Annotated in this window: 35 protein-coding genes (1 of these 35 only partly in view); 20 read left to right on the top strand and 15 right to left on the bottom strand. The window is 44.4% G+C overall.

The features are described from left to right. Positions 1-207 precede the first annotated feature (207 nt). On the top strand, positions 208-1,338 hold the full coding sequence (locus tag DVG78_RS18245) for a DmpA family aminopeptidase (RefSeq protein WP_114462478.1): 1,131 nt from the start codon (positions 208-210) through the stop codon (positions 1,336-1,338). An 11-nt stretch (positions 1,339-1,349) separates the two neighbouring features. Here DVG78_RS18245 and hemA read toward each other — a convergent pair whose 3' ends face one another. Further along, on the bottom strand, positions 1,350-2,621 hold the full coding sequence (hemA, locus tag DVG78_RS18240) for a glutamyl-tRNA reductase (protein ID WP_114462477.1): 1,272 nt from the start codon (positions 2,619-2,621) through the stop codon (positions 1,350-1,352). A 410-nt stretch (positions 2,622-3,031) separates the two neighbouring features. Between hemA and DVG78_RS18235 the strand changes: the two genes are divergently transcribed. The 4 genes from DVG78_RS18235 to DVG78_RS18220 all read left to right on the top strand — a co-directional run bounded on the left by DVG78_RS18235 (position 3,032) and on the right by DVG78_RS18220 (position 8,015). After that, positions 3,032-4,231, top strand: a complete 1,200-nt coding sequence (locus DVG78_RS18235) for a sensor histidine kinase (RefSeq protein WP_114462476.1) — start codon at positions 3,032-3,034, stop codon at positions 4,229-4,231. Between the two features lie 351 nt (positions 4,232-4,582). Then, positions 4,583-6,103, top strand: a complete 1,521-nt coding sequence (atpD, locus tag DVG78_RS18230; RefSeq protein ID WP_114462475.1) for a F0F1 ATP synthase subunit beta — start codon at positions 4,583-4,585, stop codon at positions 6,101-6,103. 16 nt (positions 6,104-6,119) lie between these two features. Next, positions 6,120-6,359 (top strand): ATP synthase F1 subunit epsilon, encoded by a 240-nt coding sequence (atpC, locus tag DVG78_RS18225; RefSeq protein WP_114068094.1) that lies wholly within the window; start codon positions 6,120-6,122, stop codon positions 6,357-6,359. A 117-nt stretch (positions 6,360-6,476) separates the two neighbouring features. Next, a complete protein-coding gene (locus tag DVG78_RS18220) occupies positions 6,477-8,015 on the top strand; it encodes a 4Fe-4S binding protein (RefSeq protein WP_114462474.1) in 1,539 nt (512 codons plus the stop codon). Positions 8,016-8,027: 12 nt separating this feature from the next. Here DVG78_RS18220 and DVG78_RS18215 read toward each other — a convergent pair whose 3' ends face one another. Both DVG78_RS18215 and DVG78_RS18210 read right to left on the bottom strand, forming a co-directional pair. Then, the gene (locus DVG78_RS18215; RefSeq protein WP_114462473.1) at positions 8,028-9,611 is read right to left on the bottom strand and encodes an anti-sigma factor; all 1,584 of its coding nucleotides are present in this window, start codon (positions 9,609-9,611) and stop codon (positions 8,028-8,030) included. Between the two features lie 20 nt (positions 9,612-9,631). Beyond that, positions 9,632-10,162, bottom strand: coding sequence for an RNA polymerase sigma factor (locus DVG78_RS18210; protein WP_114462472.1), 531 nt, complete (start codon positions 10,160-10,162; stop codon positions 9,632-9,634). Positions 10,163-10,459: 297 nt separating this feature from the next. On the opposite strand from DVG78_RS18210, the gene DVG78_RS18205 reads away from it, so the two are divergent. Continuing rightward, positions 10,460-10,984 (top strand): NADPH-dependent FMN reductase, encoded by a 525-nt coding sequence (locus DVG78_RS18205; RefSeq protein ID WP_114070331.1) that lies wholly within the window; start codon positions 10,460-10,462, stop codon positions 10,982-10,984. 43 nt (positions 10,985-11,027) lie between these two features. After that, on the top strand, positions 11,028-11,285 hold the full coding sequence (locus DVG78_RS18200; protein ID WP_114462471.1) for a hypothetical protein: 258 nt from the start codon (positions 11,028-11,030) through the stop codon (positions 11,283-11,285). A gap of 41 nt (positions 11,286-11,326) precedes the next feature. Here the strand turns inward: DVG78_RS18200 and DVG78_RS18195 are convergent, their stop codons facing one another. After that, positions 11,327-12,286 (bottom strand): YheT family hydrolase, encoded by a 960-nt coding sequence (locus DVG78_RS18195; RefSeq protein WP_114462470.1) that lies wholly within the window; start codon positions 12,284-12,286, stop codon positions 11,327-11,329. Between the two features lie 199 nt (positions 12,287-12,485). Here DVG78_RS18195 and DVG78_RS18190 point away from each other — a divergent pair, with 199 nt between their 5' ends. Next, the gene (locus DVG78_RS18190) at positions 12,486-13,646 is read left to right on the top strand and encodes a cysteine desulfurase family protein (protein WP_114462469.1); all 1,161 of its coding nucleotides are present in this window, start codon (positions 12,486-12,488) and stop codon (positions 13,644-13,646) included. On the opposite strand, the gene DVG78_RS18185 is transcribed toward DVG78_RS18190, so the two are convergent. Further along, a complete protein-coding gene (locus DVG78_RS18185) occupies positions 13,643-14,680 on the bottom strand; it encodes a ferredoxin--NADP reductase (RefSeq protein ID WP_114462468.1) in 1,038 nt (345 codons plus the stop codon). The genes DVG78_RS18190 and DVG78_RS18185 overlap by 4 nt on opposite strands. Before the next feature lie 49 nt (positions 14,681-14,729). Further along, positions 14,730-16,442 carry a lysine--tRNA ligase gene (lysS, locus tag DVG78_RS18180; RefSeq protein WP_114462491.1) on the bottom strand — a complete coding sequence of 571 codons (1,713 nt, stop codon included), beginning with the start codon at positions 16,440-16,442 and terminating at the stop codon, positions 14,730-14,732. 251 nt (positions 16,443-16,693) lie between these two features. On the opposite strand from lysS, the gene DVG78_RS18175 reads away from it, so the two are divergent. From DVG78_RS18175 to DVG78_RS18145, 7 genes are all read left to right on the top strand, one after another. After that, the gene (locus tag DVG78_RS18175) at positions 16,694-17,548 is read left to right on the top strand and encodes an SPFH domain-containing protein (RefSeq protein ID WP_114462467.1); all 855 of its coding nucleotides are present in this window, start codon (positions 16,694-16,696) and stop codon (positions 17,546-17,548) included. A gap of 94 nt (positions 17,549-17,642) precedes the next feature. Beyond that, entirely contained in the window at positions 17,643-17,840 is a 198-nt protein-coding gene (locus tag DVG78_RS18170; protein WP_114462466.1) for a type II toxin-antitoxin system antitoxin, read from the top strand. A gap of 414 nt (positions 17,841-18,254) precedes the next feature. Then, on the top strand, positions 18,255-18,968 hold the full coding sequence (locus DVG78_RS18165; protein WP_114462465.1) for an OmpA family protein: 714 nt from the start codon (positions 18,255-18,257) through the stop codon (positions 18,966-18,968). 27 nt (positions 18,969-18,995) lie between these two features. After that, positions 18,996-20,150: a radical SAM family heme chaperone HemW gene (hemW, locus tag DVG78_RS18160; RefSeq protein WP_114462464.1), complete on the top strand. Its 1,155-nt coding sequence runs from the start codon at positions 18,996-18,998 to the stop codon at positions 20,148-20,150. Positions 20,151-20,243: 93 nt separating this feature from the next. After that, positions 20,244-20,999 (top strand): monofunctional biosynthetic peptidoglycan transglycosylase, encoded by a 756-nt coding sequence (gene mtgA / locus DVG78_RS18155; protein WP_114462463.1) that lies wholly within the window; start codon positions 20,244-20,246, stop codon positions 20,997-20,999. Positions 21,000-21,272: 273 nt separating this feature from the next. Further along, positions 21,273-24,194, top strand: a complete 2,922-nt coding sequence (locus tag DVG78_RS18150; protein ID WP_158550048.1) for a GEVED domain-containing protein — start codon at positions 21,273-21,275, stop codon at positions 24,192-24,194. Positions 24,195-24,331: 137 nt separating this feature from the next. After that, positions 24,332-25,240 (top strand): hypothetical protein, encoded by a 909-nt coding sequence (locus DVG78_RS18145; RefSeq protein WP_114462461.1) that lies wholly within the window; start codon positions 24,332-24,334, stop codon positions 25,238-25,240. A gap of 5 nt (positions 25,241-25,245) precedes the next feature. Here DVG78_RS18145 and meaB read toward each other — a convergent pair whose 3' ends face one another. From meaB to DVG78_RS18105, 8 genes are all read right to left on the bottom strand, one after another. After that, positions 25,246-26,229: a methylmalonyl Co-A mutase-associated GTPase MeaB gene (meaB, locus tag DVG78_RS18140; protein ID WP_114462460.1), complete on the bottom strand. Its 984-nt coding sequence runs from the start codon at positions 26,227-26,229 to the stop codon at positions 25,246-25,248. 92 nt (positions 26,230-26,321) lie between these two features. Then, positions 26,322-26,999: a 2-C-methyl-D-erythritol 4-phosphate cytidylyltransferase gene (locus tag DVG78_RS18135; RefSeq protein ID WP_114462459.1), complete on the bottom strand. Its 678-nt coding sequence runs from the start codon at positions 26,997-26,999 to the stop codon at positions 26,322-26,324. Between the two features lie 92 nt (positions 27,000-27,091). Then, positions 27,092-28,135 carry a tRNA preQ1(34) S-adenosylmethionine ribosyltransferase-isomerase QueA gene (gene queA / locus DVG78_RS18130; protein WP_114068074.1) on the bottom strand — a complete coding sequence of 348 codons (1,044 nt, stop codon included), beginning with the start codon at positions 28,133-28,135 and terminating at the stop codon, positions 27,092-27,094. A 146-nt stretch (positions 28,136-28,281) separates the two neighbouring features. Next, positions 28,282-28,851 carry a hypothetical protein gene (locus DVG78_RS18125; RefSeq protein WP_114462458.1) on the bottom strand — a complete coding sequence of 190 codons (570 nt, stop codon included), beginning with the start codon at positions 28,849-28,851 and terminating at the stop codon, positions 28,282-28,284. Positions 28,852-28,870: 19 nt separating this feature from the next. Continuing rightward, on the bottom strand, positions 28,871-31,195 hold the full coding sequence (locus DVG78_RS18120; RefSeq protein ID WP_229598262.1) for a TonB-dependent receptor: 2,325 nt from the start codon (positions 31,193-31,195) through the stop codon (positions 28,871-28,873). Positions 31,196-31,228: 33 nt separating this feature from the next. Then, positions 31,229-32,215, bottom strand: coding sequence for a toxin-antitoxin system YwqK family antitoxin (locus tag DVG78_RS18115; protein WP_229598261.1), 987 nt, complete (start codon positions 32,213-32,215; stop codon positions 31,229-31,231). A gap of 176 nt (positions 32,216-32,391) precedes the next feature. Next, positions 32,392-33,942, bottom strand: coding sequence for a DUF1501 domain-containing protein (locus DVG78_RS18110; protein ID WP_114462457.1), 1,551 nt, complete (start codon positions 33,940-33,942; stop codon positions 32,392-32,394). A gap of 24 nt (positions 33,943-33,966) precedes the next feature. Then, positions 33,967-35,349 (bottom strand): DUF1800 domain-containing protein, encoded by a 1,383-nt coding sequence (locus DVG78_RS18105; RefSeq protein ID WP_114462456.1) that lies wholly within the window; start codon positions 35,347-35,349, stop codon positions 33,967-33,969. A gap of 244 nt (positions 35,350-35,593) precedes the next feature. Here DVG78_RS18105 and DVG78_RS18100 point away from each other — a divergent pair, with 244 nt between their 5' ends. The 4 genes from DVG78_RS18100 (at position 35,594) to gldG (ending at position 40,490) form a co-directional block, all read left to right on the top strand. Next, positions 35,594-36,343, top strand: coding sequence for a copper homeostasis protein CutC (locus DVG78_RS18100; protein WP_114462455.1), 750 nt, complete (start codon positions 35,594-35,596; stop codon positions 36,341-36,343). 78 nt (positions 36,344-36,421) lie between these two features. Next, positions 36,422-38,368, top strand: a complete 1,947-nt coding sequence (nagB, locus tag DVG78_RS18095) for a glucosamine-6-phosphate deaminase (RefSeq protein ID WP_199563272.1) — start codon at positions 36,422-36,424, stop codon at positions 38,366-38,368. 112 nt (positions 38,369-38,480) lie between these two features. Beyond that, on the top strand, positions 38,481-38,810 hold the full coding sequence (locus tag DVG78_RS18090; protein ID WP_114068069.1) for a DMT family protein: 330 nt from the start codon (positions 38,481-38,483) through the stop codon (positions 38,808-38,810). Positions 38,811-38,855: 45 nt separating this feature from the next. Continuing rightward, positions 38,856-40,490, top strand: coding sequence for a gliding motility-associated ABC transporter substrate-binding protein GldG (gldG, locus tag DVG78_RS18085; protein ID WP_114462454.1), 1,635 nt, complete (start codon positions 38,856-38,858; stop codon positions 40,488-40,490). A gap of 65 nt (positions 40,491-40,555) precedes the next feature. Here the strand turns inward: gldG and DVG78_RS18080 are convergent, their stop codons facing one another. Beyond that, on the bottom strand, positions 40,556-42,448 hold the full coding sequence (locus DVG78_RS18080; RefSeq protein ID WP_114462453.1) for a DNA topoisomerase IV subunit B: 1,893 nt from the start codon (positions 42,446-42,448) through the stop codon (positions 40,556-40,558). Between the two features lie 434 nt (positions 42,449-42,882). Between DVG78_RS18080 and DVG78_RS18075 the strand changes: the two genes are divergently transcribed. After that, positions 42,883-42,887, top strand: partial view of an SLBB domain-containing protein gene (locus DVG78_RS18075; RefSeq protein WP_114462452.1) — the start only. 2,479 nt of this gene lie beyond the right edge of the window; only the first 5 of its 2,484 coding nucleotides appear in the window; it begins with the start codon at positions 42,883-42,885; its stop codon lies beyond the right edge, outside the window.

Below are 42,887 nucleotides of genomic sequence, written 5' to 3'. Positions count from 1 at the left end.
GAGGTCTCAAAAACGCAAATGATAATTTTATACGCTTATGCACTGAATATATTGAAATAATGATTCGATGGATTGACATCCAAATATCCTATAATCAGATAGTTACAAAATATCTTCGGCTTTAGTACATTCTTCGTTTGTATCGTACCCTAAATACTCGATATTTAACAAACAAGACCTTTGTTCACGAAAAAATATTACCTCAAAATGACTCGCCATTATGCCCTCTTGATAGGATTGGTCGTTGGAATCCACCATGCTACTTTTACCCAAAACAAACGTCTTCGCGACCTTGGGGTAAAAATAGGAATACTGCCAACGGGTAAGTTAAATGCCATTACGGATGTGGCAGGGGTGAAAGTTGGTCAAACCACGCTGAATGTGGGAGATAGTATACGTACGGGAGCGACGGTTATATTACCGCACGACGGTAATATGTTTCAACAAAAAATCCCCGCTGCCATTGAATTAGGAAACGGATTCGGAAAACTCGCTGGTTATAGCCAAGTGGCTGAATTGGGAAATATCGAAACTCCCATCGTCTTGACCAACACCTTAAATGTTTCGACGGCCGCCGCCGCGCTGGTCGATTGGACTTTAACCCAAAAAGGCAATGAAAATGTCCGTTCGGTCAATCCGATTGTGGGAGAAACCAACGATAGTTACTTAAATGATATCAGAGGGCGGCATGTAAAACAGGCAGATGTGATAAAGGCTTTGCAAACGGCTACCTCTGGCAGCGTGGAAGAAGGGAACGTGGGGGCTGGTACGGGAACCGTGTGTTTTGGATGGAAAGGCGGCATCGGTACTTCTTCCCGAAAACTTCCTGCCCTGTTGGGTGGATACACGGTAGGTGTGTTGGTTCAAACCAATTTTGGGGGTGTACTAGAAGTGGCTGGGGTACCCGTAGGCGTAGAACTTGGTAAGTATTCTTTCAAAGAAACCCTTGATAAATCTGGCGATGGCTCATGCATGATTGTCGTAGCCACCGATGCACCTTTGGACGCCCGAAATCTGAAGCGTATGGCAAAACGAGCCTTGATCGGCTTGGGCAAAACGGGGGGAATCATGGCCAACGGAAGCGGCGATTATGTCATTGCATTTTCAACGGCTTATACCATTCCGCACGATTCGAAGTCAAAATTTGAAGAGCAAAAATTGCTTCGAAATGACGATACTTCGCCCTTGTTTTTGGCTGTGATTGAAGCAACCGAAGAAGCCATCCTTAATTCATTATTGATGGCCAAAACGACAAAAGGTTACCAAGGGCACACCATAGAGGCCCTTCCTGTGCAGAAAGTGGTAGAAATTATGAAAAAGTACGGAAAGGTAAAATAAGCAGCGCTGGCTTATTTGCGCTCAGGCTGTTGCTCCAGATTAAATAAATCATTGAGCACGTCAATGAGCGTTTCGGCTTCTCCGCGCTTACAGGCCGCTTTGAGCTGAAGAACGGGCAGCTTGAGGATTTTCTGCATCATACTCGACGTGATTTTATCCACTTTTGCAGCCTCATCTTCGTTCATTGACTTCATATAACGAGCCAATTCTTCTTGCCGAATTTGCTCCAACGCATTTTTTAGCTTTTGGATTGTCGGAGAAACAACCATCTCTTTCGACCAATCTCCAAACTCATCCAAGGCTTGCGTAATGATGGACTCGACCTGTGGGATAGAAGCCAAACGGCGGCTGAGTGCTTCGTTGGCGCGTTGCTGAATATTATCAATGTTATATACAATCACCCCAGGAACCTGTTCGGCGTCTATCGCTACGCTGCGCGGTACCGATAAGTCAATCAGGTATTTGAATGAATACAGGGATTGTTTACGGAGAAGTTCTTTGGTAATAAAAGGTTCGTCGCGCTGAATCGAAGAGATGACCACGTCTGCTTTACGGATTTCCTCCTCTACATTTTCAAAATCTCCTACTTCAAATCCGAGTTCGAGGGCGAGTTGTTCGGCCTTGGCGCGGGTACGGTTGATAACCTTTATATTTGTGTATTTCTTTTCTTTCAAATTGCGACAAACATCCGTTCCGATTTCACCCACACCCACGACCAAAATGGAAGGGTTTTCTTTTAAAGTAGTGACGTGCTCAATCAGCTCTACCGCAACATACGAAGTCGAAGCGGCACCATCTCGGAAAGATGTTTCTTGGGCTACGCGCTTGTTGGCAAAGAAAATTGTGTGCAATAATCGGTGCAAAAACGGTCCCGCCATGCCCAAATCAACCGACCATTGGTATGCGTGTTTGACTTGATTGGGAATCTGCATGTCACCCACTACCTGCGAGTGCAAGCCCGTGGCTACTTCAAATAAATGCCGTGCGGCAGCATCTTGAGAAGCGTAAAAAGTGAAATAGGGGAGATAGGCTTCGGTATTGATGAGGCCTTTTTCAATCAGAAGTAACTTGGCAATGGCTACGTTGAAATCCTGAGGTGCGTTGTAATAGATTTCCGTGCGGTTACAGGTTGAAACCACCAAGATGTCTGAACCACCAAAAAATTCCTGCACTTTCAACATCAAAGCTTTCGCTTCGTCTTCGTTTAATGCAATTTGCTCCCGGATTTCGAGGGGAGCGGTTTTGTACGAAATGCCTATACTTCTAAACTGTAATGATTCCATGTCACTTGCCTAACAAAAAGTCTACAAAGTTATTTCAAAAACCTATTTCAAAGAATTAAAATGCGCCTACTTAGTAATTTAGAAAGATTATAAATTATTGGCCGTAATTCCTTGGCAATATCTGATTAGTTGAGAATGCGTAAGATGACCTTTGGAAGTTTGTAATATGATTAAAGTCATATTTTGGAAACTGAAGAGGTGCATCACCAAGCTTTGATTAATCAAAAGAATGTCTGTAATTTTAATTTTATGCCATCGTTTGATTGTACGTACGCATTCTCCCAAAAATTAGATGCGTGATTGAAATTAGACGCCATAATTTATACTCATTCTAAATTAATCAAAGGGCCAAAGGTGTTTTCGCCATTTTCAATGTATTTTTATAAAAACCTTTGCGTCTTATCAATGCTATGAAGCTACCTGCAATCGACATTTACAGTCAAAAGAATCTTTATCAAATTTTTATCGGAATCAATCTAGCTTTGATTGGCATCGCTTCCATTATCTATACCTACAATATTGTTGAAAACGTAGATGCCCGAGAAAAAAGACAGTTGACTTTATATGCCCAATTGATTGAATATTCGGCCAATCACTCGATTACGGAAGATTATACTTTTCTGTTTGAAGTTGTAAAAGACAATATTTTTCAAAGTCGCATCCCTACTATTTTGGTGGGAGAGGACAAAGTGCCCATCGACGGCACTAACCTGGATTTGCCTGCGCACTACCCATCAGAAAAACAAAAGTTACTCATTGAAGCCTTCGAAGAAATGAAAGATGAACATCCGCCGATTGAAGTGGATGTGGCTGGTACGAAACAGTACATTTATTTCAGTGATTCGTCATTATTGGTACAAATGAGGTACTATCCTTATGTTCAGTTGTTGAGCTTATTGGTGCTGGGATTCCTCGCATATCTGGTGTTCAGTGCATCGCGTACCGCCGAACAAAACCGCGTTTGGGTAGGATTGGCAAAAGAAACGGCGCATCAGTTAGGAACGCCGATTGCCTCTCTAATGGGATGGGTGGAGTTTTTTCGGACCGACCCCGAACGTTATCCCGATGAATATACTGGTGAGATTGAGAAGGACGTAAAACGCTTGGAAATGATTACTACGCGCTTTTCCAGCATCGGTTCAACGCCCGCCATGAAATACGAAAATGTATCAGAGGTAGTTTCAACCTTTTTAGATTATCTCAAACGACGAATTTCAACCAAAGTAAAAGTTACGTTTGTGAATGACCTGCCCGAAGAGCGTCAAATGAATATCAACCGAAACCTGTTTGAATGGGTGATTGAAAATATCTGTAAAAACGCCGTTGATGCCATGACGGGCGTCGGTGCGCTTAAAGTGCGAATATTTGTGTTGAACAAGCAAGAAATAGCCATTGATATCAGCGATACTGGGAAAGGGATTTCGAGAGGAAACTGGCAGAAAGTATTTAAGCCGGGAATAAGTACCAAAAAAAGAGGTTGGGGCTTGGGGTTGACTCTGGCCAAACGTATTATTGAAGAATACCACGGGGGAAAATTGTTTGTCAAAAATTCGGAAGTAGGAAAAGGAACGACCTTCAGGATTATCCTCAAACAACCGTCGACTTCATAGTAGATGAGTGAAAGTAAAAGTCTGGTTTTAAAGGGTTGAAAACATTCTCTCAAAACTCCGTTCTGGCAAGACTTTTAGCTAATTTAAGCAGGTAGTTTTTGCGCGACCAAATTTCCCCAAACCCGTTTTTGCACAAGGATTATTGAAAAAAAATGGCATTTCTATAGAAAATATCCAAAATACTACTCAAGGGTGTTTGGCTTTAATAAAACAAACGACTAATTTTGCGGCCTGAAACTTAAACAGTTAATGCTTAGTAGCAATTCCACAGCGGCACTCCGTTGCGGTTAAAGATTGAAAAATTAACTACTAACGTATAAACTCATAACGAATAACACTATAACATATACAATGGCAAACACAACAAACATAGGCAAAGTAACGCAGGTGATTGGCCCAGTTGTGGACGTGAGTTTTGAGGGGGAAGGCAAGCGCCTACCATCTATCCTTGATGCTTTGGAACTAACCAAGCCCAACGGACAGAAGGTAATTCTGGAATGTCAGCAACACCTCGGCGAAGACCGCGTACGCACCATCGCAATGGAGGGTACCGAAGGGATTCAACGCGGGATGGACGTATTTGACTTGGGAAGCCCCATCACAATGCCCATCGGTGAAGACATCAAAGGGCGTCTGTTCAACGTAGTGGGAGATGCTATCGACGGAATGAAGCAGGTAAGCAAAGTAAACGGCTTATCCATTCACCGTTCAGCTCCTAAGTTTGAAGATTTGGCTACGGCTACCGAAGTTCTTTTCACAGGTATCAAAGTGATTGACCTTTTGGCTCCTTACGTAAAAGGAGGTAAAATCGGTTTGTTTGGTGGTGCTGGGGTAGGTAAGACCGTATTGATCCAAGAACTGATTAACAACATCGCCAAAGCGTATGCTGGTCTTTCGGTGTTTGCTGGAGTAGGTGAGCGTACTCGTGAAGGAAACGACTTGATGCGTGAGATGATTGAAGCGGGTATCATCAAATATGGTGACGCGTTCAAACATAGCATGGAAGAAGGCGGTTGGGACTTATCGAAAGTAGATTACGAAGAATTGAAAAAATCGCAAGCTACGTTCGTGTTTGGTCAGATGAACGAACCTCCAGGAGCACGTGCCCGCGTGGCGTTGTCAGGTTTGACGATTGCTGAGTATTTCCGCGATGGAGACGGTACTGGACAAGGTCGTGATATCCTTTTCTTTATTGATAACATTTTCCGTTTTACGCAGGCAGGTTCTGAGGTATCAGCCCTTTTGGGTCGTATGCCATCAGCCGTAGGTTATCAGCCTACACTCGCAACCGAAATGGGTGCGATGCAAGAGCGTATTACTTCTACCAAGCGTGGTTCAATCACTTCGGTACAGGCCGTTTACGTACCTGCCGATGACTTGACTGACCCTGCTCCTGCTACGACATTTGCTCACTTGGACGCTACGACGGTATTGAGCCGTAAGATTGCCGAGTTGGGTATCTATCCTGCGGTGGATCCACTCGATTCTTCAAGCCGTATTTTGAGTGCTGAAAACCTAGGAGATGCGCACTATAACTGTGCTCAGCGCGTAAAACAAATCCTCCAACGCTACAAAGAATTGCAGGATATTATCGCGATTTTGGGTATGGAAGAATTGTCGGAAGAAGATAAACTGACGGTAAACCGCGCTCGTCGTGTACAGCGTTTCTTATCACAGCCGTTTTTCGTGGCAGAAGCATTTACCGGTTTGAAAGGAGTTTTGGTTGACATCAACGATACCATCAAAGGCTTTAATCAAATCATGGACGGTGAGTTTGACCACTTGCCCGAATCAGCGTTCAACCTTGTTGGAACCATCGAAGATGCCATCGAAAAAGGAGAGCGTCTGTTGAAAGAAGCGGCGGGTAGATAATTAAATCGTTTCCGATATGAATTTAGAAATCATCACTCCCGATAAAAAAATCTTCTCTGGCGAAGTTTCTGCGGTTACTTTTCCAGGTACAGAAGGACAGTTTCAGGTTTTAAATAACCACGCTGCCCTTGTAAGTACCCTCGGACAAGGTGCTATCGTCGTAGAAGGGGCCCACAAGGAAACCTTTACAGTAGATGGCGGCGTAGTTGAAGTACTGAACAACAAAGTACTGGTACTAGCCGAATCCATTTCGTAAGATTTTTTTTCGAATATATTACAGGCGCGGGGCTCAAAAAGCTCCGCGCTTTTTTATGCAGAAATCTTTTTAAAGGTTTTTGCTGTATATTAGGGGAAGTAAAACTCCCTTTTTGGCATGAAAATTCTCTCTGGTTTGGGCTTAGGTCTGTTTTTGGCAGGTTTCGGGTTATGGCTTTATACGTTGACTATGAATGAGTTTACACTCACTCCCGCCATTTTGAAACAAAATATCAAGCCAGAGCATCAGTCTACATTGGGTACACGCCTGCAACCCATGCTCAACAAAACCTACAGCAACGGTTGGGCGTTTAGTTACGCGTTTGATAATGAGCTGAATGGACTCAATTCGGAGTATAAAGCCGCCCAACAGTGGGATAAGGTAATTTATGACGAATATAGTTTTGCCATCACCAAAGCCGCCGCCCAAGGGCCGTTGAAAGAAACCCCTTCTCAGTGGCTTTTTTTAACCTTTGGCTTAGCTATTCTAGGGGCATTGCTTTACATATTGCCTCAATTACGATTGCTTCCTGGTATCAAGAACAACCATATCTTTCAACAATCATCTACCGCAAGAGGGGCGTTGGGGTGGATGGTAGGTACTTTTCTGATTGGTTTTTATATTTTACTTTATTATTTCCCGCAGTACCTCGTCAATTGGACGCTGCTCGTGGACCCACTGAGTAAAGCCTTTAATGGCGGTGAGGCAAGTCGGTGGTTTTTGTACGGGTTTTTGTATACTATTTGCGTGACCGTAATGGGCGTTCGAATGCTGATTAAATATCGCCACAGCAGGTATCAGCAAGTACGTACACTATCGGTGATGTTTTTTCAGACGGCAGTGGCGTTTATCATTCCGGAGATACTGGTGAGTTTGAATAAACCTTATTACGATTTCAAAAATATCTGGCCGCTCGATTACGACTTTTTCTTTGATTACAATCTCAATAGTTTGGTCCAGAGTGGTGGTTTGGGGATTTTTATGTTGGTTTGGGGCATTATCTTATTCTTGATAGGAGTACCCGTGATGACGTATTTCTTTGGGAAACGCTGGTACTGCTCGTGGGTGTGTGGCTGTGGAGGCTTGGCCGAAACCCTAGGTGACCCGTATCGCCAACTTTCGGATAAGTCATTAAAGTCCTGGAAAATAGAGCGTTATATTGTACATGGTGTGTTGGTATTTGCGGTGCTGATGACAGCAATGGTTCTTTATACCTATTTTACAGGCTCGTCCAATGTCCTATTTATTGACAGTTACAGTGTGCGGTCGGCTTATGGTTTTTGGATTGGAGGCATTTTTGCAGGTGTGGTTGGAACGGGTTTTTATCCACTCATGGGCAACCGTGTTTGGTGTCGTTTCGGTTGTCCGTTAGCCGCGTATTTAGGCCTTTGGCAGCGCAAAAAATCGCGTTTTCGCATTACAACCAACGGTGGACAATGTATTTCCTGTGGAAATTGTTCGACGTATTGTGAAATGGGCATCGACGTGCGGGCCTACGCCCAGCGCGGGCAAGACATCGTACGCTCGTCGTGCGTGGGCTGCGGTATTTGTTCGGCGGTATGTCCGCGTGGCGTACTTAATCTGGAGAATGCCTCCGAAGGCACGCGCGTAATGGTCGCTCCCGAGGTAATGCTGGGAAACGATATGAAACGGTAGTTTGTGCCACCTTTAAAATCCATACCTCAATCCTGCACCTACGCCAAAAAGGTGAGGTTTGGCGTCAAAAAGTGCGTTAGAACGGGTATTAGAGCCAAGCGCCTGTTGGTAATTTCCAGAAATCAACGTGGTCCAGCGTTTGCTCATTTTGTATTGAACCCGCATTCCCGTACTTGCCGACAGCGACAGTGTCTTGTAAGGATTGTCGGCTCCGCTTACAGAAACGATTCGCTCCTGTCCTGATTCAAAGCTATTTCTTAAGAAAATATTATTGATAAATCCGCCTATAAGCCAAAGAGATAGCTTGCGTTTGGGCTTGACCAACGCAAATCCAGCTTGCACTGGGACTTGTAAATACTGGTAGGCATTCGAAATGTTTTGATTGGTGGCAAAGGACTGAATTTGGGATTTATCGCTCCCTGCACTCGCAAAATCATACTGTTTTGTAAGATTATTGCTCAGGTTGACAGCTGCTTCGAGGTTGTTGACGTAACTGTTGGTGTACACATTAAATCCATTTGTCCCTTCAAAGACAGAATTTCCCTGTAAATAGTTGACTCCTGTTTCGATAGACCAGCGTTGGTTCAGTTGTAAACCTCCCTGCCACTGAACCGCGTACGAAAGGGCAGCGCGGTTTGAGCCAGCGTTGGTAGAGTTGGTTGTATTGGCCAACGCATTTTGGCCCGACATCGCAAATGCCCGACCTGCAGAGCTTCCTCCAATGGCCACCCCAGCGTTATAGCTGGCAGGCATAATACCGACCGACGCCCAGTACTCTTTCGTTGAGGCTTTTTTGGGTGTTTCGGCACTGCTTTCAGGTGCCTGATAGGCTACCCAAATTTGTTTTTTGGATAAGCCGGGTAAGTTGCGCAGATTTTTGCCGTCGAGCGCATTAATTTCTACCGCTGGTGTTGATTCAAAAATAGGTGTGGATATAGTCAATTGGTTAGTAATCAAATCATTCGTTTGCAGGCTGTTTTCTTTGAGGTTTGAATTTGATTGGGGAGCGGCGGATAAAACGGGCAGTGGGCTGGAAGACTGGGTTTTCGCAATTGCACTTTCTTCTTTTATCGCCCATTCTTTTGGTAATTTTTTAGCAATATCGGTAGCACCCGCCTTGTTTTTTGGGTTAGATGTGTTGTCAGTTGAGGCAATAGATGTTTTTTTAGAAAGTTGGAGTGGATTTTTGTCAACTTGTTTATCTTCTTTTTGTACAATCGTCGATTGGGCAGTTTGTTCGGCAGAAGCGATTTCAGGGGTTGGTTTTTTGTTTTGCTCCTTTGAAATAGCCTCTTTATTGGGAACAATAACTTTTGCTTCATTTTGGGCGATGTTTCCACGCAACGTATCTGAACGGGTGTTTTGACTCAACCACCAGCCCCCTAACGAAATAGCCAACAAAGCCACACCCGCCGCCGCCATCCAATGCATATTTTGCCAACGACGCCACAACGGCAACACTACCACGCGCTCTTTCTCCTCTTCGTCCAAACGTTCCTCTATCCGCGCCCACACCGAATCGGGGGGCATCTCGGAGGCGTCGTCAAACGCTCTGCGCCAGTTTTCTTCAAAATTATTCTGTTCCGACGTATCCATTTTTTCTAACTGAAACCTAATTAAAAACTTTCCAACATCTTTGCCTGTAACAACTGTTTTGCCCGGGCGTATTGCGATTTGGACGTACCTTCTGAAATTCCCAGCATTTCGGCAATTTCATTGTGTTGATAACCCTCGATTGCGTACAGGTTGAACACCGATTGGCAGCCAGGGGGGAGTTCGCGTACCAACGACAGCAACTGCTGGTATTGAATCCCCGACAGGGCTGTCTCGTTTTCTGCTACGGCATCGGTATGGTTATCAATATCTGCTTGCTCTAAGTACGCTTTTTCTTTTCGCAAGTATGAAATGGCGGTATTGATGACCACACGCTTAATCCACGCTTCCAACGGACAATCATATCTGAACGTATGTATCTGGGAAAAAACCTTAATAAACGCTTCTTGAAGAACATCCTCGGCCTCAAAACGGCTGCGCGTGTAGCGTTGACAAACGGCAAACATTTTCCCCGCAAAACGCTCATAAAGCGTTCGCTGGGCTATGCGGTCTTTATTTCGACACCCTTCAACTAACGTTCGTTCATCTTTCATGTATGCCGGTATGTTCTAATGACGCACAGGTTTAAAGAAAGGTTGGAATGGATTGTAAAATTTTATATGCATCGTTTTTGGAGAAAAACTGCAAACGTTATTTGACGATTTATCATTGTTACAGGCTGTCAATTAAAGGTAAAAACATGATAATGAGTGCTATTCGTTTCAGGCCAATGCGAAAAAACAGACCATTGAGCCAGAAAAGTTTAGGCGAATACAAGATGATTTTTGTTTTTATTGAACAATTTAGGGCTGCTTGTCATTTATCTGGTATATAACGTTCCATTTATCAAAATGATAACAATCGTAGTCGGTACCAATCGGCGAAACTCCAAATCTAAAGACGTAGCTTTGTTTTATCAAAAGTTACTCGCCGAATTCAATGCCGAAAGTCAAATTTTGGACATTGCCGAACTTCCTGACGACTTCATAAGGACCGCCTTGTACGAAAATAACGGAAAAAATGAAGTTTTTAATGCCTATCGTAAGATGATGAAGGAGGCCGATAAATTTGTTTTTATCGTACCAGAATACAACGGATCTTATCCTGGGGCACTAAAAGGGTTCATTGACGGATTGGGCTATCCTAGCGAATTGAAGCATAAAAAAGCCGCCTTGGTCGGAATTTCGGACGGTGTGCAAGGGTCGGCGTTGGCGTTGAGTCACTTGATTGATGTCTTTCATTACTTAGGATTGAATGTGTTGGCCCAGCGGGTGAAGATTCCGTTTATGAAGAAAAATTTTCAAGAAGGAGAAATTAAAGATGCGCTTATCAATCAACTTATCCACGAGCAAGCGGAATTGTTGGTAAATTTTTAACTTCGCGGCCTAAACAGGTCAATGTATTAAAGTAACAGAATTTATGGCACACAATTTCGATATTCCGTTTGAAGGAACCGCAGAAACAATTTTGGCGAAAGCAAAACGCGCCATTGAATCAGGAAATGGCACCATGACTGGCGACAGTGCAGCGGGCTCTTTTTCGCTTCCTGCTGGAATCAGCAAGGTAAAAGGGGAATACGCAGTAGAAGATAACAAACTCAAAATAACCATCACCGACAAGCCAATTTATGTAAGTGGCGACATGATTGAGAATATTCTCAAAAAGCACCTGTCGTAACTAAAAGCCCTCGAAATTTGGACTTTCGAGGGCTTTTAGTCTTAACTCAAAAAATCCAATGCTCTACGTTCAGACCACGCAAATTCATCGTTTTTGACCAAAAAACCCACGTGCCCGCCCGTCTTGGGGGTTTCTACAAAAATGAAGGGGTGTTTTGCGGCCAATGCTTTCGGGGCGCAGTCGGCATTTAAAATAGGATCGTTTTGGGCGTTACAAATCAAAACGGGAATGCGTACTTCCTTGATGAAATTGACGGCGGATGCCTGTTCGTAAAAATCGTCGGCATCGCGGTAGCCGTTGACGGGCGCAGAAAAAAAATCGTCAAAATCTTTCCAAACTTTAACGTTTTTCAAGCGACTCATGTCCAATTTGCCTGGATACAGCTCCGATTTAGCGGTGATTTTTTTAGTTAGTTTTCTCATAAATCGGTCGCGGTAAAACCGATTTTTTGGTAAATCGAGAAGTTCTGCGCTGGTTTTCAGATTAGTAGGGGCAGAAAAGGTAGCTGCACCTCTTACAACGTCTGGCAGGTCTCTGCCCTTTGCTCCCACGTATTTCAAGGAGATATTTCCGCCCATGCTGTATCCCACAAGTACTATTTTTTCGTAATGTTTGGTGCGCAGGGCGTGGTTGATGAGTTCGCTGATGTCGCCAATTTCGCCGTGATTGTACAGCCGAAAGGCTTTGTTCATTTCACCGCTACAGGAGCGGCAGTTCCATGCTAACACATCCCAACCGTTTTGCGAAAACAATTTGGCGGTTCCTTTGATATAATGTCTTCCCGAATCGCCTTCCAAACCGTGAGTTAGTACCACCAGTTTTTTACTACGTGTATCGAGCCAATCAATATCCACAAAATCACCGTCTGAGAGTAGGAATCGTTCGCGCTCATATACCACTCCTTCAACCTTCCGAAAAACGCTAGGAACGATGGTTTGCAAATGACCATTGAATAGATAACGGGGTGGACCAGGATAGGTTGATTGATAGATAACGGGCATTGGAACATATTTTCTGCAAAATTGACGGTAATTTTCAAGAAATCGTCAAATTTTGTACCAAACATTCTTTGGAGGTTGTTCAAAAAAATGATTACTCGGTCGACTCGATAGGTTGATAGAGTAGAACTTTCAGCGTATTTTTGCAGTTAATAAATTTTCAGTGTCTTAAAACACTTCAACATCTACTAACACTACTCCCATGATTCGCTCCGTAGCCGACCGCGTTTATCTGGACAATGCCGCCACCACCCGTATATCCCCCGAAGTTATCGAAGCCATGCTTCCCTGGATGACGGAGCAGTACGGCAATCCATCTTCTATTCATGGGCACGGACGTGTAGTGAAATCGGCCATTGAACAGGCGCGTAAAACGGTAGCGGGGTTGTTGAATACTTCACCGGCACAGATATTTTTTACATCGGGTGGTACCGAAGCCGACAATACGGCCATTACGTGTAGCATTGATAATTATGGATTAACGCACGCCATTACGTCGCCGTTGGAACACCACGCAGTATTGCATACCTTGGAATATCTGGCCAAAGCGGGAAAAATCAAGTTGAGCCTTGTGAATATTGATGCCAAAGGCCACGTAGATTTGAATCATTTGGAAGAACTACTTCAGACGAATCCGCGTTCGTTGGTATCATTGATGCACGGCAATAATGAAATCGGTAACTTGCTGGATTTGAATGTAGTAGTCGATTTGTGTGCGCAGTATAACGCTATTTTTCACAGCGATACGGTTCAAACCGTGGGGCATTTGCGTCATGATCTGAAACAACTCAAAACGCATTTTATCGTTGGAGCGGCCCATAAATTCAACGGTCCGAAAGGTGTTGGCTTCTTGTACATCAATGCCGATGTAAAAATTCATCCTTATATTCATGGTGGTTCGCAGGAGCGCAATATGCGCGGCGGCACAGAGAACGTATACGGAATTGTGGGGTTGGGGAAAGCCCTAGAAATTGCGTATCGCGACATGGATAGCCACCGTGCTCATATTGAACATTTGAAAAAACGTATGATTGCGGGCTTCCGCGAAAAGATAGAAGATGTGCGTTTTAACGGAGATTGTGAAAATTTGGAGCGCAGTAATTATACCGTACTCAACGTGAGTCTGCCGCCGTCGGACATCAGTGATATGTTGCTTTTTAATTTAGATATTGCCAAGATTTCAGCTTCGGGCGGAAGTGCCTGTTCTAGCGGCTCAGAAGTGGGCTCGCACGTGTTAGGGGCGCTTGGCGTGGCTCCAGACCGTGGGAATGTGCGTTTTTCATTTGGAAAATACAATACCGAAGCAGACATTGACTACGCGGTCAACACCGTTGCAGAAATGTATAAAGCAGTGACGGTCTAAACATCCCACGATACGCGCACATCGGCCGTGAGTGGGTGCGCCATGCACGTTAGCACGCGGCCGAGTGTTACTTCTTCGTCTGTGAGAATTTCGTTGTATTCCATTTCAACCACACCTTTTGCACATTGGGCAATGCAACTTCCGCATTGGCCTGAGCGGCAGTTGTAAGGCAAAGGCAAGCCTGCTTTTAATCCCGCATCCAAAATCGTTAGGTTATTGACGACTTCAACCGTTGTGGATATTCCTTTAAAATCCAGTGTTACGAATTGTGGTTTGTACTGCTTTGGAGTAGGGGGTTTGGTATCGACCGTATAAAATTCGCGGTGGATGCTGTCTTTGGCAAAGCCCATGGTAAGGAGGGTAATTTGCACCATAAGCATAAAATGCAACGGCCCACAGGTATAAAAAGCGGTATCGTCTTTGGCGGAAAGCAAATGTTGCTTGACAATCTCTTCCAATAACGAATTATTGAGTCGGGCTTGCTGTAGATTTTTGGCATTTCCCCAGAAAAAAATCACTTTTAGGCGGTTGGGATATGCCGCTTGCAATTGGTTGATTTGCTCATAAAAAATCGTAGATTCGACCGTTTTGTTGCTGTAAAGAAGCGTAATGTAGGTTTGAGGTTCGGCGTAGAGAAGTTGTTTTAATAAAGAGAAAAGCGGCGTAATTCCGCTCCCTGCTCCCACCAAAAATACATGGCTTGGCACCTCATGGGGTGGAATTATGAATCGTCCTGAAGGTTCCAGTGCAGTAAGTACATCGCCCTCTTTGGCATAATCAAGCAATCGACGGGAAACCAACCCGTTGGGCACGCGCTTAATGGTAATAGCGGGCAACTCGTCTACTCCTGGTGCGGTCGAAAAAGAAAAAGAGCGCCTGACTTCCTGGCCATATTCATCAAATAACAACGTCAAAAATTGCCCCGCTTGATACTCAAAAGGAGCATCATCATTGGGCTGTAAGACAAACGTCTTTGTATCGGCTGTTTCAGGGATGATTTGCTCGATGCGGAATTTGCGAGTAGTCAGGTCCATAGGTCAGAAAGAAGGCGAGGGGTTTGCCTCGCCTTATGGTTCATTGATTTTATCCGTTTATCCAGCTTTCCACTTCCTCCTTTTTGGGCATGGGAGCTTCGATTTTTAACTTTTTACGCAGGCCGCCCAAGTCGTTGAAGACTTTGTTGGGGTTGGCCGCCTTTAGCGCTTCGATGGTCAAAAAACCCATTTTCTGCAACGCAGGAATCCAAACAGTAGGTACGCCCTGTGTCATGTAATCATTTTCAGATGCCACTTCGGCTTTCTTTTCGGGGCGCATTTGTGGGAAGAACAACACTTCCTGAATGCTTGTCTGGTCGGTCATCATCATTGTAAGGCGGTCGATGCCGATACCGATTCCCGACGTGGTCGGCATTCCGTATTCCAGTGAGCGGATAAAATCTTCGTCCATCGCCATGGCTTCTTCGTCGCCGCGCTCAGCCAGACGGAGTTGCTCCTCAAAGCGTTCGCGTTGGTCGATGGGGTCGTTCAGCTCAGAATACGCGTTGGCAACTTCTTTTCCGTTGATAAACAATTCAAATCGCTCCACCAAGCCCGGTTTGCTCCGGTGTTTTTTGGTCAACGGCGACATTTCGACGGGATAATCAATGATAAACGTCGGTTGAATCAGGTTGTCTTCCACTTTAGCCCCAAAGATCTCATCGATCAATTTGGCCACGCCCATCGTCCCGTCCGTTTCGATGCCCCATTCGTTGCAATGCGCAATCAATTCGGCTTCTGTTTTCCCTTCGACATTGACGCCTGTATATTTTTCAATGGCTTCAAAAATGCTCAACCGCTCATACGGGCCCGCAAAGTCGATTTCGTTGCCCCATGATTGTATTTTTGTTTGACCATTTACCGCCAAAGCCACTTTTTCTAGCAGCTCTTCGGTAATACTCATCATCCAGTGGTAGTCTTTGTAGGCCACGTAAAATTCCAAGGATGTAAACTCGGGGTTGTGCGTACGGTCCATACCTTCGTTGCGGAACATTTTCCCGAATTCATACACACCGTCAAAACCGCCTACGATGAGGCGTTTGAGGTACAACTCGTTGGCAATACGCATATACAGTGGCATATCCAACGTATTGTGGTGGGTTTTGAAAGGACGGGCCGTTGCGCCGCCGTGGATGGGCTGTAAAATAGGCGTTTCTACTTCCAGCCAACCTTTATCATCAAAAATGCGCCGCATGGTACTGATGATTTTGGCGCGCTTGATGAAAATATCTTTGACGTGCGGATTCACAATCAAATCCACGTATCGCTGACGAAAGCGCTGCTCAGGGTCCGTAAAACCGTCGTAGGTTTTTCCATCGGCTTCTTTGACTACGGGCAGCGGTTTGAGTGACTTGTTCAGGATTTTGAATTCTTGAACGTGAATCGAAATCTCGTTGGTTTGGGTCGTAAACACAAATCCTTTCACGCCAATAATATCGCCGATGTCGAGGAGTTTTTTGAATACGGTGTTATACAGCGTTTTGTCTTCGTCGGGACATAGGTCATCGCGACGGAAATACAACTGAATGCGTCCAGTGCTGTCCTGAAGCTCCACGAAAGAGGCACTTCCCATAATACGGAAGCTCATCAAACGGCCAGCGATGGAGATGTTCTTATAGTTTAACTTATCGTTTTCGTAGTTTTTGTGGATGTCGGCCGCGGTGACGTTGACGTCAAACGATTCGGCAGGGTAGGGGTCTATCCCCAGTTTCATCAATTCTTCGCGCTTTTGGCGGCGCAACAGTTCTTGTTCGCTTAGCATTGTATTCGGCAGTTTGCGGCACTGAAGTACCGCTTTTGACTTTTTATGAGGGCGCAAAATTAAAAAAAATAACGGTTAATCTGTGCTTTTACTACCCTTTCGCTTGATTTTGAATGCTTTTCTTGTAAAACTAAACGGTTGAGAATTGGTTTTTCCCACTCATAAATCGGTTTTGCCTTTTATCATTGTTGCAGAGAAATTTTCGTTAAAAATAGATACTATTGTAATATCAATTTAATATCAAATATGTCATGAAAGAAAAAGAACTTACTTCTACTTCGGGTTATGCATTCATTGCGGCAATCTTGGTCCTGTGGATCTTTGGGGGAATGATAGCTGCGGGCGCACAGGCAGGTTTACTGGCCACTATTTTATTCCTTGGCGGCACGACTCTATCGATGGGTTTAACGGTAATCAATCCCAACGAGGCTGCTGTAGCTACTTTTTTCGGGGAATACGTCGGAACCATCCGACATAATGGATTACGTTGGGTCAACCCTTTGTATCGTCGCCGTAAAATCAGTTTGCGTGCCCGCAATCTCAACGGACCAAAACTGAAAGTGAACGATAAAATGGGCAATCCAATCGAAATTGCCGCCGTTGTGGTCTGGCACGTACAAGATACTGCCCAGGCTTCTTTTGAAGTGGATAATTACCAAAAATTTGTAGAAATTCAGTCAGAGGCAGCTATACGAAAATTGGCAGGTATGTATTGTTATGATACCATTGAAGACGAAGATGCCGAGATTACGCTGCGCGACGGTTCAGGTAAAATCAATGAAATGCTTGAACACGAATTGACGGAGCGATTGGTTCGGGCTGGAGTTGGAATTCATGAAGCACGCATCAGTCATTTGGCCTATTCGCCCGAAATTGCGGGGGCAATGCTCCAGCGTCAGCAGGCATCGGCGGTGGTAGCGGCTCGTAAGCAAATTGTGGACGGTGCCGTTGGAATGGTGGAAATGGCATTGGCAAAACTTTCGGAAAAAGGCATTGTACACCTTGACGAAGAGCGCAAAGCCGCTATGGTAAGCAACTTGCTGGTAGTGCTTTGCGGTGAAAAATCAGTGAGTCCGGTTATAAATGCTGGCACCTTGTACAATTGACCGTTTCGCTTAAATTTCTACTTTTGGGAATGTTTAAAGACGTCGCTGTCTAAACATTCCCTTTGGATTTTCTGTCAATTTCATTTTCAAACCAATGGCCAACGAAAAAAAGGCGTTTGTGCTTCGCGTCAGTGCCGAAATGCTGAAAGAGTTGGAGCGATGGGCACAGGAAGAGTTTAGAAGCACCAACGGCCAAATTGAATTTCTTCTGAGCGATGCGCTCAAAAAACGACGAAAGTCGCCGGGGAAGCTGCCGCCCGATGTTGACCCATCGGATGTAAATGGCATTTAAACTGCTAAAAAAGCATAGTTTTTAAGATTTATTATTCCCGTAGTTATACAAAGTAAAAATATAATTACGGGAACAATAAATGGTTATGAATCAGTAAATTATTGATAATAATGCTTGTCCAGACTGAGTTTTCACTCCGCAGTTCTTCAAAGTACGTTTAATTTTTTTTCTTAGGTTCTCTTTTTCAGGGATTGCCCGCCGCTCACTTTGCCGTTTTTGCTACATTCCTTATCGTAACGAGTATTTTGTGTACATGGGCAACGATTGAGGTCTATGAACGGATGCGGGTAGAGGGCAAGCGCTTATCTCCGCAGGCATTTGCTTAAAAATGGAAATCGCTTTTTAATAGATATAAACTTTTTGCTTTTCTACACTTCACATTTGCTAACTTAGGGTCGAAAACCACCTCAAGCAATGAAATTTACGAGTCTCTTTTTTGTGTTTTATATCGGCTGTTCCTTAACGGCTTTTACGCAGGTAGGTACAGCAGCCCTGGAAGAATATTATGTTTTGATTGATGCCACACATATTGAAACAAAACAACCTGTCTCAAGCGCTAAATTTTTCGTGACCGATGAAGAAGGTAAACGCGTTTTTGAATTACAGGCCGATGCCGCTGGCAAGGCTTCGGCCAAACTTCCGCGTAAAGCCAATTACCTCGTAGAATGCATTGCGGAAGGCTTTATGACGCTTCTTTTGCCTGTCCGGGATTTACGTCCTCAAAATGTAGTGCAGTTTAAAATGATACCTGTCAAAAAAGCCATTGAACCTTTTAAGATACCCGAGAAAGGCAAAGCCATTACGCTGAAAAATATCTATTTTGACCGCAGCAGTCCTGTGCTTCGCGCCGACTCGCAGCCAGAATTGGATGCATTAGCCGAAGCATTAACCCAAAACCCTACGGTTCGGATTGAAATCAGAGGACATACTGACAGTGCCGGCGATTTTGACCTAAACGTAAAACTTTCCCAAGAGCGCTGCCAAGCGGTAGAAGCCTATCTGATCAAAAAAGGAATTCAACGCTCGCGTATTCAAAGCAAAGGACGCGGAAGCCTTGACCCCATTGCCCCCAATACTTCGGAAGAAAACAGAAAAAAGAATCGCCGGGTGGAGTTTGTGGTATTGTGATGGAAGGCTTTTGCGTAATTTTGCCAGATGCATCTGTACCTCCATATTCCTTTCTGCAAGCAATCCTGTCATTACTGTGATTTTCACTTTAGCACTAGTCTGAAGTCGAAAGCAGAATTGGTGACGGCCATTTGTCGTGAAATAGAGCTTCAAAAAGATTATTTGCCAACGCGTGAGCTCGAAACCATTTACTTTGGTGGCGGAACGCCCTCGTTGCTGACAGAGGTAGAATTAGGGCAAATTTTTGAAACCATTCACCAAATTTACCATGTTCAGCCCTCGGCCGAAATTACCTTGGAGGCCAACCCGGATGATTTAACTTCCCCAAAACTCCTTGCGTTACAGCCTTTCATTAATCGTCTCAGTATCGGGCTGCAATCGTTCCATGAACCGTATCTGCGTTTTATGAATCGAGCACATAACGCGGTCGAATCAGAAGCCTCGGTAAAACGAGCCCAAGACCACGGCTTTGCCAACCTGACCATTGATTTGATGTACGGGATGAGTGAAACACAATTGAGAATTGAACACATACCAACAGTTTCTGACGAACAATTATGGCAGAGGGATTTGGAAAAGGCCGTTGCCTTAAATACTCCCCATATTTCGGCCTATAATCTGACCATTGAGCCCAAAACAGCTTTGGGAAATTGGCTCAAAAAGGGGGAAATAAATGCTGTAGATGAGGAGGTGTCAGCGCGTCATTTTGAGCAAATGCTCACATATCTTGGCTCAAAGGAGTACGAGCAATATGAAATCTCAAACTTTGCCCGCGATGGCCAGTACGCTCGCCACAACAGCAGCTATTGGAAGCGCAGGTCTTATTTGGGCGTTGGTCCAAGTGCGCATTCGTTTAATGGAACTTCAAGGCACTACAACATTGCCAATAATGCCCTTTACATTCAGTCACTTAAAGCGGGGGATTTGCCTTTTGAAGCCGAAATCCTGAGCCCTCTTGATCAGGTTAATGATTATCTTCTCACGAGTCTACGTACGATTTGGGGGTGTGATTTAGGAATTATTCAACAACTAGCGGGAATTGATTTGAGAGAAATACAAAAAAAATACTTGGCGGCGTTTATGGATAATGGGTGGATAATTATTGAAAATAACGTTCTGTTTCTTACGCCCAAAGGCAAATTATTTGCCGACCGAATCGCGTCAGATTTATTTGTTATCTGATAAGTTTCTCCAAATTTGTAATTTTTGGCTACTGAATTTTTGAATCAGCACTGTAATTTTTAATATATTTAACAGCCCAACAAAGACATTTTTATGGCCGCTAATCGTATTCGTCCTACTACCGCCACCGCTCCGAAACCTAAGCCTACTTCTGCTGGGTGGCGTTCACTCATTTTGCGGATTTTACTCAAAACGGTTCTTTATTTTGTGATTGGTTCGGTGATATGGGTAACGGTTTTGAAATTTGTTCCTGTTTGGGTTACCCCATTGATGATTGCCCGAAAAATGGAGGCCATTTCAGAAGGGCGTAGTAGTAAAATTTATTCGGATTGGACACCGATGAGTGAGATGTCTAAAGAGGCGCCGCTGTCGGTGGTAGCTTCGGAAGATCAGTTGTTTCCAGAACATTGGGGATTTGATTTCAAATCAATGGGCAATGCCTTCAAACACAACCTCCGAGGAAAAAAAATTAGAGGTGCCAGCACTATTTCTCAGCAGGTAGCCAAAAACGTATTTCTCTGGCAAGGGCGTAGTTACATACGAAAAGGACTGGAAGCGTACTTCACAGTCTTGATTGAAATAATATGGGGAAAAGAACGCATTTTGGAGGTATACTTAAACGTAGCCGAAACGGGCAATATGACTTTTGGGTATGGGGCGGCAGCGCAACGTTTTTTCTACAAACCAGCCTCATCTTTGACCCGAAACGAAGCGGCAAGGATTGCGGCGGTGCTACCAAGCCCTCTTCGTTTTTCGGTCAAAAATCCATCCAGTTATGTTCAACGTCGTACTGCCCAAATAGCGCGCCAAATGCGGATGCTAGGTCGCGACTATGTCCTCAGTTTATAAATTCATTAAGTATTTTTGCTTACCTCTTGGAGAATAGATAAAAACCATATTATTTAGGCGAATCACACAAATAGTATTCTGTTAAGTTTATCTAAGATTGACGTATTAATTGCCGAAAAATTTAAAGAATACCCTACTTATTCTGAGAATTATTTGATTTACCTAACCGTAAATCTAAACAATGAACCTCTATACCTATGAAATAAATCATGGGGTATAATAAGGAAATCAAGAAGTAGGGTTATGAAAATAAACGGTTTACGTTTTCTTATTTTGATAATAGCATTCAGTGGGTTGTTGCTTTGTAATAAGGCCACAGCACAGCTTACTCCCTGTGCCGTGGCCGACCCACCTAGCGACAGTATCCTAGCTTTGGAGAAAAGGCTTTTAAAATTAAAAAGCCAATTTGTTAAAAATGCCCGGACTTCGGGCTTGACGGCGGTTGAGTATATTCCCGTCAAAGCGCATATTCTTCGTAAAAATGATGGTACGGGCGGTCTTAGTTTAACGGATTTAAACACATCACTGGCACAGATTAACCGCTATTTTCAGAACATAGGTTCGGGGCTACAATTATATTTTTGCGGTTCTCCCAACATCATCAACAATACTGCTTACTACGACTACAATAACACGGAAGAGCTAGCACTATGCAATGCTAATAATGTTTCGAATGCCATCAATATCTATTTTCCCAATAGTATTCGCTTCGGCTCACTCACGGTTTCAGGATATGCATATTTTCCGAGCACGTTGAGTATTTCAAACAGCCTCTTTATTCAGGCGCAAGCTGCAACGGATAACCGTACGTTGGCCCATGAATTAGGCCATTATTTTAATTTACTGCACACCTTTCAAAACAGTAATAATACAAATAATGCAGAACGGGAATACGTAACGCGTAACGCGATGCAGGGCGCAAACTGTACACTCAAGGGTGATTTATTGTGTGATACGCCCGCAGATCCTTATGGACGTGATTCGGTCGCAATCCAAGGGTGTACTTATACAGGAACCGCCCGTGACCCTCAAGGGCAGGTATATGCGCCTTCATTGTCAAACATAATGTCTTATTACCCAGTGAGCTGCGGTAGTGATTTTACCTTAGGTCAATACGCTCGAATGGCCGACGGGTTTCTGCTACGTAGCGACCCTTCTAATCAATATAATTTTTCCTGTGGACCTACCGTCACGGGGAGCAATGTACCAGGAAATTTGACGGGAATGTTGTTGGCTTCGGGGCTTTCTTTGACCTTTGTCGATAATTCTTCCAATGAATCGGGCTTCATTGTTGAGCGTTCTAGTATCTCGGCAGGCGAGGGTTTTGTGCCGATTGGTGGCTTACCTCCCAATACAACCACGTACGTAGATCAAACAATTACGGCATACACAACGTACTATTATCGTGTTAAAGCCTCTAACTCTTCTTCGCAATACAGCGCAGTACTTACGATTTCAACGGCCCTGAATTACTGTACGCCTACGTATACCTACGCTTGCGGTACTGCGGCAGTTGTCATTGACGAATTTGTATTGAAACAAGGAGCAACAACCATTATTAATAATAACAATTCAAATTGCTCCCCAGCCAACTATGGAGACTACACGGGTACTCCTTATCCCGTAACGGCGGGGAATACGTATACTTTTACCGTGGCCGCAGTGGCGCAGGGTTTGGGTAATTATTATGACCAACATGTGTCTGTATGGGCAGATTTTGACCAAGATGGTTATTTTGAATTAAACGAAAGGATATATCGAAGTGATAGTTTAGTTTCGATGCCTCGTATGAATCCAGTGGCATCAGGTGCTTTTGTTATACCTATCTCCGTTCAAGGATTAGTAAGGGTTCGGGTACGTTCTGGCTTTAATTTTGGAGTGAGTAGTGCTGTCACAAATCCATGCGGACTACTTTCTTTTGGTGAAACGGAAGACTATATGCTGCAGGTAACTTCTCCCTTTCCTGCAACAATCATCACTAATGTAGTAGCTCCAAGCCCCGCATGTGCTGGACAAGCAATTAGCGTGGGCTTTACGACGGCTAATTTCTCATCAACCTCCTATGTGGTACAACTTTCAGATAATACTGGAAATAATTTTATTACTATTCCTACTACGGGTACTGGAAGTCCGCTTACCGCTGAGATACCCGTAGATATAACATCAGGAATGGGTTATAAGGTGAGGGTTATTTCCAATTCTCCAAGCGTGACTGGGTCTGCAAGTAGTGCATTTACTATCAATGCCCTTCCCTCCGCACCAGGTGTTACTACCCCGATAAGTTATTCACAAGGACAAACAGCATCTCCCTTAAGTGCCGTAGGAACGAATTTAAAATGGTATTTGACTTCGTCTGGGGGGATGGGAAACACTGATGCGCCCACTCCTTCAACTGTGGCTGTTGGCAGTACTGATTATTACGTTTCTCAAACCGTAAACAATTGTGAAAGTAATCGTGCTGTGATTCAGGTTAATGTGGTTTCTGCGGTGGCCGTTTGTTTAAATGTTACATTGTTTTTGGAGGGGCCTTATGTTGGGAGTCAAAACATGACAACTAAGCTAAATCAGCAAGGACTTTTACCGGGGCAAATACCCATCAGCTCGCTCGGCATTCCCACTCCTGCGGGGCAACCCTATTCAGGAGCACCGTGGAATTATTCGGGTTCAGAGACAGTAACTTATTATCCTCCTAATGCCGTCGATTGGGTTTTGATTTCATTGCGTACGGTTGCACAAGATCCCATCTCAACTGTTTTTCGTACCGCCGCGTTATTGCTTTCTAATGGCAGTGTTTCATGGGTGGGTGCTTGCCCTGTTTTGCCGACAAATCAATCGTATTTTGTTGTAGTTGAGCACCGTAATCATATAGGTGCTGTTTCGCATCAGGCAATTGCGGTTATTAATAATAGCATTAATTATAACTTTTCTACGCAGCAATCCTATATCCCTGCAGGCTCCCCCGCCAATGGACAAAAGCAGCTTTCGGGAGGATTGTTCGCACTTTATGCGGCCGATTGCACCAAAAATTCACTTTCTCAAATTGACGCAAACGACACAAGTAAATGGCGAGTAGATAATGGAAAAGTAGGTCGTTATCTAACAACAGATTTTAACATGGACGGCGCTCCCGATGCCAATGATAACACAGTATGGCGTTTAAATAATGGCCGATTTTCGGGCGTTAATTTCTATTAATGGCACGTTTATTGCAACATATTATAAAGCATGATTGGTATGTGTTATCCATTCAAGAAGAAATAAAAGGGAATCCTACATATATTCATTCATTGTGGGGTATTACTGAAATTTGATAGTTATAAATAGTTACTGTTATGAAAAATCCGATAATTGGCCGCACGCTAATTTTTGTTGGTGTATTCCTCTTTTACGCAATGGGAGCTTTTGCACAGACAAGTTTTAAACTAAGACTAGTCCCAAAATCAATCAGTTGCGATAGTGCTATTGTCAGCGTCGAAATTCAGGCCCCTGACAGTGCATTCGTAATGGGAAATGCCAATTTGAGAATTTTCTATAAAAGCGCTCAGCTCGCAAACCCATCTATCAAAAGCCGTAATAACTTTACGTCAGGAGATTACTTTAATATAACTTCATTGACTGATGTAGGGGTAGATACTTCTGTATTTACGTTGAATATTTTGTACAGAGGAGAACAAGGAAGTGGAACTACCGTGGGGGCTGCTTGGATTTCCATCGCTGACGTCAAATTTGCGCTGATTGGAACAAATACGTCCAAATGCTATGACTTGTTTTTTCTGCCAAAGGGCGTGTCAAATTCGCTGCCTAATACCGTAATAACCCGCGCTTATGCCTCCCCAACGGTGGAGGATCCGAATCGGACGCTGACTGAAGAAATAAACGGGACATTTACCAACATTATGAATCAATGTTCACTTCCTATAGTTGCGATTGCAGGAGATACTACCATCAATGCAGGTGGAGTGGCAATTCTGACGCTCTCGTCACAAAATGGGGTCTTTCCAGCCACGGTTACAATTACTGGGGAAGCACCTATTCAATTAACCCAGGCAGAGCCAGTCAAAACGGTATCAGTATCACCAACCACCGATACAATTTATCAAATTTTGACCGTGACAGGCGGTTGTGGTGCTGGGTCGGCAGCTTCTGGCAAAAGCCAAGCGGAGGTATCAGTATTGGAGGTAATTCCTCCTGAGTGCCCTCCTGTTAAGTGTATACCGTTGACCGTGAAGATAATCAGATAAGTAATTTACGAACGAAAAATATCCATCAAAAAAGTGGCGGCTCTCATGGGCAGCCACTTTTCGTTTTGTACCATTAGTTCAACTTCATGGAGTTGTTGGGTAATTTCTTTATGACTGTAAAATTGCTCTTCCAACGTCTGGCGTATGAGGCTGTGCATCCACTCCAGATTTTGTTGTCGGCGGTTTTTAACGTGGAATCCAATGGCTTTGGATTGTGAATCAAATTGAAGAATTTGGGCCCATATTTCGTGTAAACCTCGTTTCTCTAGTGCCGAGCAGGTCAATACGGGAGGAAACCAGCCATTTTCATTGGGGGGAAATAAATGAAATGCATTTTGGTATTCTATCACTGCCCGTTGGGCAGCGGATTGGTTGTGGCCGTCGGCTTTGGTAATTACGACGGCATCGGCCATTTCCATAATTCCCTTTTTGATGCCTTGGAGTTCATCCCCTGCCCCCGCAAGCATCAATAAAAGGAAGAAATCAACCATTCCTTTTACGACGGTTTCGGATTGCCCTACTCCCATGGTTTCCACCAGTATAATGTCAAATCCTGCCGCTTCACAAAGCAGCAGGGTTTCGCGGGTTTTATTGGCTACGCCGCCCAATGAGCCGCCAGAAGGGGAGGGACGAATATACGCCATTGGGTCGTGAGCGAGTTCTTCCATGCGCGTTTTGTCGCCCATGATACTGCCTTTGGAACGTTGACTGGTAGGGTCAATGGCCAATACTGCCGTTTTTTTGCCGTCGGCGGTCAGTGCTTTGCCGAATGCTTCGATAAAAGTACTTTTTCCAACCCCAGGCACCCCCGTGATTCCGATGCGAATGGAGGAGCCTGTACGTGGTAATATGTGTTCCAGAACCTGCTGCGCCAAAATTCTGTCGGAAGGTAATTGACTTTCAATTAATGTAATAGCCCTGCTGAGTATCAGTCGATTGCCTGATAATACACCTTCGACGTACGCATCAACGGAGAGACGAGCTTGCAAGAGCGTAGAGATTGGTTATTGATAAATACTCTCTATAAATCTGAAGGTAAAGATATAATTTTGTGGTTTAGTTTACCGATTTACGAATGTTATTATGTTGGTTGGGCGGCAAATGCTTCTGCCCATAATAAATCTTCGGGAGTGGTTATTTTGATGTTTTCGTAACCGCCTTCAATGAGAGTAATGGGATGCCCTGCATGTTCCAAAACACTGGCACAATCAGTAAAAAACGGTTGCTCAGGGGTGTCAAAAGCTGGCCGCATCCAGTCTAAACGGAATGTTTGGGGAGTTTGTACCAAACGATAGGCCGCGCGGTCAACGGAATGATTGGCGTCATTGGCGTCGATAAACCGAATGGAGTCTTTGAGAGAGACCGCCGTAATTGCCGTGCCTTTTTGCGCGGCAACTTCAAAACTTTGGGCAATGATACTTGGAGAGACAAAGGGCCGGACTCCGTCGTGGACTGCCACCAGACCTTCTTTTGCACTTATTTTTTTTAAACCGTTTTTGACCGATTGAAAGCGGGTGTTTCCACCGGCTACGGTGACAATGGCGGGATAAAATCCGTGTTTGTCACAAAGCGCGTACCACGCTTTCATCTCATTGGCGGGCAGAACCAGCAGAATTTGTAGCGAGAAATCGTAAGCGATAAACTTTTCAATGGTGTGCATTAAAATAGGTTTACCCCCTACTAGCATGAATTGTTTGGGCGTTTTACTGCCCATCCGAGTGCCGTTTCCGCCGGCGACTATGATGGCAAATTTGGTCATAAAAAAATCGTTAGTAAACAGTCGTTAGCCGTCAGTATTAATACAAAAACGTAACTATGGACTATTTACTAACGACCAACTATGAACTTAACTTAAATAATAAGCATGGCATCACCATAGCTAAAGAATTTGTACTTTTCCTTCATTGCTTCTTCATAGGCCTCCATGACAAGGTCATGACCACCAAAAGCGCAGGTCATCATCAACAAGATGGATTCTGGCAAATGCAGGTTGGTTAGCAATGCGTTGGAAATTTTGAAGTCGTAAGGCGGGAAAATAAATTTATCCGTCCATCCTTCAAAAGGTTTTACGCGGTTGTTGGCCGATACCGATGATTCAAGTGCTTTGAGCGAAGTTGTTCCAATGGCACAAACACGTTTGCCTTTGTCGAGCGCTTCGTTGATTACGTTGGCCGAAGCCTCTGTGATAGCGAAGTTTTCGGAGTCGGTCTTGTGTTTGGTCAAATCTTCAACGTCAACTTGACGGAATGTGCCTACCCCTACGTGCAACGTGATGGGGGTAAAGTTGATGCCTTTGATTTCCATCCGCCGTTGAATCACTTTTGTAAAGTGCATTCCAGCCGTTGGCGCAGCTACCGCACCAACGTGTTGAGCGAAGATGGTTTGATAGCGTTCACGGTCAGCATCTTCTACCTTGCGCTTAATGTCGCGAGGAAGGGGCGTTTCTCCCAACTCATCGATGGCGCGCATCAACTCGTCGTGATTTCCGTCATACAGGAATCGAATGGTCCGCCCACGAGAAGTGGTGTTGTCAATGACTTCAGCAACCAAGTCGCTATCGCCAAAGTACAATTTATTGCCTACCCGAATTTTACGGGCAGGATCTACCAATACGTCCCAAAGCCGCATTTCACGGTTGAGCTCACGAAGTAAAAAAACTTCAATTTTCGCACCTGTTTTTTCCTTCTGGCCGTATAAGCGTGCCGGAAAAACTTTGGTATCGTTGACGACCATTGCGTCGCCTTCTTCGAAGTAGTCTATAATTTCGGAGAACTTTTTGTGTTCAATCTTTTTGGTTTGACGATTTACCACCATTAGACGGGACTCGCCGCGGTCTGCAGGATAGAGAGCAATTAAGCTCTGAGGAAGGTCAAACTTAAACTCGGAAAGTTTCATATATCTTTTTGGCTAAAAGACACCTTAAAAAAAATAAGACCGCAAAAGTAGTAATAAATTGGCTATTATCAGCTAGTTTCGTCTTTTTTTTTAGTATCTGGTCAGGAGCCAGCCCAATTTGGGGTGTGTTATAACCAAAGGAATTATTAGGGAGCTACTACTACATCAAAGGTGATATTTACATCATCACTTCCAGGGGCAACGGTACCGTTTTTAACGGGTTGTCCATTTACGGGTGGTTGGTGCCGCAACTGTACGCGCAGTGAACCTTGGTTGATGCCTCCTGTGGCAACGGTTCCAGACAATCCAATCGGGAAATTACGGCTGTCTTTGTCACTTGCCGTGTAGGTAAACAGCGACGAAGGAGTGGGCGTTAATACGACCAAATGCTCATCACCTTCTTCCCGTACTTCGTCGGTTATGTTATCAGTCGGTGTTTTGCTTTCATCCAAAAATTCAACATCTACTTTGTAGCTGCGGCTTGCTTTTAAGGTAATCCGTGAGGTTGTTGGGGCATTGCCGCCGTCGCCGTCCAAATCTTTCCATTCAAATTTTAGGGGTGTCGTTGTGCCGTCTTCGGTGAAAGTCAGGCGCACGGTAGTAATTAACTCGTTTTCGTCTTCTGGGGCGGGCGCTTCCTTCGTTCCACAACTCCAAATTACCGCAGTAAGGGTAAAAGCCAATGTAATGGTTAATAATGAATGTGTAGGTTTCATGGGGATATGTAGTTAAAAATTAAAAAATCCATTTTAAACGCACCGAAAAATTGCGGCCCTGCTCTAGTGAATAATACCGGAATCGGTTAAGGTAGTCGCGGTAGGCAGTATCAAACAGGTTTTGTCCCGTAATGCCCCACGTTATTTTTTGTTTTTCGGTCAAAATTATATCGCCGCCTACTTGGATTGACCATAAATGATAGGCAGAAGGCGGCGGCATAAAATCGCTATTGGGCGGAACGCGCTTTTGTTGATCGACCCATAAATGTCCAATAGAAACGAACGAATCATGGGAGTGAATCACTTTCCCTATTTTGTAACGAAAACCATTCTCAACGCGATTGGCGGGGATGGCCACCAAATAATCGTTGGCGACTTGGTCGTAAGCCCTCAGGTACGAAATTTTGGCGGTATGCTCCCAGCGAGGGGTAATATTCCATTCGGTGGTGACGTCGGCACCCGAAAATGTTGCGTTCGTTTGAAAGTATTTAAAATATGGAAAAGCCCCGCGAATGGTCAGAATGGGTTCAGGCTGCGGTTTTAGGTAGATAAAGTTTTGAATAGAATTGTGGTAAAGTCCTATTTCGGCGCGAAAGCATTCGGAGGTATATTCCAAGTTTCCCATTAAATTATAGGCGGTTTCGGGGCGTAGGGTTTCGTTGCCTTCTTCATAGGCGGCTGCGCCGTGGTGTACACCTTTGCTGTACAGTTCGTTGACGCTCGGCGGGCGCCAGCCTGTGCCGAAATTTGCCCTTATAGAGAGATGGGAATTGGCATTAAATACGCTCCCAACGGTACCCGACCAACTGTTGAATTGATGGTTTCGTTGGTCTAATGTTTGGCCGATAAAACGATACACTTGAAGCCAACGCATATCATATCGTAGGCCAGCTTCCCATTCCCATTTTTGTTTAATCCAGCGCTCAATCACAAATGCACCCGCGTTGGATTGCTCAAAATCAGGGATTAGGGGGCGGCCATCGGTAAAGTTGTATTGGTACAAACCGCTGAATCCGATTTGACCAGTGATTTCTTTGGCAATGGGCTTATGTTCCAAAACCACGTCACCAGTTAAGGTCGTAATCCGAAACAGCAGTGCGGGTTTAACGGCGGCCTGCGGACCGTGCAAGTCGTATTCGGCGCGTTGGTTGTGCTGCCGGCCTAGCGTCAGCGAAAGACGATTTCCTGAAAACTGTCGGTAGGCTTTTATCTTTAATAAATCATGGTCAACGAGCTGATTCGGACGCTCAATGGCGCGGTTAAAATCCGCTTTGATGAAGGGCTCTCCGTTCTGAATGACGTTTAGTAAATCAGACGTACTGCCGATGTGCGAGCCTGAAAAGATGCCTAAGTTGGTGTGGAACTGACTATAAAATACCTCCGCACCGAGTTTGACAGAACGATAGCCTGCTGCTGCCGAAAAATTCTGTTCACGAACACCCGTATTGGCCAAAAAATAATCAGGCGTTCGAATGTTGCCGCCATTTTTGAGGGTTCCTTGCAGACGCCAGCCAAACCCTTTCCATTTCTTGAGCCCGCCTTCAAGGGTTCCTGACAAAACCCCTGTACGTCCATTTGTAAATCCAACCGTATTCAACTCGCCTCGTATTGAGCCAATTGTGTAAGGCAGTTCTGCTGGCTCTACCAAAATAACCCCGCCGATGGCATCAGAACCGTACCGAACCCCGGCAGCTCCTTTCACAACGGTTAGGCGTTTGGCAATGAAGGGGTCGATTTCGGGTGCGTGTTCGGAGCCCCATTGTTGCCCTTCCTGCCGTATTCCGTTATTAATGATTAAAATCCGATTGCTGTGTAGTCCGTGAATAACGGGTTTGGCTATGGAAGCTCCCGTTTGTAGCATAGTCACGCCCACAATTTTTTGCAGTGCTTCGGCCAAGGTTTGGCCGCGTGTTTGCTCCAACGATTGATTTTGTAACGAACCAGAAGGCTGCGTTAGCGAAGTGACGCGCCGTGCCACGATTTCTACGTCCTGCAAGTGCACTTCGTCTTCGCTGAGGTTGAGGTTTTCTTCCGCGCTGTGTTGGAGCGCAATGGTGGTGCGGGTGGTTTTGTAGCCAATGATTTTACATTCCAGTACGTAACTGCCCTGACACAATCGGTCAAATTTGTAATGACCATCGGTATCAGTAGTGGTTACTTTGGAAGTGTTTTTGATGGTTAGTATGGCACCGACAATGGGGAGGTTGGTCTCACGGTCTTTTACCACGCCTTTGACGAAACAATCGCAGTCCGCCGTGTTTTGGGCGTATACTGTGTTGAAGTCAAGCAAACCAATGAAGAATAATATAATAAACAGACGAACCACCCTTTGTGAATTTTTCACAAAAGTATATTAAATGCAACTTTGTTGCAAATGTTAATTTTCAGATTCTTCGGCGGGCGTTTGGTCTTTGGGACGTTCGTAGATAAGTTTTCCCTTATCATCCCATTCACTGATTAAAATTCCTTCGCCGTCTTCGTACCAGTAGCGAGGATAACGCGTCACTTTCTTGCGTTGGCGTCGGTATTGGTAGTATTCATTCCAGGTACCAATGGGAAGGTCATTGTCGTATTGGCCTTTTACCATTAATTGACCGCCGTCGTAATATTTGAGATAATCCCCTTTTCTTTTTCCGTAATGGATAGGAATCACTTCAAGGACTTTGGTGTGAGCAGAGTCATAATAGCTAACAACTGATTCGGCAGGGAACCCGCGCGACCATTTTGTTTTGTCCAGTAAGCGGTAGTTGGCGTCGTATGTTTCCCAACGACCGTCTTTGGTGCCGATGTAATAATTGCCTTCTTCGACCAAGGCTCCTGAGGCATAGCGTTTGTAGGGCCCGTGAAGAATAAGGGCCGATTCTTTGTCCTTGATGGCAGCTTTTGAGATGATTCGGTTGCGGGAATCGTACCAAAATACGTCAACTCCGTCATATTGACGCGGTGGACGGGTTTCTTTCAATACGTGAAATTCAATCTGGGTAATTCGGTCACCGCTTCCAGTAGAGGATGTCATACGAACAATAGACAGTCCCTCATAATCGGTATGGAATTTCTTCTTTTTCTTGCGTTTTGCTTTTTCTGCTTTGCGGTATTCTTTGATTTTAAGTCCTAAATCAGGAATAGTTTCCGTGAAAAAGCCCACGGCATCGGCTGGTTTTACGGCTTTCCCACCCACGGTTGCCCCAACGCTCGGGGCAGCGGTTGAAAGTCCTGCTTTTTGAAGTAAGCTATCGGCTTTGGCTTTTCGCTCCTGCAACTTTTGGGTTCGCTTGTCGATTTTTTCTGACGTTGACTGCCCTTGAGTAAGCTGGAAAGAAAACAGCAGGGTGACAAAAAACGCTGCTGGGAAGTAATTTTTCATAGTATAAGCTAACTGCTGCAATTTCTCTATTAAGATGATAATATTCAACCTCCAAAATTATACCAAACTTTTAACGCTCGATTTTATAATTTGGTATAAGGAGGATAAATGTAATGAAAAAGAGAGAGTTAAAGCAAGAATTTTGATACTGGTTATCGGTGAAAAGGATGGAGAGGTTACATTTTTACCAATCGAATTACTTTTTGACCTGCATCGCATCTTAACATACATAGATAATAGCCCGGTGTCCAATGGAGGCCGTTTATGGGGATGGTATAAATGCCGTTTTGTGCCGTTCCTTCGCGTAGCACCTCTATTTCTCTTCCCATCAAATCGTACAACGCCAGCTTTATATACATCTGTTTGTTGATGGTGTAGGTGATTCGGGTCAAGTCGCTAAATGGATTGGGGAAATTTTGCTCTAAATTAAAGTCAGGATTGGTCGCCAGCGTGGTATCGGGTACAGGTTTGAAAATAGGCACCGTTTTAAATTCCTTATTGCCCATAATGGTCGTTGCCATGGCGCGCTCTACCCCGAGGTAGTCTTGCAATACACTGGTGTAAACTTGACGGAAGTCAAATTCGTATTTAATATCCCCGTTGCTGTCTACGTCACTTAAAACGGGATTTTTTCCAACCAGACCGCCCAATACTGAATTACCTACCACAAATAAAGGCGCCGCCGAACCGTGGTCGGTTCCCATGGTTCCGTTTTGGGCTACTCTTCGACCAAATTCAGAGAAGGTCATGACGACGACTTTGTCGCCTAAGCCTCTTTTGGTCATGTCTTTTTGAAAGGCCGCGACTGCCTCAGAGACGGTTTTGAGCAGGTTGGCATGGGTTCCCGTGGTGGTTGCGTTGGCCACTACCTGATTGGCGTGCGTATCAAAGCCCCCGATGGTTGTTAAATAAAAAGGTGTTTGTAGTCCACCCGAAATGAGTTCCCCCACAATTTTCAACTGTGTCCCCAAATTAGTACTGGGAAAAGAGGTAACGTTTTTGGTCGCATTATCCCACTTTTTCTTGATAATGTCGGAGTAGGCAACGGATTGAGAAGCAACCTGCCGCATAAATTTTAGCTCTTCGCCCGCCAGTGTGTTGGGTATTGGGTCTGTGTCAACACTGGTGCCTTTTACCAAATTATAAAAATTATTAGGGTCATTAAAAACAACCCCCGTCGATCCTAAATCAGACTGAATCAGGAGTGATTCTACCGCGCCTAGCTGAATGGCCATGGGTTGGTCTGGAATTTGGAGTGGGAAACCTGGATAAAGTTGGGTTAGATACCGCCCCACCCAGCCTTCATCCAATACTTCGTTGGCATCAGAAGCGGTTAACCAAATATCGGTAGAGCGAAAATGAGAACGATTAGGGCTTGGATATCCCACATTTTGAACGATGCTCATTTTCCCATTGTCGTACAGCGCTTTCAACGCGCTCATGGCGGGGTTTAACCCCATTTGGCTGGTAAGCGGGAGTACGCTTTCTTTTTTTATGGCAATATTTGCGCGCTTGTTATAATAAAGTGGATTCTCGTAAGGCACCACCGTATTGAGGCCGTCGTTGCCGCCAGATAGTTGAACCAGCACAAAGATTTTGCCATTCGTGGCCTCCAGATTAAGCGCAAAAGGATTGTGAGCAAATGCCTTTACAGGAATATTTCCCATCCCAAACGCCACTCCTCCCGAAATAAGACTCAGTTGTTGTATAAACTCTTTACGGTTCATGTTTTTTACGTTTTGGATAAAGAACTAGGCAAGTTGAAACTCAGGGAGCCGCATTACAGCCTTAAAAAAAACTTTGAGTTGAACATCAGCGCCCGGCGTGCTGGTAGACCAATTGGCCAAAATAGTACCGCCGAGGAGTGTTCTTACGAGTGCGTCTTTTTTCTGCGCACTGAGTGGAAATTGTAAAAAGAGCGTCACGACATCGTCAACAAATTTTACGGCATCTTCGGAGGTTTTGTATGAGCGGGCGTAATCAACGGGCGCACTTATGTTTTTGAATTGAACCGCTCGCGCATTACCCATCATATTGACCACGTTGTCAGAAAATCCGCCTCTTACAACAAATGTGGTGGAGTTAATCCAGTCGCGTTGTCCTACCCATCCCTGAACGCTCGGAGGGAAAAAGAGTTGCTGTTGCAGCGCCTGTGATTGCGTATATACATAGGCCCAGTCGGCGGTAGGGTTCATTTGCGCAGGTATCATGTCAAAAGCTTTTAAAATACCAATGGTCGTCTCCATCGGGCTTTTGATTTTTGCGCCTTTGTAATCGGTTTTATAAAACTCGTCGTTGGTAAGCATGAAAGATAAGACAGGCCGAACTTCGTAGTTGTTTTTAAGAAAAATATCGGCCATTTGCTTCACAAAACTTTCGTTGGGCTTATAGAAAATAAATTCTTTGTAAAGTTTCTGGCATATAAACTCGGCCGCTTGTGGTTTTTCCAAAATGATGTCGACAATATCACCGTAGGAGAAATTGCCTGTTTTGCCCAAAAAAGTCTTCGTAGTGTTCGAAAAACGGTTGGGGTTGAAGGTGGCATTTAAACCGTTTACTTGCCAGCCAGTAAGTGCCAAAGCGGCTTGCTTGACGTCGGTTTCCGTATAATTGCCAATTCCCAAAGTAAACAGCTCCATCAACTCACGAGCGTAGTTTTCGTTGGGCGTATTGCCGTTGCTTAGGCGGCCGTCCAAATAAATAAGCATGGCGGGGTCAATGGTGACGTCTTTGGTCAGTTGCCGGAAGTTGCCCCATGCACTGCGCCTAAAAAGCGTATTTTGTCGGTACATGTGCTGTGGAAAATTGACCTTGTCACGCTCTGAAACAAAATGATTATGCCAAAATAATACCATTTTTTCCCGCATATTCAGCTTTTCTCCTAGTTGTTGGTTATACCACCAGTAGGTCATACTTCGATAACGGTCGCCGTCGACCGTGCCATTGTTGGCAACGGGGTTTTCGTTGACCCAATCACCAGGAGGAGAGGGGAGTGGAAGCGAAGCTAAAAGTGATTTCTCCACAAACTCCTCAAGCGTTGGGTAAGATAACGCTTGCTCCAAATCTTTGCGAGAATAGCCAAATAAACACCGAGAAAGCAGATGTTTAGCGTTTGATATATCCCAAACAGGCATAAGAGTAGTTTTTAACGTTCAAGTAGATGGTATTGGTAAAATGTATTGACAAAATTGGACAAAAAAGGTTTAATAATCTAATACATTACTTTGTTGATTTTCAGGGATATGTATAAAATGGGGAGAGATGCTAATAAATATTCCAATTGGGTGGGGTATTTAATATCTTTGTTTAGACCTCAAAAGAGTCGAGTTGTTATTCTAATTTTGGACTTGTTCTCATTTTGAATTTAATCCTTTGCTTATGCAAGTTGAAGTTTGTGCTTTTTCGATAGAATCTTGTTTAAATGCCCAACAAGCGGGTGCGCACCGGGTAGAGTTGTGCGGAGGCTTATATGAAGGGGGAACCACGCCAAGTTATGGGCTGATTCAACGGGCTCGGTCTGTGCTTTCCATCCAGTTATACGTCATGATTCGTCCGCGCGGAGGCGATTTTTGCTATAATGAAGAAGAACTTGAAGTAATGCGCCTGGATATTTTGGCCGCAAAAAAAAGAGGTGTTGACGGTGTAGTGTTTGGATTATTGGAGCCTGACGGACGAGTTGATATTGAACAGACAAAAGCATTGGTTGCTCTGGCTAAGCCCATGGGCGTAACTTTCCACCGGGCTTTTGATGTGGCTTCCGATCCTTTGGAGGCATTGGAGGCGATTATTGAAACAGGGGCCGAGCGTATATTGACCTCGGGTCAACAAAATACGGCGATAGAAGGCAAGGAGTTAATCGGTCAACTGGTGGAGAAATCAAAGGGAAGAATAGAAATAATGGCGGGGAGTGGCGTAAATGCTGACAATGCAGTGCTTTTAGCTAAGACAGGAGCAAACGCCTTACATTTAACGGGAAAAGCAGTCAGACAAGGAGCAATGACTTATCATAAACAAGGGGTAAGTATGGCATCTGTTTTACCAGCGGATGAACACGAAATTATCTATACAAATGAGGCGAATATTAAGAGGTTAATTGAGCGGTTGGGTGAAGAAAAAGTCAATTTTTAAATTTTTTTATTAATTTAACTCGCTAATTATCTTACAAGTAGCTACCTTTGGACGCAAAAATCACATTTTTTCTTGATCATGATTACTGAACCTTTAATGATTCAAGCCCAAACCGCTAATAGCGGTATTGTAGGTCAAGCCATTACCTACGAAAAGATTCCAACGCAGATATACGCTAATGCCAAAGATGCATCTGCGGCGGTGGCAAAAGAGATTGCTGATTTGATTCGCAGCAAGCAAAAAGAAGGTAAACCTTGCGTGTTAGGTCTGGCAACGGGCTCGTCGCCCAAAACGGTTTATGCGCAGCTCATCAAAATGCACAGGGAAGAAGGACTAAGTTTTAAGAACGTAATTTCGTTCAACTTAGACGAGTACTATCCCATGCAGCCGGATTCGATTCACAGTTATGTTCGCTTCATGCGGGAGCAGCTTTTTGACCACGTGGATATTCCGCAGGAGAATTATTTCATCCCTGATGGTACCGTTCCAGCAACGATGATTGCCGATTTTGCCCATCGTTATGACAACAAAATCAATGCCATGGGAGGTATTGATTTTCAGTTGCTTGGGATTGGAGGAAATGGGCACATCGGTTTTAACGAGCCAGGTTCATTAATCAATTCCCGTACCCGTTTGATGACGCTCGACCACTCGACCCGTGCGGCGGCGGCCATGGAATTTGGTGGGCTACACCAAGTGCCCAAAAAAGCCATCACCATGGGAGTAGCTTCCATCATCAATGCCAAACGAGTGGTGTTGTTGGCATGGGGTGAGCGCAAAGCGCCCATGATTAAGGCAGCAGTCGAAGGGCCAGTAACGGAATTAGTGCCAGCGTCGTATTTGCAGGCGCATCCCAATGTGGCCTTTTTTGTGGACGAAAGAGCCGCCAACGACCTGACCCGCGTAAAAACACCGTGGTTGGTGGATACCGTAGAGTGGGATAACTCAATGATTAAGAAGGCCGTAACTCACTTGTCGTTTACGCTGCAAAAGCCTATCTTGAAGCTTACCACCAAAGATTACAACGACAACGGGATGAGCGATATGCTGGCCGCTCATGGTTCAGCCTACGATATTAACATCAACGTTTTCAACCAATTACAACATACCATTACGGGATGGCCGGGCGGCAAACCCAATGCCGATGATACCCACCGTCCTGAACGGGCGCTTCCTGCCAAAAAACGGGTTATTATTTTCAGCCCGCACCCCGACGATGATATTATTTCGATGGGAGGTACTTTCCAGCGGTTGGTTGATCAGGGTCATGAAGTTCACGTAGCCTATCAAACCTCGGGAAATATTGCCGTAGCCGATGATGAGGCGTTTCGTTTCATTGATTTTGTGGTGGACTATAACCACAAATTTGGAATTGAAAGTCAGGCCGCAATGCAGATATTTAACGATGCCAAGGCGTTTTTGAAGCAGAAAAAAGACAGCGAGATTGACACCTCTGAAGTTCGATACGTAAAAGGGCTGATTCGTCGCGGAGAAGCCAAGGCTACCTGCCGTTTTGTGGGAACAGAGCATTTTCATTTCCTTGACATGCCCTTCTACGAAACAGGAACGATTCAGAAAAAAGGCATTAGTGAAGCAGATGTTAAAATTATTGCCGATTTGATTGAAGAAGTAAAACCTCACCAAATCTACGCCGCTGGCGATTTTGCCGACCCGCACGGTACGCACAAAGTGTGCTGGGATGCAATTGAGGCGGCGTTGAAGCAGCTCAAGCACAAAAACTTTATGAAAGACTGCTGGGTGTGGCTGTATCGCGGTGCCTGGGCGGAGTGGGATATTCACGAAATTGAAATGGCGGTTCCGATGAGCCCCGATCAGGTTGTCAAAAAACGCTACGGAATTTTCAAACACCAATCGCAGAAAGACGGCGTGGTGTTTCAGGGAGAAGACTCTCGTGAATTTTGGCAGCGTGCCGAAGAGCGCAACAGCGGAACAGCGCTTCTCTATGACCAACTGGGCTTAGCGGAGTATGAAGCCATGGAAGCATTTGTGCGTTGGCATTTTTAGAAAGTGATTTTGTGAAATTTTACATAGAGAAAAGCGTTAGTTGGTCAGAAAATCAGCTAACGCTTTTTCTTTATGGTATCTTTGTCCTAAAATCATTACCTATAGCTTTGTTATGCGTACCACATTGTTGCTGTTTTTATCAAACCTGTTTATGACCACGGCTTGGTATTGGCATTTGAAATACAAAGAAACCTCCCTCTGGAAAGTGATTTTGATTAGTTGGCTCATTGCGTTTTTTGAATATTGTATCGCCGTTCCCGCCAACCGGATTGGGTCGTATGAATTCAATGCTTTTGAGCTCAAAACCATTCAGGAGGTAGTCAGCTTAACCGTCTTTGTGGGTTTTGCCGTTATTTACCTCAAAGAAGAAGTGCGGTGGAATTATTTAGTAGGCTTTGGCTTCATTGTTTTGGCCGTCTTTTTTATTTTCAAAAAATGGTAACTTCTTTTTCAAATAATTAATTATCAATTGCTTATTCGTTTTTGAATGAAACAACGAATTATCAAAATCGCGGTTTTTCTGATTGCACTTGTCGGGTTAAATGTCTTGGCCTCTTTTGTCTTTTTTCGGTGGGATTTGACGGAAGAAAAACGGTATTCCATTTCGGATGCCACCAAACGATTGCTCCAAAATCTGGACGGACAAGTGGTGGTAAAAGTCTATTTGACAGGTGATTTTCCCGCTGGATTTGAACGGCTCGAACGCGCGATTCAGGAAACCCTTGAGTCGTTTTCTGATTATGCAGGTGCCAATATCGCCTATCGTTTTATTGAACCCAACGACCCAAAATTACAGGAAGAGTTAACGCAAAAAGGTCTTATTCCAACCAATTTGTTTGCCAATGAAGATGGAAAACGCACCGAGCGCTTGGTATTTCCGGGAGCCATGTTGGTTTATGAAGGCAAAGAATATCCCGTCCAATTGTTGAAGGGAAATCAATCTGCTTCCCCCGAAGAACGGCTGAATCAGTCGTATGAAGGAGTGGAGTTTGAACTGGCTTCGGCCATTCGTCGGCTGACGCTCAAGGAACACAAACGTATTGGTATTTTGGTGGGGCATACCAAAGTACCCCCGCCGCGTTTTTCAGATTTGTTGGCTACACTCCAACAAAACTATGATTTGTACTTCGACGTTCAGAATCCTGACTCTTGGGAAAAAGGCGATTTACTAATCATTCCCAAACCTGACTTGCCCTTTACGGAAGATGAAAAATACCGACTTGATCAATTTGTGATGCGGGGCGGAAAATTAGTGCTTTTTGCCGACGGGGCGCGGGTCGACAGTGTTAGTTTGGAAGGTACATTCGCCCAGCCCTCGGCGCTGAATTTGGATGATTTGCTGTTCAAGTATGGATGCCGCATCAATCAAAATCTTATCAAAGACCTAAGTTGTGCCTTGCTTCCGCTCAATGTAGGCAACATGGGCGATAAACCTCAGATTAAACCCATGCCATGGCGGTTTTTTCCGTTGATTAATAATTTTGGCAAACACCCGATTGTCCGAAATTTAGATGCTGTTTACACGCGTTTTGCTAGTAGTATTGATACCGTCGATGCGCCTGGCATTGTCAAAACACCTCTTTTGCTTACTTCCCAATATACCAAGCTTCTAAAAGCGCCAGCATTGGTGGCCTACAATGAAGCGCGTCAACAACCAGACCCGAGAGAATACAATGCGGGTGTAAAAAATGTAGCTCTGCTGTTGGAAGGGTCTTTTTCGTCGCTTTACAACAACCGTCTTCTTCCCAAAGACCCACGCATGAGTTCTTTTGTGGGCAAGGGAAAACCCGCCAAAATATTGGTCGTTTCTGACGGTGATATGTTGATCAATGACATTGACTACGCTCGGGATGTGCCTTTTCCGTTGGGGTATGACCGTTTGTCGGGGAAAACCTTTGCCAACAAAGATTTTGTATTGTACGCCATTGATTACCTGATGGATTCGGAAGGATTGATTACGGCGCGAAATAAACAGGTAACCCTGCGTCCGTTGGATAAAATCAGGTTGAAGGAAGAGCGGACTCAATGGCAATTGCTTAATCTATTGGCTCCCTTGGTGCTAATCGGGCTTTTGGGAGGAGTTTGGCAATGGATTAGGAAGCGTAAATATGCCACTGGATAAATGGGTAAAGACATTAAAAAAGGCTCGGTAAAAATGTTGCCGAGCCTTTTTTAATGATGTGCGAGTTACGCTACCTCTGCTATGGGCTCCTCTTCCAGAATGTCTTTTTCTACTCGCAGGTTGTCAATGATAAATCGCTGACGGTCAGGGGTGTTTTTGCCCATATAATAACTCAGTAATTTGGGAATGGTAGCTTCTTTGTCCAAAATAACGGGCTCAATACGCATATTTTCTCCGATAAACCGACCGAATTCATCGGGAGAAATCTCACCCAGACCTTTAAATCGCGTAATCTCTACTTTTTTGCCACCACCGAGTTTTTTGATGGCTTTCTGCCGCTCCTCATCGCTGTAGCAATAAATGGTTTCTTTGTGATTGCGCGGATTACGTACTCGAAACAAAGGTGTTTGCAAAATATACACGTGGCCATTACGCACCAAATCGGGGAAAAATTGCAGGAAGAATGTCAACATCAGCAAACGAATGTGCATCCCGTCTACGTCGGCGTCGGTGGCAATCACAATGCGGTTGTAGCGTAAGTTGTCGAGACCGTCTTCAATGTCGAGGGCGTGTTGAAGAAGGTTAAATTCCTCATTTTCATACACCACTTTTTTCGTCATTCCGAAGCAGTTGAGCGGCTTTCCTCGCAAGCTGAATACGGCCTGCGTTTGTACGTTCCGAGACTTGGTAATTGAGCCGCTGGCCGAGTCTCCTTCGGTAATAAAAAGGGTGGTTTCGTAGCGGTCTTCCGATTTTACATCGGGGAGGTGATTTCGGCAATCGCGGAGCTTTTTGTTGTGCAAATTGGCCTTTTTGGCGCGGTCATTCGCCAATTTTTTAATCCCAGCCAACTCTTTACGTTCACGTTCTGACTGTTCAATTCGCTTTTTCATGGCTTCCCGTACGGAGGGGTTCATGTGCAGAAAATTGTCCAACTTTGCTTTCAAAAAATCATTGACAAACGTACGGATGGTGGGGCTGTTGGAATCGGGAGAGATATTATTTGAACCCAGTTTGGTTTTTGTTTGTGATTCGAATACTGGCTCCTGTACCCGCACACTGACGGCCGCGATGATGGACGCCCGGACATCTTCAACCGCATAGTCTTTGTTAAAGTGCTCGCGGACAGTATCGACGAGCGATTGGCGAAAAGCCGCTAAGTGTGTTCCCCCTTGAGTGGTGTATTGACCATTGACGAAGGAATAATATTCTTCCCCGTATTGGTTGCCATGCGTAAGCGCAATCTCAATATCATTGCCCTTCAGATGAATGATGGGATATCGAATGGCATCTTCGTCGGTTTTGTTCCGCAAAAGGTCTAATAGCCCATTTTGAGAAAAAAACTTTTGCCCGTTAAAATTAATGGTTAGCCCAGCGTTTAAGTAGCAGTAATTCCAAATGAGGTTTTCCAGAAACTGGGGGATGTAGTGGTAATTTTTGAAAATGGTATTATCAGGTTCAAAAATCATGTGCGTGCCGTTGCGCTGACTTGTTGTTTCTTCTGGTGCTTCTGCGGTTATTTCCCCCTTGCGAAACTCTACCCACCGGGTTTTTCCCTCCCGAAACGACTGAACTTTGAAATAACTGGAAAGGGCATTGACCGCTTTGGTACCTACACCATTAAGGCCGACCGATTTTTGAAAGGCTCCTGAATCGTATTTGCCCCCTGTATTGATTTTGGAAACACAATCAACCAATTTTCCCAAAGGAATGCCCCGACCATAATCACGAACCTCGACGCGGTGGTCCATGATTTTTATTTCTATGGCTTTTCCGTAGCCCATGGTGTGCTCGTCAATGGAGTTGTCGATGATTTCCTTGACCAGCACGTATATGCCATCATCTGCGGCGGAACCATCGCCGAGTTTTCCAATGTACATTCCTGGACGGAGCCGAATATGTTCCTTCCAATCAAGAGACCTAATACTGCTTTCGTCGTACTTTACTTCTTCTGCCATTACTTTAATTATAGATTAAGGACGCTCTTCTGAAGCGCTGCGGTTACAAATTACGATTTTAAATGCACGAAATACAACGTTTAAAATGTGAAAAACGGTGTTCATAAAATATTTATGGACAAAAATTTGCAAGGTTTAAGGAAGTTTAACTTACTTTGTAAAACAAAGTTCTTTTTATATCCCACTTCGATTTCTTAATACATTGATTGTTAATAATCTAAAAAAGGAAAAATACATCATTTACGAAAATGAAAATATCGGAAAAATTATACAATAAGCCGCGAAAATGGCCGTAAAAAAGAAAAAAGTTTAAAAAACACAAAAAGTTACGTTACTTTGTCGGCCGGATTCGTTCTTACATATCGAACGGCTTAGCGAATACGTTAAGATATTGTTAATCAGAATCTAAGAATTTTGTTTTGAACATAATTTGCATGAA

This window comes from Runella aurantiaca, from assembly GCF_003339505.1.
In the GTDB taxonomy this organism is placed as follows: Bacteria; Bacteroidota; Bacteroidia; order Cytophagales; family Spirosomataceae; genus Runella; species Runella aurantiaca.
Note: the sequence above shows the minus strand (reverse complement) of the source record. Positions and strands in the feature narration are given on the sequence as shown.

Coding starts and splice junctions, on each gene's coding strand:
- DVG78_RS18245 (WP_114462478.1), top strand. CDS start 208: ATGACTCGCCATTATGCCCTCTTGATAGGATTGGTCGTTGGAATCCAC.
- hemA (WP_114462477.1), bottom strand. CDS start 2,621: ATGGAATCATTACAGTTTAGAAGTATAGGCATTTCGTACAAAACCGCT.
- DVG78_RS18235 (WP_114462476.1), top strand. CDS start 3,032: ATGAAGCTACCTGCAATCGACATTTACAGTCAAAAGAATCTTTATCAA.
- atpD (WP_114462475.1), top strand. CDS start 4,583: ATGGCAAACACAACAAACATAGGCAAAGTAACGCAGGTGATTGGCCCA.
- atpC (WP_114068094.1), top strand. CDS start 6,120: ATGAATTTAGAAATCATCACTCCCGATAAAAAAATCTTCTCTGGCGAA.
- DVG78_RS18220 (WP_114462474.1), top strand. CDS start 6,477: ATGAAAATTCTCTCTGGTTTGGGCTTAGGTCTGTTTTTGGCAGGTTTC.
- DVG78_RS18215 (WP_114462473.1), bottom strand. CDS start 9,611: ATGGATACGTCGGAACAGAATAATTTTGAAGAAAACTGGCGCAGAGCG.
- DVG78_RS18210 (WP_114462472.1), bottom strand. CDS start 10,162: ATGAAAGATGAACGAACGTTAGTTGAAGGGTGTCGAAATAAAGACCGC.
- DVG78_RS18205 (WP_114070331.1), top strand. CDS start 10,460: ATGATAACAATCGTAGTCGGTACCAATCGGCGAAACTCCAAATCTAAA.
- DVG78_RS18200 (WP_114462471.1), top strand. CDS start 11,028: ATGGCACACAATTTCGATATTCCGTTTGAAGGAACCGCAGAAACAATT.
- DVG78_RS18195 (WP_114462470.1), bottom strand. CDS start 12,286: ATGCCCGTTATCTATCAATCAACCTATCCTGGTCCACCCCGTTATCTA.
- DVG78_RS18190 (WP_114462469.1), top strand. CDS start 12,486: ATGATTCGCTCCGTAGCCGACCGCGTTTATCTGGACAATGCCGCCACC.
- DVG78_RS18185 (WP_114462468.1), bottom strand. CDS start 14,680: ATGGACCTGACTACTCGCAAATTCCGCATCGAGCAAATCATCCCTGAA.
- lysS (WP_114462491.1), bottom strand. CDS start 16,442: ATGCTAAGCGAACAAGAACTGTTGCGCCGCCAAAAGCGCGAAGAATTG.
- DVG78_RS18175 (WP_114462467.1), top strand. CDS start 16,694: ATGAAAGAAAAAGAACTTACTTCTACTTCGGGTTATGCATTCATTGCG.
- DVG78_RS18170 (WP_114462466.1), top strand. CDS start 17,643: ATGGCCAACGAAAAAAAGGCGTTTGTGCTTCGCGTCAGTGCCGAAATG.
- DVG78_RS18165 (WP_114462465.1), top strand. CDS start 18,255: ATGAAATTTACGAGTCTCTTTTTTGTGTTTTATATCGGCTGTTCCTTA.
- hemW (WP_114462464.1), top strand. CDS start 18,996: ATGCATCTGTACCTCCATATTCCTTTCTGCAAGCAATCCTGTCATTAC.
- mtgA (WP_114462463.1), top strand. CDS start 20,244: ATGGCCGCTAATCGTATTCGTCCTACTACCGCCACCGCTCCGAAACCT.
- DVG78_RS18145 (WP_114462461.1), top strand. CDS start 24,332: ATGAAAAATCCGATAATTGGCCGCACGCTAATTTTTGTTGGTGTATTC.
- DVG78_RS18135 (WP_114462459.1), bottom strand. CDS start 26,999: ATGACCAAATTTGCCATCATAGTCGCCGGCGGAAACGGCACTCGGATG.
- queA (WP_114068074.1), bottom strand. CDS start 28,135: ATGAAACTTTCCGAGTTTAAGTTTGACCTTCCTCAGAGCTTAATTGCT.
- DVG78_RS18125 (WP_114462458.1), bottom strand. CDS start 28,851: ATGAAACCTACACATTCATTATTAACCATTACATTGGCTTTTACCCTT.
- DVG78_RS18115 (WP_229598261.1), bottom strand. CDS start 32,215: ATGAAAAATTACTTCCCAGCAGCGTTTTTTGTCACCCTGCTGTTTTCT.
- DVG78_RS18110 (WP_114462457.1), bottom strand. CDS start 33,942: ATGAACCGTAAAGAGTTTATACAACAACTGAGTCTTATTTCGGGAGGA.
- DVG78_RS18105 (WP_114462456.1), bottom strand. CDS start 35,349: ATGCCTGTTTGGGATATATCAAACGCTAAACATCTGCTTTCTCGGTGT.
- DVG78_RS18100 (WP_114462455.1), top strand. CDS start 35,594: ATGCAAGTTGAAGTTTGTGCTTTTTCGATAGAATCTTGTTTAAATGCC.
- nagB (WP_199563272.1), top strand. CDS start 36,422: ATGATTACTGAACCTTTAATGATTCAAGCCCAAACCGCTAATAGCGGT.
- DVG78_RS18090 (WP_114068069.1), top strand. CDS start 38,481: ATGCGTACCACATTGTTGCTGTTTTTATCAAACCTGTTTATGACCACG.
- gldG (WP_114462454.1), top strand. CDS start 38,856: ATGAAACAACGAATTATCAAAATCGCGGTTTTTCTGATTGCACTTGTC.
- DVG78_RS18080 (WP_114462453.1), bottom strand. CDS start 42,448: ATGGCAGAAGAAGTAAAGTACGACGAAAGCAGTATTAGGTCTCTTGAT.